Origin of the sequence: Microcoleus sp. Pol7_B2, from assembly GCF_036701035.1 — a bacterium.
GTDB lineage: Bacteria > Cyanobacteriota > Cyanobacteriia > Cyanobacteriales > Microcoleaceae > Microcoleus.
In genome coordinates this window covers 57,672-115,342 of sequence record NZ_JAUBQB010000006.1, presented here as the reverse complement: position 1 = coordinate 115,342, position 57,671 = coordinate 57,672, and the positions used below count along the sequence as shown (strand labels likewise).

The 57,671-nt window shown below is 45.8% G+C and carries 45 protein-coding genes and 3 pseudogenes (2 of these 48 cut by a window edge); 24 read left to right on the top strand and 24 right to left on the bottom strand.

Annotated features, from left to right (window positions below; genetic code table 11):
- Positions 1-51, bottom strand: part of the annotated coding region (locus tag QUA57_RS04260; RefSeq protein ID WP_333059697.1) for a choice-of-anchor L domain-containing protein (this coding region is incomplete at its 3' end). Its footprint begins 2,414 nt before the window's first position; 51 of its 2,465 annotated nt are in view.
- Positions 52-1,033: 982 nt separating this feature from the next.
- Complete coding sequence (gene ebsA, locus QUA57_RS04255; protein WP_006634686.1) at positions 1,034-1,408, bottom strand: type IV pilus biogenesis protein EbsA; 375 nt, start codon at positions 1,406-1,408, stop codon at positions 1,034-1,036.
- 246 nt (positions 1,409-1,654) lie between these two features.
- Here ebsA and QUA57_RS04250 point away from each other — a divergent pair, with 246 nt between their 5' ends.
- The 3 genes from QUA57_RS04250 to QUA57_RS04240 all read left to right on the top strand — a co-directional run bounded on the left by QUA57_RS04250 (position 1,655) and on the right by QUA57_RS04240 (position 5,720).
- Positions 1,655-3,172, top strand: coding sequence for a glycosyltransferase family 2 protein (locus tag QUA57_RS04250; protein WP_333059696.1), 1,518 nt, complete (start codon positions 1,655-1,657; stop codon positions 3,170-3,172).
- A 338-nt stretch (positions 3,173-3,510) separates the two neighbouring features.
- Positions 3,511-4,740 (top strand): succinate--CoA ligase subunit beta, encoded by a 1,230-nt coding sequence (locus QUA57_RS04245; protein WP_333059695.1) that lies wholly within the window; start codon positions 3,511-3,513, stop codon positions 4,738-4,740.
- A gap of 83 nt (positions 4,741-4,823) precedes the next feature.
- Positions 4,824-5,720 (top strand): CoA-binding protein, encoded by an 897-nt coding sequence (locus tag QUA57_RS04240; RefSeq protein WP_333041987.1) that lies wholly within the window; start codon positions 4,824-4,826, stop codon positions 5,718-5,720.
- A gap of 248 nt (positions 5,721-5,968) precedes the next feature.
- Here the strand turns inward: QUA57_RS04240 and QUA57_RS04235 are convergent, their stop codons facing one another.
- The gene (locus tag QUA57_RS04235) at positions 5,969-6,670 is read right to left on the bottom strand and encodes an alpha/beta hydrolase (protein ID WP_333059694.1); all 702 of its coding nucleotides are present in this window, start codon (positions 6,668-6,670) and stop codon (positions 5,969-5,971) included.
- 470 nt (positions 6,671-7,140) lie between these two features.
- On the opposite strand from QUA57_RS04235, the gene hpsL reads away from it, so the two are divergent.
- The gene (gene hpsL / locus QUA57_RS04230; RefSeq protein WP_333059693.1) at positions 7,141-8,805 is read left to right on the top strand and encodes a hormogonium polysaccharide biosynthesis protein HpsL; all 1,665 of its coding nucleotides are present in this window, start codon (positions 7,141-7,143) and stop codon (positions 8,803-8,805) included.
- Positions 8,806-8,946: 141 nt separating this feature from the next.
- Here hpsL and QUA57_RS04225 read toward each other — a convergent pair whose 3' ends face one another.
- The 4 genes from QUA57_RS04225 to typA form a co-directional block, all read right to left on the bottom strand.
- The gene (locus QUA57_RS04225; RefSeq protein ID WP_333250959.1) at positions 8,947-10,209 is read right to left on the bottom strand and encodes a DPP IV N-terminal domain-containing protein; all 1,263 of its coding nucleotides are present in this window, start codon (positions 10,207-10,209) and stop codon (positions 8,947-8,949) included.
- Between the two features lie 141 nt (positions 10,210-10,350).
- Entirely contained in the window at positions 10,351-10,797 is a 447-nt protein-coding gene (locus QUA57_RS04220) for a hypothetical protein (RefSeq protein ID WP_333059690.1), read from the bottom strand.
- On the bottom strand, positions 10,794-11,666 hold the full coding sequence (locus tag QUA57_RS04215) for a ParA family protein (protein WP_333029965.1): 873 nt from the start codon (positions 11,664-11,666) through the stop codon (positions 10,794-10,796). Before QUA57_RS04215 ends, QUA57_RS04220 begins: the two co-directional genes overlap by 4 nt.
- A gap of 512 nt (positions 11,667-12,178) precedes the next feature.
- Complete coding sequence (typA, locus tag QUA57_RS04210; protein ID WP_333041979.1) at positions 12,179-13,969, bottom strand: translational GTPase TypA; 1,791 nt, start codon at positions 13,967-13,969, stop codon at positions 12,179-12,181.
- Positions 13,970-14,241: 272 nt separating this feature from the next.
- Here typA and QUA57_RS04205 point away from each other — a divergent pair.
- The 3 genes and pseudogenes from QUA57_RS04205 to QUA57_RS04195 all read left to right on the top strand — a co-directional run.
- A pseudogene (locus QUA57_RS04205) lies at positions 14,242-14,588 on the top strand (type II toxin-antitoxin system RelE/ParE family toxin).
- The gene (locus QUA57_RS04200; RefSeq protein ID WP_333059689.1) at positions 14,572-14,934 is read left to right on the top strand and encodes a transcriptional regulator; all 363 of its coding nucleotides are present in this window, start codon (positions 14,572-14,574) and stop codon (positions 14,932-14,934) included. The pseudogene QUA57_RS04205 and the gene QUA57_RS04200 overlap by 17 nt, the downstream one beginning before the upstream one ends.
- A 75-nt stretch (positions 14,935-15,009) precedes the next feature.
- Positions 15,010-15,153: pseudogene (locus QUA57_RS04195) on the top strand (helix-turn-helix domain-containing protein); the annotation flags it as partial.
- A 26-nt stretch (positions 15,154-15,179) separates the two neighbouring features.
- Here QUA57_RS04195 and QUA57_RS04190 read toward each other — a convergent pair.
- Positions 15,180-15,323 carry a hypothetical protein gene (locus QUA57_RS04190; protein ID WP_333250956.1) on the bottom strand — a complete coding sequence of 48 codons (144 nt, stop codon included), beginning with the start codon at positions 15,321-15,323 and terminating at the stop codon, positions 15,180-15,182.
- 55 nt (positions 15,324-15,378) lie between these two features.
- Between QUA57_RS04190 and QUA57_RS04185 the strand changes: the two genes are divergently transcribed.
- The 4 genes from QUA57_RS04185 to QUA57_RS04170 all read left to right on the top strand — a co-directional run bounded on the left by QUA57_RS04185 (position 15,379) and on the right by QUA57_RS04170 (position 17,933).
- The gene (locus tag QUA57_RS04185) at positions 15,379-16,206 is read left to right on the top strand and encodes a M15 family metallopeptidase (RefSeq protein WP_333040580.1); all 828 of its coding nucleotides are present in this window, start codon (positions 15,379-15,381) and stop codon (positions 16,204-16,206) included.
- A 122-nt stretch (positions 16,207-16,328) separates the two neighbouring features.
- Complete coding sequence (gene coaD / locus QUA57_RS04180) at positions 16,329-16,907, top strand: pantetheine-phosphate adenylyltransferase (protein ID WP_071587822.1); 579 nt, start codon at positions 16,329-16,331, stop codon at positions 16,905-16,907.
- Entirely contained in the window at positions 16,790-17,476 is a 687-nt protein-coding gene (locus tag QUA57_RS04175) for a DivIVA domain-containing protein (RefSeq protein ID WP_333059688.1), read from the top strand. Before coaD ends, QUA57_RS04175 begins: the two co-directional genes overlap by 118 nt.
- Positions 17,477-17,648: 172 nt before the next feature.
- Positions 17,649-17,933, top strand: coding sequence for a hypothetical protein (locus QUA57_RS04170; RefSeq protein ID WP_333059687.1), 285 nt, complete (start codon positions 17,649-17,651; stop codon positions 17,931-17,933).
- A 14-nt stretch (positions 17,934-17,947) separates the two neighbouring features.
- On the opposite strand, the gene QUA57_RS04165 is transcribed toward QUA57_RS04170, so the two are convergent.
- The gene (locus tag QUA57_RS04165) at positions 17,948-18,679 is read right to left on the bottom strand and encodes a TIGR04283 family arsenosugar biosynthesis glycosyltransferase (RefSeq protein WP_333059686.1); all 732 of its coding nucleotides are present in this window, start codon (positions 18,677-18,679) and stop codon (positions 17,948-17,950) included.
- Positions 18,680-18,904: 225 nt separating this feature from the next.
- Here QUA57_RS04165 and ubiG point away from each other — a divergent pair, with 225 nt between their 5' ends.
- From ubiG to QUA57_RS04140, 5 genes are all read left to right on the top strand, one after another.
- Positions 18,905-19,750, top strand: a complete 846-nt coding sequence (ubiG, locus tag QUA57_RS04160) for a bifunctional 2-polyprenyl-6-hydroxyphenol methylase/3-demethylubiquinol 3-O-methyltransferase UbiG (protein ID WP_333059685.1) — start codon at positions 18,905-18,907, stop codon at positions 19,748-19,750.
- A gap of 434 nt (positions 19,751-20,184) precedes the next feature.
- On the top strand, positions 20,185-20,511 hold the full coding sequence (locus QUA57_RS04155) for a cupin domain-containing protein (protein WP_333059683.1): 327 nt from the start codon (positions 20,185-20,187) through the stop codon (positions 20,509-20,511).
- A 162-nt stretch (positions 20,512-20,673) separates the two neighbouring features.
- On the top strand, positions 20,674-21,186 hold the full coding sequence (gene fldA, locus QUA57_RS04150) for a flavodoxin FldA (protein WP_333059682.1): 513 nt from the start codon (positions 20,674-20,676) through the stop codon (positions 21,184-21,186).
- Between the two features lie 202 nt (positions 21,187-21,388).
- The gene (locus tag QUA57_RS04145; protein ID WP_333059680.1) at positions 21,389-22,126 is read left to right on the top strand and encodes an alpha/beta hydrolase; all 738 of its coding nucleotides are present in this window, start codon (positions 21,389-21,391) and stop codon (positions 22,124-22,126) included.
- Between the two features lie 543 nt (positions 22,127-22,669).
- Entirely contained in the window at positions 22,670-23,578 is a 909-nt protein-coding gene (locus QUA57_RS04140) for an alpha/beta hydrolase (RefSeq protein ID WP_333059679.1), read from the top strand.
- Between the two features lie 81 nt (positions 23,579-23,659).
- Here the strand turns inward: QUA57_RS04140 and QUA57_RS04135 are convergent, their stop codons facing one another.
- From QUA57_RS04135 to QUA57_RS04115, 5 genes are all read right to left on the bottom strand, one after another.
- Positions 23,660-24,103 (bottom strand): DUF4079 domain-containing protein, encoded by a 444-nt coding sequence (locus QUA57_RS04135; protein WP_333040562.1) that lies wholly within the window; start codon positions 24,101-24,103, stop codon positions 23,660-23,662.
- A 194-nt stretch (positions 24,104-24,297) separates the two neighbouring features.
- Positions 24,298-25,092 carry a WecB/TagA/CpsF family glycosyltransferase gene (locus QUA57_RS04130; RefSeq protein ID WP_333040560.1) on the bottom strand — a complete coding sequence of 265 codons (795 nt, stop codon included), beginning with the start codon at positions 25,090-25,092 and terminating at the stop codon, positions 24,298-24,300.
- A 551-nt stretch (positions 25,093-25,643) separates the two neighbouring features.
- Positions 25,644-27,014 carry an O-antigen ligase domain-containing protein gene (locus QUA57_RS04125; protein ID WP_333059678.1) on the bottom strand — a complete coding sequence of 457 codons (1,371 nt, stop codon included), beginning with the start codon at positions 27,012-27,014 and terminating at the stop codon, positions 25,644-25,646.
- Between the two features lie 104 nt (positions 27,015-27,118).
- Positions 27,119-28,195: a glycosyltransferase family 4 protein gene (locus QUA57_RS04120; RefSeq protein WP_333059677.1), complete on the bottom strand. Its 1,077-nt coding sequence runs from the start codon at positions 28,193-28,195 to the stop codon at positions 27,119-27,121.
- A 492-nt stretch (positions 28,196-28,687) separates the two neighbouring features.
- Positions 28,688-29,830 (bottom strand): glycosyltransferase family 4 protein, encoded by a 1,143-nt coding sequence (locus QUA57_RS04115; protein WP_333059675.1) that lies wholly within the window; start codon positions 29,828-29,830, stop codon positions 28,688-28,690.
- Between the two features lie 1,064 nt (positions 29,831-30,894).
- On the opposite strand from QUA57_RS04115, the gene QUA57_RS04110 reads away from it, so the two are divergent.
- Positions 30,895-31,308: a hypothetical protein gene (locus tag QUA57_RS04110; protein ID WP_333059673.1), complete on the top strand. Its 414-nt coding sequence runs from the start codon at positions 30,895-30,897 to the stop codon at positions 31,306-31,308.
- Between the two features lie 87 nt (positions 31,309-31,395).
- Here the strand turns inward: QUA57_RS04110 and QUA57_RS04105 are convergent, their stop codons facing one another.
- On the bottom strand, positions 31,396-32,085 hold the full coding sequence (locus QUA57_RS04105; protein ID WP_333059672.1) for a CPBP family intramembrane glutamic endopeptidase: 690 nt from the start codon (positions 32,083-32,085) through the stop codon (positions 31,396-31,398).
- A 357-nt stretch (positions 32,086-32,442) separates the two neighbouring features.
- Here QUA57_RS04105 and QUA57_RS04100 point away from each other — a divergent pair, with 357 nt between their 5' ends.
- Both QUA57_RS04100 and QUA57_RS04095 read left to right on the top strand, forming a co-directional pair.
- Positions 32,443-34,032, top strand: coding sequence for an Hsp70 family protein (locus tag QUA57_RS04100; protein ID WP_333059670.1), 1,590 nt, complete (start codon positions 32,443-32,445; stop codon positions 34,030-34,032).
- A 211-nt stretch (positions 34,033-34,243) separates the two neighbouring features.
- Positions 34,244-34,933: pseudogene (locus QUA57_RS04095) on the top strand (YwqG family protein); the annotation flags it as partial.
- Positions 34,934-35,064: 131 nt separating this feature from the next.
- Here the strand turns inward: QUA57_RS04095 and QUA57_RS04090 are convergent.
- The 4 genes from QUA57_RS04090 to ftsH3 form a co-directional block, all read right to left on the bottom strand.
- The gene (locus QUA57_RS04090; RefSeq protein ID WP_333059669.1) at positions 35,065-35,586 is read right to left on the bottom strand and encodes a L,D-transpeptidase; all 522 of its coding nucleotides are present in this window, start codon (positions 35,584-35,586) and stop codon (positions 35,065-35,067) included.
- Between the two features lie 101 nt (positions 35,587-35,687).
- Positions 35,688-36,326, bottom strand: coding sequence for a bifunctional 4-hydroxy-2-oxoglutarate aldolase/2-dehydro-3-deoxy-phosphogluconate aldolase (locus QUA57_RS04085; RefSeq protein WP_333059667.1), 639 nt, complete (start codon positions 36,324-36,326; stop codon positions 35,688-35,690).
- Between the two features lie 239 nt (positions 36,327-36,565).
- Positions 36,566-36,928 carry a nuclear transport factor 2 family protein gene (locus QUA57_RS04080; RefSeq protein WP_333059665.1) on the bottom strand — a complete coding sequence of 121 codons (363 nt, stop codon included), beginning with the start codon at positions 36,926-36,928 and terminating at the stop codon, positions 36,566-36,568.
- Between the two features lie 147 nt (positions 36,929-37,075).
- Entirely contained in the window at positions 37,076-38,914 is a 1,839-nt protein-coding gene (gene ftsH3, locus QUA57_RS04075; RefSeq protein ID WP_006633639.1) for an ATP-dependent zinc metalloprotease FtsH3, read from the bottom strand.
- Between the two features lie 554 nt (positions 38,915-39,468).
- Between ftsH3 and QUA57_RS04070 the strand changes: the two genes are divergently transcribed.
- Positions 39,469-46,923, top strand: coding sequence for a glycosyltransferase (locus QUA57_RS04070; protein WP_333059663.1), 7,455 nt, complete (start codon positions 39,469-39,471; stop codon positions 46,921-46,923).
- A 195-nt stretch (positions 46,924-47,118) separates the two neighbouring features.
- On the opposite strand, the gene QUA57_RS04065 is transcribed toward QUA57_RS04070, so the two are convergent.
- Together QUA57_RS04065 and QUA57_RS04060 are read right to left on the bottom strand one after the other, a co-directional pair.
- Positions 47,119-48,012, bottom strand: a complete 894-nt coding sequence (locus tag QUA57_RS04065; RefSeq protein WP_333059660.1) for a CNNM domain-containing protein — start codon at positions 48,010-48,012, stop codon at positions 47,119-47,121.
- Positions 48,013-48,265: 253 nt separating this feature from the next.
- Positions 48,266-49,351, bottom strand: a complete 1,086-nt coding sequence (locus QUA57_RS04060; protein WP_333059658.1) for a hypothetical protein — start codon at positions 49,349-49,351, stop codon at positions 48,266-48,268.
- Positions 49,352-49,462: 111 nt separating this feature from the next.
- Between QUA57_RS04060 and QUA57_RS04055 the strand changes: the two genes are divergently transcribed.
- From QUA57_RS04055 to QUA57_RS04045, 3 genes are all read left to right on the top strand, one after another.
- Positions 49,463-50,380, top strand: a complete 918-nt coding sequence (locus QUA57_RS04055; RefSeq protein WP_333040534.1) for a YihY/virulence factor BrkB family protein — start codon at positions 49,463-49,465, stop codon at positions 50,378-50,380.
- A 566-nt stretch (positions 50,381-50,946) separates the two neighbouring features.
- Positions 50,947-52,212: a glycosyltransferase gene (locus QUA57_RS04050; protein ID WP_333059655.1), complete on the top strand. Its 1,266-nt coding sequence runs from the start codon at positions 50,947-50,949 to the stop codon at positions 52,210-52,212.
- Positions 52,213-52,314: 102 nt separating this feature from the next.
- Positions 52,315-53,370, top strand: coding sequence for a glycoside hydrolase family 104 protein (locus tag QUA57_RS04045; RefSeq protein WP_333059653.1), 1,056 nt, complete (start codon positions 52,315-52,317; stop codon positions 53,368-53,370).
- A gap of 116 nt (positions 53,371-53,486) precedes the next feature.
- Here QUA57_RS04045 and QUA57_RS04040 read toward each other — a convergent pair whose 3' ends face one another.
- The 3 genes from QUA57_RS04040 to QUA57_RS04030 form a co-directional block, all read right to left on the bottom strand.
- Positions 53,487-54,203: a DevA family ABC transporter ATP-binding protein gene (locus tag QUA57_RS04040; protein ID WP_333059651.1), complete on the bottom strand. Its 717-nt coding sequence runs from the start codon at positions 54,201-54,203 to the stop codon at positions 53,487-53,489.
- A 357-nt stretch (positions 54,204-54,560) separates the two neighbouring features.
- Positions 54,561-55,745 (bottom strand): ABC transporter permease DevC, encoded by a 1,185-nt coding sequence (gene devC, locus QUA57_RS04035; protein ID WP_333059649.1) that lies wholly within the window; start codon positions 55,743-55,745, stop codon positions 54,561-54,563.
- A gap of 64 nt (positions 55,746-55,809) precedes the next feature.
- Complete coding sequence (locus QUA57_RS04030) at positions 55,810-57,237, bottom strand: HlyD family efflux transporter periplasmic adaptor subunit (protein ID WP_333059648.1); 1,428 nt, start codon at positions 57,235-57,237, stop codon at positions 55,810-55,812.
- A 114-nt stretch (positions 57,238-57,351) separates the two neighbouring features.
- Here QUA57_RS04030 and QUA57_RS04025 point away from each other — a divergent pair, with 114 nt between their 5' ends.
- A protein-coding gene (locus QUA57_RS04025; RefSeq protein WP_333059647.1) for a TetR/AcrR family transcriptional regulator crosses the window boundary here: on the top strand, positions 57,352-57,671 show its 5' portion. 289 nt of this gene lie beyond the right edge of the window; only the first 320 of its 609 coding nucleotides appear in the window; the start codon lies at positions 57,352-57,354; its stop codon lies off the right edge, out of view.

Here is a 57,671-nt window from a genome sequence, read left to right as displayed (position 1 = left end):
AAGTTGCTCTTTAGTCAGACCACTATTGAGATCCTTAGTTATCAGAACCATAATATACCTCTTGGAAAAATTGGTAGGTTTTTATCTGTAGCTGGCATACCTGATATGTAGGCTGCTCTCAGTTATTCTGTTCACTCAAAATTACTTAGGAGTAATTACAATGACTGATGTTTTGCGTTGTGTTGCTTAAGTGTTTGCTAAATAGGGGCTAGAAGGAATTGCTATAATTTAATTCGGCTTTCAGCCGCTTACTTGCAAAATTTAAGCATGACAGTACGATCGCCCTAATGGCGGTTGAGAAATTTTCTCATAGCACCCATAACAAAAAAAATCAGGACTTATATTAAATCCCTTCGATCGCAAAATTACTTAAAATTCTTGCTGATGACAGGTGGGATTATTTAATCTATTTTCGTAGAAATTAACTCATCCTAATTTAGTTCTTATACTCACATATCTCAGTAATATTGCTGAGAATAGTTACAAATATTAATACATGGAAAAAGTTCGGAGTTTGGTGCGGGAAATGTGTCTTGCCTCACATCTTGCACCCCTGTCCGAAATAGGCTTTTGCGCTTGTTCCACAACAAATACAACAGTTTTCAATGGGATGAAATACAGGTAGGGAATCAGGCTTTGCGTGAGTCCCTACGCGAAATCAGTATCACGCTCAACAGAAAACTACTGTAGATTTACTTTAGCAATGGAGATAAGTGCTGACCCCCAAAGGGATTATTGAGAATGATCCAACAACTCACTTACTATTTCCACTTCTCAAATAGGGCTGGCGCACCAATCATGTAATGTTGCCGTCGAGGCGTTACACTATTGGTGCGCCAGTTATAGCACCCGTCAATCGATTTTAGATTTTAGATTTTAGATTTTAGATTGAAGAAAGCGACCCCACTGATAAATCCGGGGGCTGGCGATCGGGAGCGAGGAGCTTTTTTCTCGACCCACGCATCAATCCGGGGGCCCCGGATTAAATTACTTGATTGTCAATTGCGGACTTTCGGGAGTGCGGCGGTGAAAGTTATTCATCCATTCGCATCAGCTTGCGGTAAAACGTTTTAGAAAAATCGACAGTACGAGTCCGCTGAAAAGTCAGGAGTACCTCAATTAAGCAACTAACAAACTCAGAGCTTTGCATAGTCACTTCGTAGCTGAGTTCAGCATTGCCGTCAAACAACACCCGACAGCGGGTTAAGTCGATCGGCAGCGACGAGATATTCCAACTAGCGACAAACGGCACGCTCTCCCCACCGTCAATTTTTCTTGCCCCCTCCAAGCTTTTGAGCTTGTAGAGGCCAATAGCGTGCGGTAAAAACTTGCGCCTGGGCTCTTGACAGAAAGGCGCGTAGACTTTCACTTCTTTGTCATCGGCTGGCTTGAGTTGAGGAATAGACATATTTCCACCTCAGACAATTATTACTAACAGATAGTTTAGATCCCCAGAAAAAACTAACAGATATTCCTGGTCGATCGCAAGCAAAAGTCAACCCAAATACTCTATCCAGTACCCGTTTACCAGGGCCGTACAAGCACCGAGCCCGCTGGTTGTCCTCCCGTCCGCTTTCGACAAAAGTCCAGAAACTGATACAGTAGATGCTTATATCTAAAATCAAAAACTATTGGTGGTTGAATCAAGTAACCTATGCAGGAGAGTTCTTGGCCAGAAAACGACGCTCGCAGCGAGCTTAACTTGGACATCTCTGATTTAGCTCAAGAAGAGCTCAAGAGTTTGACCTCGAACTCGAAGCTCAGCAAAGTATTTGCTATACCAGACATTGGCGACAGGGCGTTTGACGCGGAAACAAAAGCAGAGCTCCCGGTTGCGGTGTCTGTGCCGGGAACTCCCTCTTTTCCTCAAAATCTGTACCGGGGACGCCGCGGAAAAGCCGCAGCAGTGCTGACTGCGATTTGGGCCGGCACGATCGCCCTGCACTTGATTTCTTGGGGTGCGTGGGTAGTGTGGGGGTTGACGGGACTGCTGTGGATGCAAGCATTTCGAGTTTTGTTTGCTTCGCCCAAGCCCGCACTGCCGCCTCTGGCCGATGAAAGCCGAGAGGATTGGCCTTACGTGTCGCTGCTGGTGGCAGCGAAAAATGAGGAAGCGGTGATTGCCCGATTCGTAGAATCCATCTGCAATGTAGATTATCCGATCGACCGCTACGAAGTTTGGGCGATCGACGATCACAGCAGCGACGCCACGCCGCTAGTATTGGAACAGCTAACCAAAAAGTACCCCCAGCTCAAAGTATTTCGCAGAGGAGCAAATGCCAGCGGCGGGAAGTCTGGAGCCCTGAATCAAGTGTTGCCGCTGACTCGCGGGGAATTTGTGGGAATATTTGACGCCGACGCGACGGTAACGCCGGATTTGCTCCGCCGGGTGCTGCCAGTGTTCCATGGAGAAAAGGTAGGGGCTGTGCAAGTCAGAAAAGCCATCGCCAATGCTTCGGTAAATTTTTGGACTCGTGGCCAAGAAGCAGAAATGGCTCTCGACAGTTTTTTCCAACAGCAGCGGATTGCGATCGGCGGCATTGGAGAATTGCGCGGTAACGGCCAATTCATGCGCCGCACCGCCTTGGAAAGCTGCGGAGGCTGGAACGAGGAGACGATTACCGACGACCTGGATTTGACGGTGAGGCTGCACCTAAACCGATGGGACATTGAATTTCTCGCTTTCCCAGCCGTGTCAGAAGAAGGAGTCACTAACGCTCGCGCTCTGTGGCACCAGCGCAATCGCTGGGCAGAAGGTGGCTATCAGCGTTATCTTGACTACTGGCGGCTAATTTTGCGGAACCGCATGGGAACTGGGAAAACTTGGGATTTATTTGGATTTTGGGTATCTCAATATTTCTTACCCACAGTAGCGCTACCCGACTTTGTGATGTCAATTGCGCTCCGCCGGATGCCGATCGCCAGTCCCATAACTTTTATGACGCTTACATTGTCGGTGGTGGGAATGTTTATCGGTTTGCGCCGCACTCGCAAAGAGACCAAATTTGACGTTAAAAGAGTTTTTCTCACCTTACTGCAAACGCTGCGGGGTACTGTGTATATGTTCCACTGGCTGCTGGTAGGGACTGTGACGGCTCGGATTGCGGTACGGCCCAAGCGGCTTAAATGGGTCAAAACCGTCCATCAAGGGGCTGTTAATAGCATCAAGTAAACAATTCGCAGAAATATTTCGGCACAGTATCGCCGAACGTCCGACGATTTTCCGAGACAAAAAAACACCAACGCTCGCCAAATATCTCCCCGCCAGAGCCTAAGAGTAAAATTTGGCAATTCCGAGAAAAAAACACTTTAAAACAGCTTAGGTAATAGGTAATCGGCGAGCGGTAATAGCGAATAAGTAATCGGCAATACAAAAGTCGAAAATTAAAAGATAAAAGCGAGAATTTTTAACTTTTAACTTGACAAAAAACCAATTACTATCTATTAATTATGAATTGCCAATTTGGACGAATTGCTTGTTGCCAACTACCCGTCACCCGTAATTGATAAATGGATTTGTTAGAGTACCAAGCTAAATCTTTATTTCGACAGATGGCAATTCCGATTTTGCCGTCGCAGCGGATTGACAATCCCGCCGACCTCAAAGGATTGAAAATTCCCTACCCAGTTGTACTCAAATCGCAAGTGCGGGCTGGGGGACGGGGCAGGGCGGGCGGTATCAAGTTTGTAGAAAATACGATCGATGCAGTAGCAGCCGCTCAAACAATTTTTAATTTGCCCATCGAGGATGAGTATCCCCAAGTTCTACTGGCAGAAGCAAAGTACAACGCCGACCAAGAATTGTACTTAGCGGTACTCCTAGACCCCGTAGCGCGACGCCCGGTGCTTCTGGGTTCGAGCCAAGGAGGTATGGATGTCGAAGGGTCGATCGAGCAAATGCAGCAAGTTGCCGTAGATCAAGAATTTTCCCCATTCTACGCGAGGCGTCTGGCGCTGAAAATGGGATTGCAGGGAGACTTGATTCAATCCGTGAGCACCATTGTCGAAAAAATGTACCGGCTGTTTGTCGAAAAAGATTTAGACCTAGTAGAAATCAATCCTCTCGGCATCAGTCCGACGGGAGAGGTAATGGCTTTAGATGGTAAAGTCACCGCCAACGACGATGCCTTGGGGCGGCATCCAGATTTGGCAACACTATCGGGAAAGAGGCAAAGCAGCGGGTTGGCACGGGAAAGAAGAAGTCCCCATGCCTCTGGCGATCGCTCCCATTCCCACTCGAAGGTTCAGCAGTTGCCGGAGTTTGACCCCAAATCTAAATCCCCAATCTCGAATTCCGAATCCGTGCAATTAATCGAACTAGACGGGAATATCGCGGTTTTGTGCAACGGAGTGGGCCTGACAATGGCAACTCTAGATGCAGTAACCCACCAAGGAGGAAAACCAGCTAATTTTGTGAATATTGGTTCCCTAGACCGCTACTATGCAGCAAATGCCCTGCGCGATCGGGCGGAGTTGGGTCTTGAGTTAGTCGCTCAGGATAAAAGCGTTAAGGTGATACTTGTAAATATTTTGGGCAGCGCCTCCAAAACCGAGGAAATAATCGCTGCAGTAGCCGGCTATTTGGAACGGAAAGCTCGCGCTAACCGCCACATCCAAGTTGTGCTCCGGCTGGTAGAGATCGATGCTGATGCTGTTAAAAAGCGTTTGGGACAGTTGCCGGTGCAGCTAGCTAGCACTTTGGATGAGGCTGCGGCCGCTTCTGTATCCTCCGTCAAGTAGCGGCAGTTGATCGGCAAAAAACAAGATTTCTGTACAGATGAAGGCCTTCTGCTTTTTACAGATCGAGTGTCAAGTGGGAAAAAATGAATTTAACTCCTGAAAGCAAAGTCCTAGTACAGGGCATTACAGAATCTCCCGCGTCCACCCGCGCCGCCCTGATGATGAAAGCATACGGCACGAATGTAGTCGCCGGTGTCAGTCCCGGTCGGGGGGGGCTGGAAGTGGAGGGAATTCCGATTTTTGATTTGGTAGAACAAGCAGTGGCGGCAGTGGGTCACGTTGACACTGCGGTAATTTTGGTAGACGCTTACTCGGTGCTGGATGCTGCTTTAGAAGCGATAGCCGGAGGAATTCGGCAAATTGCGATCGTTACTGGGGGAGTGCCTCCTCTGGATATGGTGCACTTAGTCAGAAAAGCAGAAGCCACCGAAACTTTGGTAATCGGGCCCAACAGTCCGGGGATTATTGTGCCCGACAAACTGCTGCTGGGAACTCACCCCAAGGAATTTTACACTCCCGGCCCGGTGGGAGTGATCAGCCGCAGCAGCACTTTGACTTACGAAGTTGCCCTAGAACTAACGGAGGCTGGGTTGGGACAGTCGATGGCGGTTTGTATTGGCTGCGACGCGATTGTCGGTTCTTCTTTTATGCAGTGGCTGCAACTTTTGGACGAAGACGACAGTACCGAAGCGATGGTTTTGGTAGGGGAAGTTGGGGGCTGGAGTGAACAAGCTGCTGCTTCTTACATCGCTTCGGCGATCGACAAACCCGTGGTTGCTTATCTGGCCGGCCGCTACGCTCCCAAGGGGCCGTCTTTGGGCCACGCCGGCATCCTGATCAGTTCTCGGGCGGCTGCCCAGAAAGCCTTTGGAGTTTCGGCCCCAAACAAAATGGCTGCCTTTGAAGAGGCGGACATACCTGTGGCGGCTCGACCTTCAGAGATTCCTAAGTTGCTCAAAAAATTGCTAAAGAAAAATTGATTGCTTTGGGAGTTTTCACAAAAGTCCTAACCCTCTTGGGGTTGGGATAAGGGTTAGGCCGGGGCGGGTTTGGTCTCATATCATTTCCGGTTACACCGGAATGAGGTTGACGGTTGACGGTTGACTGTTGACTGTTCACCGTCAACTCGGATTTACTATTCCGATGCTAACGGATTTGATATCAAAAGTGTCTGCAGAATGCCACAACAGCCCCTTCAACCCGCCTTTAGGACACCTTTATGATTTTTTTACCAAAGCCCTCTGACCGGCGTCACAGGCTGCGGTGCGGGTGCTGGCAAGGGCGCGACGCGGCGCGGCGCTGGAGGCGGAGTTGTTGGCTGCACGCTGCGGCGAGGTTCGATCGGACTTTCGGTAGGATTTGTTTCAGTTGTGCGAGTTGTCGATCTCGTCACATCTTGAAGCAGGCTTCGCAGAGTTCCGGCTATACTCTGAACTTTCCCAACAGCGGTGCGAAGGCTGGCAACATCTACGTAAACCTCGTTGAGAGGATACTTTTTCAGGATTTCGAGCAGCGATACTTTACCGTCATCCCCGGATGCCAGGATCACCGCTGCCCGCAGAGCTTTTCCGCTTTCTGTGCGGCGCTGAGTCCGAATTGCTTGACCGATGTCGTCAGTGATTTTTTCTCCCGGGGTGCTGTAAACTACCCTCGCCAGATTAGCAGGCTTTAAACCAATTTCTAAACCCATGAACCCCCGCAGCATTTGCGCGTCCATTTTGGAGAACCGGATAATTTGTTGGAGGGTTGGCGTCGTCGTGCCGTTTTTAGCAAATTCTTCTAAGTCGCTGACATTAATGGCTTGTCTGATCGGGCCAAAGGTGAGGACAACTTTTTCGGCCCCTAATGCTCTACTGCTGCTAGATAATATGCTCCCGCTTGATCCTAAAAGTAGGGCAATGCCGATCGAGACAAATTTTGTTAATTTCATATTCACCGCTACATTAAAATTATTTTTTCGAGATTTGTACATTTTTGTACATTATAGATGCAGCAGTTATATTCTACAAGGTCGCCAATGTAATTTGTGCCCGCGTCACACCTACAATCTAAACCGAGACTTTTTCTCGATCTTGACTTTAAAAATAAGTAACCACATCTGCCGAAATTTTTCGCTTCTATTCCTTCTGTCTTCTACCTTCTACATCTCCAGCCTTCTATATCAGAGTGTCTTCCGCCTTCAACATAAGTGCCTTATAAAAATTATAGGAACTGCCCTCACGGGAGGACGTTCTTAATTGCACAAACATAAGGGGTCGATTTCTTCTTCTTTCTCTCTTAGGCAACTAAGTCCCTCTTCCTTCTTCCTTCCTTCTTCCCTCTCCCCTCTTCCCTCTTTTTACCCTGAGCGAAGTCGAAGGGCCTTCTTCCCTCTTCCCTTTTCCTTCTTGCTTCTGCTATATGTTGAAAACCAAGCGCAAATCCAAGAAATCCAAACACAAGCACAGCGAAAAAACAACAGCGCTCAGCAAAAAAGAAGTAGCTGCACAAAAACGCAAAATTTCAGAAAAGCGCAATGAATTGGTGCAGGCGATCGCCATAAGCTGCTTAGTCACCGTTGCTCTCAGCATCCCCCTGTTGTTCGTAGCAGGCCCTAAGATTGCTATTGCAGGAGGCGCAGCCGCAGCTATCTTGCTGCTTTCCTACAAATATCCCCGTCAAGCTTTGTGGACTTTTCTAATTTACCTGCCTTTCAGTGGTACAATTACCTACGCAATTGGCGGCGGGAATGCTGCATTTCAAGTAGCCAAAGATGCTTTCTACATACCAGCTCTCATCGCCCTAATTCAAAGCTGCAAAAAGAAACAGTTGCGCCTGTTCATTCCCAAACAAATGCTTTCTACCTTTAGCATCCTGTTGATGATGGCAATGCTGACTTTAATTTTTGTCAACGGGGAGATGCAGCTCAACCCTAGGGCGGGCGACAAACCAATTCTGCAAGGAATTCTCGGCTTAAAAGTATTGATAGGTTACATACCGCTGATTGCTTGTACCTATTATCTGCTCCGCACTAAGAAGGATTTGGTATTTTTTAGTCGAATGCACATCGTTTTGGCGATCGTTTGCTGCCTTCTCGGTTTGATTCAGTACCTGTTGCTGCAAAGTGGAAAGTGTGCGGGAACCAGAGGAATGACCGGAGCAGAATTATATAAAGCAACGCTGGAAGCTAGATGTTTTGTCGGCGGTTCTTTGGTGTTCAGTCCAGAAGTCAAGATGGTCCGCTTGCCGGGAACTTTTGTCGCGCCTTGGCAGTGGGCCTGGTTTTTAATTTCTAATGCTTTTTTAACCTTTGCCTCTGCTTTTTGCGATCCTTCATTCTGGTGGCGAGTTATCGGTTTATTTGGCATGGCATTAGTATTTGCCAATGCAGTTATTTCCGGTCAAAGAGCTGCTTTAGTTATGGTTCCCGTTGCTACAGCAATCCTGCTAGTTCTCACCGGTCAATTAGTTAATTTAAAACGATTTATTCCCGTCGGTGCAGGACTGGCGATTCTGCTGTTTGTCGGTGCAGCTATTAACCCGGGAATTGTCGAGCAGCGGTGGGAGAGCTTTGTTCGTCGCTGGAATGCTGCACCGCCCCAGCAGTTTCTCTTTAATCAGTTCGAGCAGAGCAACAATTTTATCATTGACAAACCTCTCGGTAGAGGTGTGGGACGAGCCACTAATTCAACGCGAATATTTGGTGCCACGCAGCTAATTGAAACTTTCCAACCTAAGTTGATATACGAACTCGGTTATCCGGGAATGATTAGTTTTCAGCTCATGCTTTTACACTTAGCTTTTCTAACTTTTAGAGCTTACAGATCTGTCAAGGACAAAAGTTTGCGGAGTTACGGAGCTAGTTTTTGGGTGTTTGTTGCATTTATTACGATCAATACTCAATACTATCCGCTGGATGTAGATCCAGTGTCCGTGTATTATTGGGTTTTAGCTGGGGCGATTTTAAAGTTGCCCAAAATTGATAAACAGGTGCAGGATGAAAAACACCAGGAAGTTGAGTCAAATGAATTGCAAGTTCACCAGCCATTAAAGGAGAAAAAAATTATTGCATCTTCCCCAATTTGAGAATAGTTTTGAGTGTTGAGTTTGGTGGATTCTTTCTTGTTCAGTAACCCGCTTTCGCTCCAAGGCGGTGCAAAGATAGCCCACCGTTCTGGGTTTATCTGTGCTAAAACCCACCCCTACAGCATATTGTGGCTCTTAACTTTACTGCGGTTGCCAAACCGGATGGCTAGCATTCAAATCCTGGTCGTTTGTCAATTTATTCAAGGCCGAACCGTCCCGATTAATTACATACAAGTTGCTTTTGTCTCCTTGGATTTCATTAAATATAAAAGCAATTTGCTGGCTGTCAGAAGACCAAGCTAATTCAGAAATTTCCGACGGTTTTAGCCTGGTAGCTAGTTGATTTAGCTGGTTCCCGTCAGCATTGATTGTGTAGAGTTTTTGATTGTTGAACTCTCCGGCGACGAAAGCAATAAAATTGCCATCCGGCGACCACGAAATTTCGTTGTAGTTTCTGGGTTGTTGGGTGAGATTCTTGGCTGTCCCCCGGTTAATGTCGAGCAGGTAGATATCTTGCTGTTCGCCTGATGAATCGCCGGGTTTATTATAATAGTAAGCAATGCGGCTGCTGTCTGGCGACCAAAATAGTTTGACGTTGTAAACCTCATTTTGCGGGTTGTTAGTCAAATTTTTGAGGTTGGTTCCATCGGCATTAATTGTGTAAATTTGCTGTTTCGGATACGCGCCGAACAGGAAAGCAATTTTTGTGCGATCGGGCGACCAAACAAGTTGACTGCCGCCAGATATATATTCGCCGGGACTTTTAGTTAGTTTGGTCATTCCCGAACCGTCGGCATTCATTTTGTAAATATTTTTATCTTTGACAAATGCTACTTGCTGACCGTCCGGCGAAAGGTAAAATTCCGATGAAATTTCCGTTTGAGCCTGCTCTCCTCCTACTTCCAATTCCCGAACTAATTTAGTTGCTTTAATGCCAGAAGTGTCGCTTATATAAAGTGATTGGCTACCGGGAGCATCAGAGGTAAAACCGTCGCAAGAACGGGCAAAAACAAGTTTCTGGCTGTTGGAAAACCAAGCTATTTCAAAATTAGGTGCTTTGCAACCACCCTCAGCAAACTGTTTAGTTAGTCGAGAACCGTCAGCATTGACTGTATAAATCTCGGTATCGCCACTCACGAAAGCCAGTCGCTGACCGTTGGGCGACCACACTAGGGGAGCGCTAACATCTATATTAGGTGTAAGTTTGCGGCGAGCGGAAGTGGTAGCATTGACCGCAAATAAATTAGATATGGTCTCGCTGCCGCGCATCTGGAGGGCGGTAAACGCTAGTATCCTTGGTTTTTGGGCTGCGGTTGGGGGAGGGCTGTGAAGGCTCAAAAACAAGCTGATTAAGAGTGTTAGGAAGATGAGGGCGATCGAACTAAGTCGCAATAATTTATTCAAAAGCATTTTGTCAATATCATCTCCTTACTTTTAAATTTTCACAGTCTTCAGTCCTCATATCTCCGACTTCTTAAAGTCCTGCGGGGATATGGCAAATTCTAACTCCAAGCTATTACGAATGCCCAATTCGCAATGCCCGATTCAAAGTGTTTGTCTGTCGATATGTCTCGATAGCCTCAAACTCTGTTTAATTCTGCCAATAATTAGCTCGAACATTTTTTTGCGCGACGGATTCTTGCTGCTGGGCGGCATCCCTAACTCGCAACACATCAAGTTCAAGTCACTTGCACTCATGGCCAACAACTTTTGCCTCACCTCTTCTTCATTACCATTCTTAGCTTGTAAACGCAGTTCTTCATAAACTTCTAGAACATTGGCAGCCGATAAATTAACAGGTTTATTAACATCAGCACCCCTGGTAATATCCGAAGTTTTTGAGCCAGCAGAAACCACTCCCCGCTTGACTTGAGTCTCAAGCCTGGTTAATTTTCTAGCAACGTCCCGCAAGATTTCCTTAAGTTCGCCAATTTCCTCAACTAAACCCCCGCTCTCTTGTTCGGAAGCAGCCAAAATTTCTTTTTTACTCATTTCAGATACTCCTCACACTCGCGCCATAGTTTTTCAAATTCTCTAACTAATTCTCGCGGCAGTTCTCCCTCATTAATCGCCCGTTTTAGCCCGACACTTTCCCGAATCGTCGATTCTAAAAATCTAACTTCTATGTTATTATCTTTTGATATCTCATCGCAAAGTCTCTTTACTTCTCTCATGTAAAACTGAACTTCATTTGTCAGCAATCCTCCATAGGTTTTAGCTTTATTCATAAAGACTGCTATCTTAGGAAACGGATAAGGCTCAATCCGTTTCTGAAGCGAGTTTAAAACTAAACTCAATCCCCTAGAACCAAAATAATCGGGATTGACTGGAATTAATATTAAGTCGCAGCAAGAGAGTACGCTGTATGTGAGGAGACTGAAGGAAGGCGAACAGTCAAAAAGCATCAAGTCGTATTTGGGGAGATTGGCAGAGTTGGCGATTTTGCCGATGAACCTGCGGATGAAGTCTTTAACACTTTTCCCCTCAAATCCATCGATATCTAACCAATACAATTCTTCAACTGAAGGGACAAAATGCAACTGTTCGTCAATCTGATAAATGGTGTCGAAACCAACGGGAAATTTAAAGTTTTGTCCGGCTTTTTTAAAGACTTCTAGAGCGTCGTAAATTGTAAGTCTATGCTTGAGGGATTTTTCGTACCACTTACCAAACTTGTCATCTAAATGACCTGTATTTTCGTTAAGTCCGATCGCCTCTGTGAGCGACATTTGCGGATCTAAGTCTAACATCAAGACTTCTAAGTCGGTTCCTTGGGATATAATATTTCCCAGACTCCAAGTGACGGTAGTCTTTCCGACACCGCCTTTGAAGTTGATTACGGCTATTGATTTAGGACTCATGGCTGGCTTTGTTTGGATTTTGCTCAAATATAAATTAAAACATATTGTGGCGGTTAGTTGATCGCGCGATCACACCTGAGCAGCCCGATATGCCAATTGACATGAAAAGCAGGCTATGATATAGAAATAAATAATAAAAAAATCAAATTATTAGCCATCCAAAAGGTAAACTCAAACAGATATATTTTAGATTTAATGAAAAGGAACACCGCGACCCAATTCTCGATCGACTTAATGTTGAAAAGGTTTTATCTAATCCGAATACTTGTGCTTCTCTGAGGACCTTATTTGCATGGTGTTTAAAGGTTTTGGGGGAAATACCTACCGATAAATATCAGCTTTCAAGCGTAAAATTAAGTAAAATAACCAAAGCACAATTAGATAATATATACTTTTTTAAGGTCTGGCAGGTTTTTACGGTCGACAGAAATTAAGGTGCGCCGAAGAGCACCTTACAAGTTGTTTTAGCGTTTCACCAGTAAGGTGCGCCGAAGAGCACCCTACAAGTTGTTTTAGCGTTTGACCAACTTCTTAGAAACCTTCCGCAAGCGAATTGATTTCGGTGTTACTTCCACCAATTCATCCTGGCCGATGTACTCCAAAGCGCGTTCCAAACTCATATCGACTGGTGCTTGCAATTGCGCCAATTCTTCACCGCCAGATGCGCGGTGGTTTGTCAACTGCTTCGACTTGCAAATATTCAGCTCCATGTCTTCATCTCGGTTGTTTTCGCCGATAATCATCCCTCTGTAAACCTTGGTTCCGGGGGTAATGAAAAATACGCCACGGTCTTCAGCATTTTTCAGTGAATAAGTAGTTGCAATTCCTTCTTCAAAGGAAATCAATACTCCGTTGCGACGGGCGATAATTTCTCCACCGAGGGGGCGATAGTCGAGGAAGCTGTGGTTCATAATTCCAGCGCCGCGAGTCAAGCGCATGAACTCGCCTCGGAATCCAATCAAACCGCGAGCGGGGACCGAAAATTCGATTTGGGTGCGGCCGGTGCTGCTGACGTGCATATCTTGCATTTCTGCTTTCCGCTGACCGAGGCGTTCGATGCAGCCGCCGACTGCTTCTTCGGGTACGTCTAACACCAAACATTCAAAGGGTTCGCAGGGACGACCGCCGATTTCGCGGTAGATTACTTGCGGCTGGGATACTTGAAATTCGTATCCTTCGCGACGCATATTTTCGATCAGGATTCCGAGGTGGAGTTCGCCACGGCCGGATACGAGGAATTTGTCGGGAGATTCGGTTTCTTCGACGCGCAAGGCGACGTTGGTTTGGAGTTCTCGCATTAGCCGATCGCGAATTTGACGCGATGTTACTAAACTACCTTCTTGACCGCAGAACGGCGAATCGTTCACAGAGAAAGTCATCTGCAAAGTTGGTTCGTCTACTTTGATTAAAGGCAGTGCTTGCGGGTCGTTGGGACAGGTAATTGTCTCGCCAATATACGCATCAGCAAAACCAGCAACGGCGACAAGATTACCAGCAGAAGATTCTGGGATATCAATCCGCTTCAGGCCTTCAAAGCCCATCAATTTGGTAATTTTTGATTTGACAATCGCGCCGCTTTCGGTGATTAAGACTGCTTGTTGACCGATTCTAATCGTGCCGTTGTGGATGCGGCCGATGACGATGCGACCGACGTATTCTGAGTAATCTAAGGTGGTTACTTGCAGTTGTAGTGGCTTGTTGGGGTCGCCTACGGGGGGTGGTACGTGGTCGAGAATTTCTTCAAAGAGGGGCTTCATATCGACCCCTTCGTCTTCGAGGTGTTTTTTGGCGTAACCGCTTAAGCCGGAACCGAAGAGATAGGGAAATTCGCACTGATCGTCGTCAGCGCCTAGTTCGAGGAACAGATCCAAAACTTTATCGACGGCTTTGTGGGGGTCGGCTCGCTCGCGATCGATCTTATTCACAAAGACGATCGGGCGCAGTCCTTTTTCTAGGGCTTTTTTGAGCACGAACCGCGTTTGCGGCATCGGGCCTTCGTTGGCGTCTACGATCAGCAGACAGCCGTCAACCATGCCGAGAACTCGTTCGACTTCTCCGCCGAAGTCCGCGTGTCCGGGGGTATCGACGATGTTGATCAGGGTTTCTCCGTATCTGACGGCGGTGTTTTTGGAAAGGATGGTAATGCCACGTTCGCGCTCGATGTCGTTGGAGTCCATGACGCAATCTGGGATTTCTTCCCCTTCGCGGAAGATCCCGGACTGTCTGAGGAGAGCGTCCACAAGGGTGGTTTTGCCGTGATCGACGTGAGCAATGATGGCGACGTTGCGAATGGGAAGACTCATAATGCGTCTGGAGCGTTAAACGGATCTAACTAAAGATTTCTTAATAATTGTAGCGCATGAAGTCAAGGGGCGATCGGGCGCGGCTCTAAGATTGGAGTGCGATCGTGGCTAGAATCAAGATTATGGAAGCGCAACCGAGGGAAATTGAGCGTTACACCACGCCTGACCGCAGAGTTCCTTTTGATCGGTGATGTTGAGTGGGCCCAGGTGAAGAAGCTTGGATACGGGTCGCTCGCCGGTATGAAGATGAGGGTGCAAGTACGATCGACCTTATGGAAGTACAACCGAGGGAAATTAGACGTTATATTACCCCAGACGGTAGAAATCCTTTCGCAGAGTGGCCTAGTTCTCTGCGAGTTTTGAATGCGGTAGTTAAAATTGAGCAAAGGCTTGACCGAGTTAGCTTAGGGAATTTAGGAACAGCAACTCTGTTGTGGAAGGAGTCTGCGAATTAAAAATTGATTTTGGGCCGGGGTATCGCGTGTACTTCGGACAATTGGGGTCAACAATAGTTCTTCTTCTCTGCGGTGGGGAGAAAAGCACTCAAGAACAAGATATCCGCAAAGCGTATGAGTATTGGAAAGAATATGGAGAACGCGAAAATGCCAACGAGCGATAGTTACCAGGGCTATCTGATAGGAGCGCTCAAGGATAAAATACACGCTGCGGCTTATCTAACAGCGCATTTGGAAGATGAAGAGCCTGAACCTGGTTTGCTGGAACTCGCACTTAGCAATGTATTTGAGGCTCTTGGCGAACCAAATATGTCTGCAGGGGATGCCTCATTGCATTTGGAAAAATTAGATGTTTTTTTGTCGGGAGAAGGAAGTGCGACAATTTATGCTTTGGGAAGTTGGCTGAAGACTGTGGGATTGAAGTTATCTGTTGTGATTGATGAAGGGGAGAAAGGGGAAGAGGAACATTCTGTTAGTGCTACTGAGTTGGCGGAAGTTGGTAATGTTTGATTTTGGGCGATCGAGCCTTAAGCTACTAATTAGACCTTAACGGCGCTCGAACCCTGAGCGCTAAAGGAAGTAGCCGATCGCTCCGGGGTATCCTACAATACTGTTAAAAGTTATGCCCGATCGCCCGGTATGGCAATGGCTGACATCGGTGTTCTCCTAAAATTGGCCCGGACGTTTGATGTGTCGATCGAAGAATTTTTGGATTTTGTGGAACAGTAACAAATTACACTTAAAATAAACCAGCGCTACCAGCGCCAACCAGTTCGGCCTCGCAGGGACGATCGACTGTGGGCCCAAGCAACAGATGCGAGAGTTGGCGGATGGGACGGGGCGAAGTGTGAAAGAGATGATATATTCTCAGCGGCAATTGTAGCTGTTGGATCGCCCATATCGGTCTACAATTTTTAACGTTGAGCCTTATTGAAGTGCAGGAGTGGAGCTGGCTTGGATAACGCTAGTCTGTCAAGAAAACCCCCGCAAGCCTCGGAGCTTGTCGCCGACGAAATTCCAGAAGCAGTACGAGACCACCCATACCCAGAAGCAGGGCAGAGTCAGTCCAAGAAAAAAGGGCTGATTTGGAAACTGCTAGGGTTGGCCGCACTAGCCTGTGGGGTCAGCATCTGGCTGCACCTCAACTTTAACTTGTTCCCAGCCACCAGTCAGGCAGAGCCAACTCAACAAAACTCAGCGCCGACAAGTTCCGCGTCTCCGTCTGTCGCGAGTCCAGCTAGCACCCCTAAAGTCCCCACAACCCCAGACAACCTCCTGGGACACTTGCCGTACCCAGAAGCACCAGCCAAAGACTTGGTAGGCGTCACCTCCGACGGTAGCGTCAAACTCCGCACCTCAGCAGCAGCAAAATATCAAGAAATGGCCAACGCCGCCGCCGCATCAGGCATCTACTTCGCTCCCATATCCGGCTTTCGCTCCCTGCAAGACCAACAGCACGTATTTTTTGACGTGAAAGCCGAACGCAGGCAAAACGCCAGCAAGCGAGCCGAAGTCAGCGCCCCTCCAGGTTACAGCGAACACCACACCGGTTACGCGATCGACATCGGCGACGGCAGCGCCCCGGAACACAACCTCAGCCCCAGTTTTGAAAATACCGAAGCATTCAAGTGGTTAGAAGCCAACGCCGTCGCCTTCAGCTTTGAAATGTCCTTCCCCAAAAACAATCGCCAAGGCGTTAGTTACGAGCCTTGGCACTGGCGGTTTGTGGGCGACAAGCAAAGCCTCGAAACTTTCTACAAAGCTCATTCCATGAAAAAGTAGAAGGAAGAAGGAAGAAGGAAGATTGTCCACATCTCCGGCTTTGCCACTCTCCCACTCTCCCACTCTCCCATTCTCCCACTCCTCCACTCCTCCACTCCCCCTCACTCCGTTGAGCCAAACTCGTGATTGCAATCTATCCAGGCAGCTTTGACCCCATTACCTTCGGTCACGCAGACATTATCGAGCGGGGATCTAAACTGTTTGACCGGGTAATTGTTACCGTAGTCAGAAACCCCAGCAAAACCCCTCTCTTCACCGTAGAGGAACGGATCGAGCAGATCCTGCGCTCTACCCAACACTTGCCAAATGTAGAAGTAGACAGTTTTGAGGGTTTGACAGTAAACTATGCTAAGATTCGACAAGCCAAAGTGCTGCTGCGGGGGCTCCGGGTATTAACAGATTTTGAAATGGAACTCCAGATGGCCCACACCAATAAAACCCTTCTGGGTGAAATTGAAACAGTTTTTTTGGCAACTTCTAACGAGTACAGCTTTTTAAGTAGTAGTGTAGTTAAAGAAATAGCCAAGTTTGGTGGCTCCGTAGATCATCTTGTTCCGAAACACGTCGCCCTAGATATTTACAAATGTTACGCCAGCAGGAACCAACTCGCATCGAACCCGATAGTACCGGCATCAGCACTGAGAACGAATCACCTCAGAACACAGCCGCCTTCGGAGATCCCACCCGAACCGCAGGAGTAGACATCCAGCGGGAATTGAACAGGCTTGAGGAAATTGTTCTCGACAGCCCGCGAATTCCTATGACCAGACGCACTCTGGTGGATGAAGAACAGTTGCTCGATCAGTTAGACTTGGTGAGGCTAAATTTGCCGATCGCCTTTCAGGAAGCCGAGACGATCATCCGGCACAAAGACGACTTGCTTCAAGAGGCGGAACTTTACGCTCAGGAAGTGATAGAAGCAGCAGAACAGAGAGCAGCAGAAATTTTAAACGATATGGGCCTGCTCCAGCAGGCGAAGATAGAGGCAGATCAGTTGCGCCAGCAAGTTTTGCTCGACTGTGAGGCAATTCAGCAGGCCACGCTGGCGGAAGTCGAACAAATTCGCTACCAGGCTCAAGAGGAATTGGAGGAGATGAGAGTCAGGGCTATGGCTGAATGCGAGGAAATTCAAAACGGAGCCGATGATTATGCCGACCAAGTGCTCGATAATATCGAGCACAAGTTGAGCGATATGCTGCGCGTGATCCGCAACGGGCGCGATCAGTTGGATAGTGTTTCTGCGTCGCACATCCATCACAACAACGGTTAGCCAACACTGAACTCATTGGTTGAAAATTTCTAAAAGTCTACCTAATTGAGGTAGATTTTTTTTCGCATTTTATCTAGCTAGCATTTGGGAATATTACCTGATAAGTGGAGTTAATTCGGAGGCATGGTTTCTCGGATCGTTTTTTAAACTATCTGCTCAAGGATACGCAATTTTGTTCGTATTATCGATCCTCGCATTTTCTAAGAGTATCGCACTTCCCAGTAGAGCATCGGGGTTAGTCCAAATATTGGCTGCTTATTCATTCCCTATATATCTCCTGGATTCGACAGTAGTGAAATATGTGTTGTTAGTGTTTTATAAGTTTATTGACCCGGTAAATCCCCTGCTGAAGCTCGGCTTTTTATTTACGGGGACTTTGTTAGGTTGTTGGGCGATTATTTACCTGTTGGAAAAAGTTTTGCCCAAAAATTACAAGCAGTACATTTTGGGAATTTAATCAAATTTTGTGTTTCAGCGGATGTCTTCATAAAACTGCTTGAGATACGTTGGGGAAACGCCAAAACCCCACAAAAAACCAATCGAAAGATATATCGCAATAGCTTTTAATTCGCCCCAATTCGCAACTCGCCGATCGCTACTTTCCACTACCCGATTGACTAACTTAAGTCTCCCCCGTCGCACTAACTTCAAACACAAATCCGCTTCCTCCATAATTGGCAGCCCAGCATCGAAACCCTCGCATTCCCAAAAATCGCTACGGCGACAAAAAATAACTTGATCGCCAAACAGCAGGCGCAATCCTTGGAAAAATAAATGAGGTCGAAATAACAGTGGCGCGTAATAAGTTTTCAGGTAATTGTGGAGGGAAAAACCCCATCTTGTTTGCTGCGAACCAGCCATCAGGGAGATAAACCCGCCGCCGGAAATTTCCGCATCGGACAAAGTTTTCTGGATGACTGCTACAATGTCGTCGGGAACTAAAGTATCGGCGTGGAGAAAGCACAGAATTTCACCGGTGGCGACTTGAGCACCTAAATTCATTTGCAGGGATCGTCCGGCTATACTGCTAGAAATAACGCGGGTGGCGGCGGAAAGTGCGATCGCCACTGTTTCGTCTTGACTGCCGCCGTCTACCACCAACACTTCCCAAGCGGGAGGATTAAGGATGCTGAGTTGGCGGAGGGTGCGTTGCAGACAAGTCGCTTCGTTGAGGGCTGGGATGATAATAGAAACGCGATCCATCTGGTTGAAATTTATGCCAGAGCTATTATAATAAAAAACTGTGGCGATTCACAACTAACGATAAAATAGAACTTACGCGCGCGGATTCAGGAACCTGGTGTCTGCCTGCGAATTGGTCACGAAACCTCGGTTTTTTTACAAAAATTAGGTGTATAGGCGTCCTATAAAATCCCGCAAATGTGCAATCGCCATATATCTTTTCCACTAATCAGGACTGAGAAAATCGTGCAGAAAACAGAAGTAAAAAATGATTTAGAATTTTATGAGGAAAATGCCGATAATTGGTGGGACGAAAATGCTAAAATTTATGCTTTATACCACCTAAACAAACCCAGATTTGAGTTCTTCGACAGACACGCGACTAACTGGCAAGGGCTGAAAACCTTAGATGTCGGGTGCGGCGGCGGCTTTTCTTGCGAGTTTATGGCCGAGAGAGGCGCTATTGTTTCTGGAATAGATCGATCGGACAAATGTATTGTAGCCGCTCAAAATCACGCAGTTACCAGCGGTTTTGAGATTGACTACAGGCAAGGCTTTGCCGAAAATATGCCCTACGACGACAATACCTTTGATGTTGTAATCTGCGTGGATGTTTTGGAACACGTGGCCGATTACAAAAAAGTTGTGTCTGAGGTCCACAGGATTCTGAAGCCTGGGGGACTGTTCTTTTTTGATACAATCAACCGAACTTTTTCCTCGCAAATTGTGATGATTGGACTGATGGAAAATATTTTGCAGGAAATTAGGCGGGGCGTTCACGATTGGGAAAAATTTATTACCCCGGAGGAACTATCTGTGGTAATGCAGGATATTGGTTTTGGCAATATTCAAATTAAAGGTTTTGATATGTTTGGCGAAATTGGCGCTATGTTAGCCACAATGCACGGGTTTTGGGAAGATTTTACACGCGGAAAGCAGGTGTTTCCTTCGGCGGGTATTTTCAAACAAGTATCTCAAACTCTAACATCTAATCTAGCTAACTATATGGATTACAAAAAGTCTGGGTTGTTTAAAATCAAAATTAATGAGGATAAGTCGATTATGTATGTTGGCGTTGGGGCGAAGAAGTAGTGTGTTGACTGTTGACTGTTGGCTGTTGACTGTTGGCGGTGGGCTGTTAACTGTTGACTGATGTAGAACTTACGGATAAATACTAAAGAAACCGGGTTTTTCATCAGTGTGAAAGGCCCGGATGCAATATTTTGGTCCATCAAACCCGGTTTCTGCGTAAGTCCTATGATGAATGATGAGTGTTTTAAAATTAAATGATAATAATTAGCAAGTATTTTGGCGTGAACCGAATCGCCAATCGCAGTTTGTTTGACCCAAATGACCGCCCTGTCTCAATTTACAGGTGCAAGTGCTGCTTTTTAACCCAGATACACGGCCGGCTGCAACAAAACTTAATGTTTAACTGTTGACAATTTATCTAGATTGCATGGTAGCTTATTGAATATTAATTGCAATAACTGCCGGAAGTTAACAGTACCTGGAGGTCAATCACCGTGACAGCAGCAATAGTTTCCGCGTCAGCCTCGCCAATCAGCGACGGACAACCAGCCGACAGCCAAAAACTGATGAGTTTGGGTAAAAATTCCGAAATACCTGACCTCGATAAGTTTAAAGATGTAACCATCGCCGTCTTAGAAGGAGTGGGAACTCTCACGGTGTGCGATCAAACAGTCACTTTAACACCGGGAGTATTTGTGTTTGTACCCGCCGGCATCCCGCGCAGTCTCAAAGTACAAACGACGCTGAATTTGTTACTAATTGACTGCGAACCAGACCCCGATCTGAGTGAGTCAGCTTGGTTAATGAATTTTCAACTTTAAGTAGATGAAAAAACAGTGTCCTTGCTGCCTTGACTCCCTAATTTCTCAGGTTCGCCACAACCGTGTCTACTGTTTTTGTCTCAATTGCAGGCAGGAAATGCCAAATCCTGACTCAAAAAAAATAATTCTCAAGCACTATCAAATTTCACCTTCGGAGTAACAATGTCGAAATCAATTGGTCTTTTCTACGGAACTACAACTGGGAAAACTGAGTCTGTAGCTGAAATGATTCGAGATGAATTTGGTGGCGATATCGTGACCTTGCACGATATCGGCAGCGTTGAAAATGATGATTTTGCGGAATACGAATGTCTGATTATCGCTTGTCCGACTTGGAATATCGGCGAACTGCAAAGCGACTGGGAAGGTTTTTTGCCTGAACTTGATGATATTGATTTTAGTGGCAAAAAAGTAGCTTATGTGGGAACTGGCGACCAAGAAGGCTACCCGGATAATTTTATGGATGCAATGGGGATTTTGGCTGAAAAGATTTCTGAACAGGGCGGTGAAACAGTTGGCTATTGGCCGATAGATGGCTATGATTTTAATGAGTCTAAAGCTGTAGTTGATGGCAAGTTTTTGGGTCTTGCTATTGATGAAGACAACCAATCCGATCTGACGGAATCGCGCATCAAATCTTGGGTATCTCAACTCAAGAGAGAATTTAGCTTGTAGACTTCACGGTAGGGCGGGTTTGGCAATTAGATGATGTGCGAAAATAAAAATTACGCACTCAACCCGCCCCGAAAATCTAGCAAATACAGCGGTTCTCAAAAAAGTGAGGAATGCCCTATGTCCTATGCCCTATAGTACCTCATCTTTCTGAGAAAGGCTATAAATTATAATTGTGAATAACTCGATATCCAACTTAAAATAAATGAAGTTTAGTTCAGAAGACGTGCTTTGGTTAAGTGTAAGTCCGAGTTTGCAATTCTTCGATCGATCGCTGCTTTCCTACTTAAATGATTCTGTACCCGTGCAGATATGGGAATACCAACAAACTGAAGACGAAGCTTGCTCTTTAGATATGGCTGTTGAACTTTTGCACGATTTTTTAACATTGCGCGATCGCCCAATTCATCTCATGGGCCACAGTACTAGCGGATTAGTTGGTTTAATGTATGCGCGCCGCTATCCTCACAAAGTACGTTCTTTGGGACTTTTATTTGTGGGTTTGCCATCTGCTATTAATTGGCAAGCACATTACTATACGTATCTTTCAGCTTTTCCCCGGAGTCGCAAACAAGTTTTGAATCAAATAGTAGGCGATCTACTGGGATGCCAAAATCAAATTATCCATCAAAAATTCATCTCATATTTTGAGAATGACTTAGCCTGTTCTCCTTGTCCTCACTCCTTATTTAGGATTAGTAATTCCCACGATGAAGGTGTAGAAGTACCTTTGTTAATATGCAGTAGCAAAACTGATTTTCTGGTATCTCCTGTTGTCATGCGTCGCTGGTCGAAATTTCTTAAAAAAGGCGATATGCTTTGGGAATGTCAAGACGGTAGACATTTCTTTCACCACTTCTATCCTGAACAAGTGGGCGAAAAAATACTCAACTTTTGGCTATATGTACACAGCCACCAACCAATTTTAAATTTTAAGTTTTAGGTGAAGCTTGCTATTCGTTGTTCAATTTATCGAAACTTAATGTGGCAAATAGTAGATTAATTTCCGTAATTCATGGCAACTTTTGCATACAGGCTTCGACTTTTTTGGCGCAGTTGTCCCAGTCCATGCTGCCAATTTTATTTGCTAGGATTTTGAGGTATGGAGTTTGAGTTATCCTCAGTCTGTTTTTGATATTTTAGAATAATTGTAAAAAATATTTAAAATATATTCAGATGTTTGAGTAAATGGTAGGCTAATTTTATTAGATTTGTCAATTAGTTTTTGTGAATAAACTGCAGAGACGGTCTTAACGCAGAGGAAGGTAAGGGTAGATTAAACAGCAATTATTAACAACGATTATAAAATATTTTAACATCTTGTTAACAAACTCAGCCTTAGCCTGGGCAGAGGGATACTGAGTATCGATCGAATTTTAAGGACTCGCCCGAACTCCTAAAATAGCGATCGAGCAAACATATATACTTAAATGTTAGGGCGGACAGAGTGGCATCGCCCCTACCGATTCACAATTTATCAAGAATTATGCCAGCAAGTTTTCTGCCAAAATCGATCGCACAACTCACAGAATCTACCTCAATTGCCTTAGCCCAAAGGATTCAGCGAGAGGCAATTACAACTCCCCTATCTTCTGAGCCAATTGCCACAACCTACGTGCGCCAAGGCAGGGGCAACACACCGATTTTGCTAATTCACGGCTTCGACAGTTCCTTGTTTGAATTCCGGCGCCTGTTGCCGCTGCTAGCTGCTGAAAATGAAACTTGGGCGGTTGATTTGTTAGGTTTTGGCTTTACAGAAAGAGCGGCTGGTTTGGCATTCAGCGCGAGGGCAATTGAAAGTCATCTTTACTATTTTTGGAAAACGCTAATTTCGCAGCCTGTAATCTTAGTCGGTGCTTCCATGGGAGGTGCAGCAGCCATTGATTTCACTCTCAATTATCCCGAAGCTGTGAAACAATTAGTGTTAATAGATAGTGCAGGTTTTGCCATCACTTCTAATAAGGGAAAGTTTTTAATTCCTCCTTTAGGGTATCTGGCAACTTCATTTTTACGCAATCCCAAAATTCGCCAGCGAATTAGCGTCAATGCTTATTTCGATAAAAAATTGGCTTCTCAAGACGCTCAAACTTGTGCTGCTTTGCACTTGGAAATGCCCAACTGGAATCAAGCTTTAATTGCGTTTACCAAAAGCGGCGGTTACGGAGGTTTTGGGGAAAAATTATCGCAAATTCAGCAGCAGACTCTGATTTTGTGGGGAAAACAAGACCAGATTTTGGGGACGGCGGATGCGGAAAAGTTTGCAAGGGCGATCGCAAATTCTCAACTAATCTGGATACCCGACTGCGGGCACGTTCCCCACTTAGAAAAGCCACAAATTACCGCGCAGCATATTTTAGAATTCATCACCAAAAGCGGAATCACACAAAAAAAATAAACTTAGGGTGCGCTGCAGCGCACCTTACATATATGTTTTCCCTTGCATATTTGGTAGAGTTTGAGGTCAAATAGACAGCTTTCAAACTTTCGGCAAATACTTTTGTACGATCGTCCATCCTGTGAGCAACACTGTCACAAATCCCCCACACAAGGCCAAATTAGTGCCGATATGGAGGGGACGCGCCCAAGGATGTTTAGGACCAATTTGCAGCCCGCTTCCCACAGAAACCAACACCAAAGCCACAACAGCTAACCCCGCCGGTAAATGAGCCGAGTGACCCAAATTGCCGTAGTATCCTAGCGTACCGACTACACCAATTCCCAGCAGTAAAATTACCAAAGTCGCCATCCCCGCACCAGTGGCTAAATGAAAGGGACGCAGCCATTTTGGGCGGGGTTGTTTGGTACTCCTAGCGGCAAACATCCACGTTCCAGTAACGGCCAGCAACAGGTAAGCCAACAGGGCAACACCCATTGACCAAGCCGCTATTTTCCACAACCACAAGAAAGAAGGCAGATTCATCGGTTGCATCCCTAATTAGGATTTTCCACAAAAGGTTTCTTTCCGATTTTACCTGGACTTGAAAGCAAAAATGAATTATTTTGAGAGAAACTGCGATCGGACTATCCACAAATGGCATCCGTCTTGCCTGGAAGTCAAACGCACTTTCTCTGATACTCAGCTTAATTTACGCTAGAGATTTGTCGCTGCCATTTTTAGGAGCCACCTTCCCATTTTAGATTGGTGGTTTTGCTGTCCATGAAAGGCATTTTATAAAACCCTAATTTTTGTTCTAAGATTAATCGGAAAAAAGGCAAACCTTCAATCAAATATCTTTTCCACAACCTTCTCGGTTCACTTAACAGTCGGTACGCCCATTCTATGCCGACTTCGCTCATCCATTTGGGAGCTCTGGCTTTGCAACCAGCTTCAAAATCAATGGTTGCACCTACGGCTAAGAAAATTTTGACGTGTGTTAATTTGCTCCTGTATTTAACCAGCCACTTCTCTTGCTTGGGTGCTCCCACTCCTATAGCCAGAACTGTCGCTCCTGATTTATTGATCGCGTCAATTATTGTTTCACATTCTTCCTCATTTTTTTCAAAGCCAAAAGAAGGAGAAAGTGCTTCAACCACTATTTCTCTACCAATTTTTTGGTTAATTTTTTCCTGGGCTTGCCTAGCAATACCTTCAGCAGCTCCTAGCAAAAATATTTTAATCTTCTCGTTATCTTTGTGATACATATAAAATGCAGGGAACAAATCAGAACCAGAAATTTTTTCTTTGAGAGGAGTACCCAAAAACTTGGAGGCATACATCAATATTTGACTGTCGCAGACTCTATAAGTAGATGTATTGTAAGCTTCATAGAAGTCGCGGTCATACTGCAACTTAATCAAGTGATCTACATTGGGTGTAAATACGACACCACCTTCGCAGTCGAGTTTTTCAAACAACTCTGTGATTGACAAGTTATCTATCGAGACATTCAATAAATTAACGGTTTTCATTTATGATTCCCTTCCCACTTTATATTAAACTACAACTCAAACTACTATTATAACCCACCATTCAGTTTCGTGTTTTAACTACCTAGGTGCTTCGGTGAACATACTTTTCTCAGTATATCCTCCTAAACCCTGCGTGTCTAGTGAGGATTTTTAAAGATTATGTAAAGAATCATCTCGTTTTAGAAAAAGTGTATAAAGCCCACTTTTAAGTTTATAACTCGCAACACAGTTTCAAGAAAAAAGCCATCCAGTGCTAATACTTGTTGAAGCATTGCCAATGATATCAAATTCGGTTGGATCGCAATTATTCATCTTTCTGTTCTCTTCCTCTGTATTCTCTGCGTCAAGATCGGTTTAATCATTCCAATGCAACCGGATTTGATATGAATGTAAAAAAGAGTTTATGAGGTTAAAATTTTAACCGAGTGACAAATATCTGGCAGCTTCAGAACTGCATTTCATCCAAAAGTGGTAGATTTTTTAGTGTTTGTCTCCAGGGAAGGCAAGATAGTGTCAAGCTTGAAGTGAAGGAGCGATCGCCTTCATGAAAATCATCCTGATTTTTGGTGAACCAGCGCCTGTCTTCTTGGTGGCGAACCGGTTTTCTTGGCCTTAAGACTTTCTGGAGCTTTTAAGACCAGACCCGCTATTCCTCCAGCAATCATCGCAAAAATCGGGTTAGTCATAGCGTTCAAAACGCAGTCAAACACGTACATAGTTAAGGCTACTCCCAGGGCAGCAGCGGGTGCTACCTTGGGATTAGACCAGGTTCTGGCGGGATATTTAAACACGCAAAAGACAATAACAGGAAGTAATAATGAAGAAAATAAACTAACTAAACCGAGTGCACCGTTGACGCCAAATGCAATAATCCATAAGCTGTCGGTGACCGAGATATCATTACCGTACTCGTCGTACACGCGGTTTCCGCCGGAATCTCCCCAGCCAAACATAAATCTTTGCCGCGCCTTTTCCCCCAATATCTCTTCATTATCAAATCTAAACTTCAAAGAGGCGGCTCGTTCTTCGCCAAATACTGGAGTGATGAAATTAATCACGTCTTTGCTCGAAAATTGACCCGATGCAGCTACGTACAGATAAAACACTATATATCCAATTATCAAGAGCAAGGGCAAAGAGGTGCGAAACCACTTGGCAGAGAATAATACGAGCAACGCCATTGCAAATAAACTGTAGGCGCCAGTAGAACGGCACAGGAAAAAAGCGATAGTTAATATAATTGCTAAAGTCTTGATGTTACGGCCCATAAACTTTTTGAGCGTCCCAGTTTGCCACAGCCAAAGAGCAATTAAGGCGGCTGTCATCATCCACAGGCCCACCATCAAACCGTGCTGCATAAATACTACCGGTCTCCACCCCCCCATACGCCTTGCTTGACCCCAGTCCTCAAAGGCATTGACCCCGTAAATCATTTGGTGCAGAATTGGGCCCCTAACCCCTTCAATTAAAGTAAAAGGAATGTAGGCCAACCCACCGGCAAAAATCCCGATCGCCAATTGTCGCAGCCCATCTAAATTACCCACATACAAGCGTCCTAAAAAATAAGGCAGACCCCAAGTAACGATTTGCTTGATAGTCGGAGAAAGCGGGCTGCCGCCATTACTAACTTGTGAAATAATTGGACACAAACACAAAATTACCATTGGCACGTCCAGCCAACCGGGCTTAAAAGATGTGAGGCGCGCAGGATCGTAGATAAGAGTCCCCAGCAAAATGCCGTAGCAAGCTGCGGAAATTTTTGTATACGGTGGCAGTAGGGGGATAGGATAAGAAGCTTGCGGCAAAAACAGCCAGGCTGCAACAAAACTTATAATTACCGCCCGCTGAGCCGGAAACCTCACAAACAGGTAAAAAACGACTGGAATAAAGCCGAACATAGCAAGTGGGATTAATGCAGCCATAGGTCTTTTTTGGCAGTAAAATTATAGAAAGACAACTCAATTGCCCAAGAAAAATTCTCGCTTAAACGATCGCCCAACCCCAATCTTTTAAATCAACCTCAATTTTACGTCTTGTTCGTTAATTGTGCCTGACGTTCCAAAGCGGTGTATAGTGCCGCCTCGAAGAGATTAGTTGCATCCTCCCCAGTATCATTCATCACCTTTTCCCAAGCATTCTCGGAAATTGCGCGCCATTCAGCATCAGGCAAGTGACAAATCTGCTCGATCGCTTTTGCCATATCCTCTGGGTCTTCTGGCTTGACAAGTATGCCACCCCCGCCAGCAAGTAGTTCCGCAGCCGCACCAGCAGGAGTGGCGATGACTGGAGTGCCACAAGCCATAGCTTCTAAAATTGGCAAGCCGAAGCCTTCGGATCTGCTGGAAAACGGCCAAGCATCGCATTTGCTGTAAAATTCTTTTAGTTGGTCTTGAGTAGGTGCTTTATTATACTCCGTGCCATCAGGCCGCAAATTGGGAGGAGGAGTATGGCCGGAACCAAAGGCAACTAAAGGAAGATTGGGAAATTTTTTAGCAGCTATAGAGAAAGCTTTCAGGGCACTATCGCAGCCTTTCCAGGGAGTTGTAGTATAGTACATCCCGACTGTGGGAACTAATTGCTTGCCTCGCGGCTGCTTTGCTCGGGACTGGGGGTCGTAAAACTGTTTGGTGTCCACCGTAGGAGGGACAAGAGATACAGACAAATCGCCGTATTCATTCCGAGCGATGTCGGCCAGCCACTGGGCCACAGCGATTTTGTGCCTCGGCAGCCGCCAAGTTGCCTCTACTCGACCTTTTGGTACGTAGTCAAAAGCCTCATAATCTTGGAGAAAATATACTTTCGTTCCTTGGCTGGGAGAGAGTTTTGCCACCCACTCGGCATTTTCCCACCAAGTAGCCATGACAATATGGGCATTAGGTACATCAAGGTCAGTAATTGGACGGTTGGTTTCGATAACTCGACTTTTGAGATCCACTTTATCAAAGTGAGACTTTTGTGTCTTGGGAGCGGACTCGCAACCCCAACCCCTCAGCAGCGATCGCAATTGTTGGAGAAAAGTCGGTTGCAGCGGGGGCATAGAGACGATAAATATTTTGTGTCCTCGCTTTTGGAGAAGTTCTGTGTAGATAGATAACACCCTCATACCCCCTGTAAGACTCAGGGTAGGCAGGACAAAAGTAATTTTCATATAGATACGGAAGATTGATACTGGTTAAAACTCCTCCTTTCCATAACTGCAAGTTGGCACTTACCAGCCTCTGTTTGGGTTGGGTGCGCGGTGGGGATCTCTGCTGGAGGCGATCGTAACTCGATAGTCGAGCCGATCTTACTTTGTCGTCAGGGACTTTCCCCAATTACAAATCGGCAGATGTTTGACGACTACACAAGTTTAACCTGTAACGGAGGCAGCCTTAAAACCTCCGTTGCTCTCTGGTTCAGAGTTTGGCAGATCAATTTATAACCAGTATTCCCTCGTCGCTGCGGTTAGAATTCGTCTCTAGACTGCTGGGTAGAAAATAGGACAGGGGCGATTTTATTTGTGGCAGAACCACCCCACCAAACTATATTGAGTTTCTCCCCAGAATCCGGCGCCGAAAACGCCCGTAGCGCCGAATTTCAAATGGCGGCGCGGCACTTAGCATCCAACCGCCAATTTTTCGTAGGGAGAAAAGGAATCTACGTTAACGTCGCGGTCTTTAGATTTGTCTACAGCAACTTTCAATGCCGCTTCAAAATGATCCGTGGCATCTTCCCAAGTATAATTGTTCACCTTGGCATAGGCGGCTTCCGACATGGCTTGCCACTTGGAATTTGGCATCTGACAGATACGCTCTATGGCTTTTGCCATTTCTTCGGGATCTTCTGGTCTTACAAGTATGCCAGTACCGCCGCTCAAAATTTCTGGAGCAGCGCCTGCTGGGGTACTGATGACGGGAGTGCGGCACGCCATCGCTTCGATAATGGGCAAGCCGAAGCCTTCTGAGCGGCTCGCCAGCAGCCAAGCATCGCATTTGCTGTAATAGTCTTTGATTTTGTCTTGGTCGGGTTGAATTACATACTCGGCATTGGCGGGTAAGGGCAATTCCGAGGATGGGGCCCCTGTACCGAAGGCAACCAGACGCAGGTTGGGGATCTTTTCTGCAGCTAGGGAAAAAGCTTTGAGGGCGATGTCGGTTCCTTTCCAGTAGATTGTAGAGTACATTAGGCCAACTGTAGGAACCGATTGTTTGTTGCGAGGACAGGCGTAAAATTGCTTGGTGTCCACGGTAGGAGGAGCTAAGGAAACTTCGCGATCGCCATATTTACTCCGAGCTAGATCAACTAACCACTTAGAGATCGTAATTTTGTGCATCGGCAGCATCCAAGTTGCTTCTACTCTACCTTGAGGTAGATAGTCAAAAATTTCGTGGTGCTGGATAAAATAAGCTTTTGCTCCTTTTCTAGGAGAGAGTTTGGCTACCCACTCGGCGGTTTCCCACCAGGTGGCAACTACTACGTCAGCGTCAGGTACATCTTTGTTTTCTACCGGGCGGTAGCGATCGGTAATTTTGTGTTCTACACCTAAGTTATCGAAAAATGAGGGTTCGTTTTCAGGTGTGGAAATCCAACCGCGCCCTCGCAGCAGCGACTTGACTTGCTGGCGCATACTCGGTTGCGGGTGGGGTAAAGAGATGACGAACACGGAGTGTCCTCGCTTTCTCAAACGTTCTGCGAAAATAGATACTACTCGTATTCCACCAGCCAGAGACACAGTAGGAAGCACAAAGGTGATTTTCATTTTTAAGTCCCGCTGACGACTTTAACTCGCTTTCGGCGCTGCTACCAGCGCTGATATTAGAGCCCAAAAGGAAAGAGGGGCGGGTGAATATTAATTACCGCTTTCCTGGTGTGTACATAGAATGCAACCGATCAACTGTTTGCAACACCCCAATATGTATCTGCCAAAAGTTCACTGTCATTGCATTGATAATAAGGATTGATGTGGTCGCAAAACAGTTCCCAGAGGGATAATTTTCAGGTCATGGAAAGTTCCTCCTAAAGATAGATACCTCATCAAGTATGAGCTTTGTTCGCGACAAACACCAAGCTCGACAACACCCTCTGTTCAAGATAACATCATTTGCTATCCAACAGACAGGGATGTACGGGAAACCGAATATTAGCCAACTTTTAAGGTGGGAGATAAAGGTAGCATTAGCAACAATATTCAGTAGATTGAAATCGCCTTTGGCAAAATTTTATACAGATTCCAAAGGGGAATTCTTACCTTGAGAATGTTAATTGCCCCATGGAACTAACAGATATAAATACCAATCAGTAGCTGTGATTTTTTGATAACTGTGCTGTCGGTATTGCTTGATACAAGCTCCTATTTTTTCAAAATTCAGAGATGGTGGTTTTCTCAGATACCTGCAGGGGCGCGATCGCGCGAATGACCGTTGTGGACGTGCGAATGAGGGGAGAAACCCTGTTTTTCAAGAGATATCCCTCGCCCTCAGTTGTCGTATGTTCCTGAAAAAAGATGGTTGAGGCGTCCACTGTTTGAAAAAATAGGTTTCCCAATCGTGCTACAGAACATAGAGTTTCACAGATATAAATTTAATTAGGTGCCTGAGTTTTAAATGTGTTAATAAAAGGCGATCGCATGAAAAAGTTCCCAAAAGAGACTGCCACTGCGGAGCCGAGTATATGTAGCATCCCTGCCCAAGTCGTGTATAAGTAATTACCGTAAAAAAAATCAGTAGCAAATTATCACATGACCCTATCAAGATCAAAAGAACACTCAAGGTTAATCGGCCTATATTGTGTACACCTTAACTCCTAAGCAGTAGCAGCGGCTTCGTGGTATGTATCAAACGATTTCGCGTACAAAAAATTTCATGTTATGAAATCATCATTTTTCCTGACTTTGCAATTCTGGATGACCATCGGTTTGCTCTTGGGGGCCCGGCCGCCGATGCTTGCAGCGATATGTTGGCCAGTTTTCATGCAGCTAAAATTATGCGATCGCCAGCAAAACCAAACCTAGAATTAAAATCAGATGCCTTAACGAAAAGCATCTGCCGGTGGGAAGATATGAACGTCCGATTATTGCACAGCATCAGTCAAGAGCCCAGTAAAATCAGCATGAATGCCAGCAAACACTTGTCGCTGCTAGTTGGCATTAACCGCAGCTACAGCCACATATACCTTGCAAAAGCTTACAATTTATCAGGGTGCATTATCGCCTGCGGCAGTAGCACGCCGCCCGGATGATGGGGGGACAGATTAATCTGGAGAGGGAGTTGGGAAAAAGGTCAATTTTTACTGTATAATTGCCAGGAATAGTAGCTGAAAAAGTAGCTAGTTAAAGAGGATTTGCCAACCAATACTTGCCAGGGCAAAATCAGCGATCGCGTGGCTGATATAACTAGGCCAAAGTGAACGATAAGTTAGATAAGACTTAGACCAAATTATCCCGGCAGTGAAGACAGCTAAGGAACCTAAAATCACAGCCTGCCAGTCGCTGTAAGCTGCTATTACAAAAATGTGGTGGATCGTGAAAAATAGCGAACTCAGAAATATTGCTTTTGTTCCCGGTATGAGAATCTGGCACTTGTTGCAGACAAACCACCGCCAAGTAAATTCTTCAATCAGTGAGTTAACTACCACAAAATATGCTTCTACAATCAAGTAAATAGTAGGGCTGCTAATACCTAATTGGTGCGATTTTTCTTTGGCAACTACAGGATCGATCCAGTGCTGACCAAAAAGGCTATAGATACCCAGAATTACCGCAAACATGAATATTCCCCAAATAGCTCCAGCCAGCAATTCTTGGCGCTTGGGCAGGGATAAAAGCAGCTTTTCGCGATCGACAAAAACAGACCACGCGATCGGAAAAACCAGCAACCAAAGTTGGCAAAAGACTGAGAGTGTTTGTCCCCAAGGTCCCGGGGCAATATACAAGGCTGCTAGGATACCAATACTAGCCGCAGGGACAAGCAGTGTTAGAGCCAATAGTGCTGATTTGCGATCGCCCATATCTAACATTTTTTACGCTTATTTTTTAAATTGGATTGATATCAAAGGTAAAAGCGGGGCCACTGCGGACAGGCGATACCACTTTCAAAAAACAATGTAACTGTAGACCAGTAATCCCAACCTTTATGCAGTAATTCATTCCCCATTTTAAAATCTAAAATGGTATGAGTTTTGTGTCGCTTATAAAAGTGGTGCTTATTTGTGGCGTCGAAAAATATGCAGTTGCACAAAATTGAAGACTCCGCCCTAAAGGAGTTTTTGTGGCAACAAAGTTTTTATTCCAACAGAATTTGATAATCTGTTGGCATTGGGGACTCCAAATACCATAATATGATTAAATCCCTAGTAGTTGTGTATTTTGGCTGAATGACGATCGCAATTGATTTTGGAACTAGCAACACCGTCGTCGCTCGCTGGAATCAAGTCCTCCAGCAGCCCGAAACTTTAAAATTACCGGGATTGTCGGCAATCTCGGCTCAAAATCCACCCCTAATTCCCAGTTTACTCTACGTTGAGGACGCTGCTCAAAGTAAAGTCTTACTCGGTCAGCAAGTCCGCGACAGAGGCATGGATTTGAGTGGAGATTCTCGGTTTTTCCGCAATTTTAAGCGGGGAATTGGCACTTCTGTTCAGGGTTTTGTGCCGGAACTTGACGGGCAACTTATTACTTTTGAACGAGTAGGTGAGTGGTATTTGAGCCAAATTGTGAATTCAATTCGCCAACTGCCGTTGCCGATCGACTCTTTGATTTTTACTGTGCCGGTAGATAGTTTTGAAGCTTACCGCCATTGGTTGGGCAAAGTGTCTGAGTCTCTGGAAGTAGAACAGGTGCGGATGTTGGACGAACCTACGGCGGCTGCTTTGGGTTACGGTTTAGCCGATCGCGAAAATCTGTTAGTCATTGATTTCGGTGGCGGAACTCTCGATCTTTCTTTGGTGCGTTTGGACGCTTCCTCCGACAAAAAGCCCCTCGGTTTTATTCTTAAGTGGGGCGAAAAGCTATTAGCTGAATCTTCAGCGCAAAAAACAAAAGTTGCCCGGGTTTTGGCTAAAGCCGGACAAAATTTAGGCGGTTCTGATATTGATAATTGGCTGGTTGACTATTTTGTTCAAACAAAAGGGCTAGCAAAATCTCCGATTACAACGAGATTGGCAGAACGGTTAAAGATTCAGTTATCTTTAGTAAATCAGGCGGTTGAGGTTTATTTTGATGACGAAAATTTTGAGAGTTACGAATTAGAATTAGATCGATCTCGTTTTGAATCTATCCTCGCTGAACATCAGTTTTTTGAGAAACTGGACGAGTGCATGAATCAAGTATTGCAGCAAGCGCGGCGCCAAGGCTTAGAAATTGGGGATATCGACGCAGTTTTGCTAGTTGGCGGTACGGTACAAATTCCCGCTGTCGGGCGTTGGGTGCAGCAATATTTCGAGCCCGCAAAAATTCGCTGCGACAAACCCTTTGAGGCGATCGCCCAAGGTGCTCTGCAACTGAGTCAAGGCATAGAAATAAAAGATTTTCTCTATCACAGTTACGGAATTCGCTACTGGAACCGCCGCGACAATTGCCACAGTTGGCACAGTTTAATCAAATCCGGCCAGTCTTATCCGATGAGCGAACCGGTAGAATTAGTCTTGGGGGCTTCTTTAGAAAATCAGCCAAGTATAGAATTAATTATCGGCGAATTGGGAGCGGAAACTGGCGGCACGGAGATATATTTTGACGGCGACAGGCTAATTACTCGCCAACTTGCGGGCCAAACATCGGTACAGCCCCTAAATGATAAAGAAGGAGCACGCAGCATCGCTCAATTGACGCCGCCTGGGTATCCGGGGAGCGATCGCATAAAAGTTTTGTTCCGCGTTGACGAACAGCGCTTTTTGCGAATTACCGTCGAAGATTTGTTGACCAATGAAACTTTGTTAGAGGATAAACCAGTGGTGCAGCTAAGTTAAGGAGAGACTTTACAGGTAAGGTGCGCTTCGGCGCAACCTACGGATTGCCTTCATAACAAATTGTTAATAGCAGATGAACTACAAACTAGAATGTCCACTCTCTCCAGAACTAGAAAAGTATCGCGACAGAATCGAAGCTACCATTAAACCTTACATCGAAATCTAAACCCAGAATAATGATGACGTTAATTGGTGGCAGAGTAAATTTGGGGGATTACCTTATTTACCTAAAGGCTTTGAATATCCCAAAACTTGTGACGGTAAATATTTATTTTTGCTAGCGCAACTCAACTTTGATGAAATACCGCCTTTAGATGGTTTTCCCGATTGCGGAATTTTGCAGTTTTATATAGCCGACGATGACCTATATGGTTTAGATTTAGGCACTTCCGCCGATTTAGATAATCCCGCAGCCGAAGACAGATTCAAAATAATCTATTTTCCTCATCCAGACTTCCAAGTTGAAAACATCATTACCAATTATGATTTTTTGCCGGAACCAGAAAATTTTCCTCTTCATGGCTGTTGCAGTTTGCAATTTACTAAAAAATATGCGCCGATTAGTACCAATGACTACCACTTTACCGAACTTTTAGGCTCGGAAATCCCTGAGTTGTTTATGAACCATGAAATTGAGGATGAGTACCGAGAAATATCGCATTCCTTTGGTCATAAAATAGGTGGTTATCCGGATTTGACACAAGACGACGTAAGAAAATATAGTAGTAACTCCGATCAAAAACAAAAGCCAGAGATTCTTCTCTTACAAATGGATACCGATTCCAATGAGACAGTAGATATCATGTGGGGAGACAGTGGTATAGGTAACTTTTTTATTGATGAATCAGCACTCAGAAAATTAGGTTTTAGTAAGGTTTTATACAATTGGGATTGTGGTTAAAAGCAGCAGTTAAGTAAGCACACCTAAAAAAACATAATACCCAGAACCCCGACTTCTTTAAGAAGTCGGGGTTCTAACAGATTGAATAGTGTTTGACTATGCCCAATGCCCAATGCCCAATTCCCAATGCCTTAAACCTGAGATTTGTGCACCACCACGGGCGTTCCCACTGAGGCCCATTCAAATAGCCATTTAGCGTGATTGACAGCTACATTTGTGCAGCCGTGAGTAACGGGATTGCCAAACAAATTGTGCCAGTAAGCGCCGTGAATTGCCATGCCTCCGTCGTAATACATTGTATAGGGAACGTCGGGCACGTCGTAGTCCGGCCCAGTCATTCTAGTAACGCGGTGTTTGGTTTCAACGGCAAAGGTTCCGGTGCGGGTGGGAGTCGATGATTTGCCGCTGGAAATAATCACCGCGTAAACGGGTGTATTTCCTTCCCAAGCTATTAACCTTTGTCTTGACAAATCTATTTCAATCCAGCGTTCGCTCGATTGCTGCAACAGCATAATTTTATTGGCAATTATGTTGTGTTCTTCGCTGGCCAATGCGGTCATTGAACCGCCGCAGAATGCAGCAAAAGTGAGGGCGCAGCCGGCACAGAAAGTTCCAGCGCGGCGGAAGTAAGTTGAGTTGATAATGCTGTTCATTTCTCACACCTCGTACTATTTTAGATTGTAGGTTTTAGATTTTAGATTGGCTTGTCCTATTTTAGATTTTAGATTTGAAATGTTGGATTGGGAAACTGGACTTAACAAGTTGTTAAGTTTTGGGCGAGAGTTCGGGCAATTTGGACGAGCGCCCGCCAATCGCGATTGTCCACCAAGTGTTTAGGAAATAAGTCTCCGGCTAAACCAACCGCGATCGCCCCGGCGTCTATAAATACTTTCGCATTTTCCAGCGTCACCCCGCCAGTGGGAATTAAAGGAATGTTTCCCAGGGGGCCTTGCAGGCTTTTCAGGTAAGCCGCGCCTCCCAAAGCCGATATCGGAAACACTTTAACGCAGGTAGCGCCTGCTTGCCACGCGGTCACAATTTCCGTAGGAGAAAAAGCACCGGGGACGATCGGCACTCCGGCATCAACTGCTGTTTTAATCATACTTAAATCGGTATGCGGAGTAAACATAAACTGAGCACCGCAGTCGATTGCTTGTTGCAACTGTTCTAAGTTTAATAAAGTGCCAGTACCAATACTAAAAGTAGGGAATTCCGAGCGGAGTTCGGCAATTAATTCAGCGGCTTTGTGGGTGTTCCAAGTAATTTCAATAAACTGGATTCCTCCGGCTGCTACCGATGATGCCATCTGCCAAGCAAGTTCCTTTTCTGAGGAACGGATGACTGCGATCGCCCGATGTTTTTTTAGTAGTGTCAACCAAGATTGATGATTCATGCTAACGGATTTTGCCCCCAGATAATTCAATAGAGTTCATATCGGAAGACCGAGCGGTTGAAACCGCGTATATACAAGCAAAACCCACCTCCGTGGGTTTCCGAGGGGGGGTTAAAATTGCGTTATTTTCTTTACACAACAGGCGAGTGGACTGCGTTTGACTCGCTAGCGAGAGTAAGTAAAGCCTCAGCATCGCTCGCTTGTGCCATCCATATTACCGCCATTTGCATAACCTCGCTCTACCCGTTGTAATGAGCAACAACTTTAGTCACTTTTCCGGTTGAACTGACTTCCATAAACTCACCTGCCTTCGTGCCTTTTTGGTTGATGTAGTAAAGTACAACACTGGAAACTCCCAACATCACATCAAGCAACTCAAACTTGAGGTCAGGATAAACTTCCAGCCCCTTTTTGAAGTAGTTTCGTAGCGCTTCTTTGCCTGTCACTGTCCCAGATGGTTCGTTTAGCAGTTGCGCTGCTACAGGCGATATCAGAATTACATCTTCTGCGTAATGGGACATGATTCGATCGAGGTTATGAGTATTCCAAGCTTCAACCCAATCAAGTGCAAGTTCACGCGCTCTATCTTCAGTGACGATCATGGTTTGCTACTCCAATGCTTTTTTTGGCTGCTTCCTGTGTGCCCACAAAAAAATAGGGGCGATTCCAGACAATCCCAGAATCACCCCAATTATCGATTTCAAATTTTAGATTAAATCTAAAATTCCAAATCTAAATTGTAAAATCGATTAGGCGATCGTCGCCATTTTCACATCGCTATTAGCTAACAAATTTTGCAATTCATCCGCATCCACAGTTTCCTTTTCAACTAGCATATCTGCCAAAGCATTAAGGACGTGGCGGTTGCCGACGAGTACATCTTTAGCGCGGCGGTAAGCTTGCTCTACCAACAAACGCACTTCATCGTCGATCGTCGCTGCGGTTTCTTCAGAGAAATCGCGTTCAGCCATGATATCGCGACCCATGAACATATTGCCTTGTTGGCGACCGAGAGCTACAGGGCCTAGCCGATCGCTCATTCCGAAGCGAGTCACCATTTGGCGCGCTACTCTTGCCACTTGCTGCAAGTCGTTGGAGGCACCGGTTGTTACTTCTTCTTCGCCGAAGACAATTTCTTCAGCAATGCGGCCGCCCAAAGCTACCGCCATTTGATTTTGCAAGTAAGAGCGAGAATACAAGCCAGAATCCATCCGATCTTCGCTTGGTGTGAACCAAGTCAAACCGCCAGCGCGGCCGCGGGGGATAATGCTAATTTTCTGCACGGGGTCATAGTCGGGCATCAGCGCGCCGACTAAAGCGTGACCGGCTTCGTGGTAAGCTACCAAAGTTTTGCGCTTTTCGCTCATCACGCGGTCTTTCTTTTCCGGGCCTGCGAGCACGCGGTCGATCGCGTCGTTGACTTCATCCATCGAGACTTCGGTCAAGTTGCGGCGGGCGGCTAAAATTGCTGCTTCGTTGAGTAGGTTGGACAAATCCGCACCGGTGAAACCGGGTGTCCGGCGGGCGATTTTTTCCAAGTCCACGTCTTTCGACAAAGTTTTGCCGCGGGCGTGAACGTTGAGAATTTCTAGGCGGCCTCCGAAGTCGGGGCGATCGACCACAACTTGGCGATCGAAGCGACCCGGACGCAGCAGCGCCGCATCGAGCACATCGGGGCGGTTCGTGGCAGCAATCAGAATAATGCCAGTATTACCCTCAAAGCCGTCCATTTCGGTCAGCAACTGGTTGAGGGTTTGTTCCCGTTCGTCGTTACCACCGCCCAAACCAGCGCCCCGCTGGCGGCCTACGGCGTCAATTTCATCGATAAATACGATACAAGGAGCGTTAGATTTAGCTTGTTCAAACAAGTCGCGGACGCGGGAAGCACCGACACCCACGAACATTTCCACAAATTCTGAACCGGAAATTGAGAAGAAGGGAACGCCTGCTTCTCCAGCCACTGCTTTTGCCAGCAGGGTTTTGCCAGTTCCGGGAGGGCCGACCAGCAGCACGCCTTTGGGGATTTTTGCTCCGACTGCGGTGAAGCGGTCTGCATTTTTCAGGAAGTCCACGACTTCTGCGAGCTCTAGCTTGGCTTGTTCGATGCCGGCCACGTCGCCGAAAGTCACCTGAGTTTGTGGCTCCATTTGGACTCTAGCTTTGGATTTGCCGAAGTTCATGGCTTGGTTGCCGGGCCCGTTTTGGGCGCGCCGCACCAGGAAAAACAGTCCGACCAAAAGCAGAATCGGGAAGAACAGGCTGCTGAGGGCTTTTACCCAGAAGCCTTCGTCGCTTTGGGGCAGAACTGAAATATCTACGTTATTTTTGGTCAGGATGTTGATCAGTTCGGGGTCGTTCGGCAGGTTAACGAGTACCTTGTTGCCGTCCTGGGCTGTGACCAGGGCTTTGCTGCGATCGGAACTGATATTTATTTTGTCTACTCTCTTGCCTTCGACTTCCTGAATGAATTGACTGTACTTCCAAACTTCGCGGCTTGGGGGCTGTTTGTCAAAAAAAGCCGTTGCTAAGGCAATGACTACAATAGCCAGCAGTGCGTACAGGCCAGCGTTTCTCCACCGTTTATTCACCGAGGTCGATCCTCCTAATTTTTAGTCCCTGTGATTTGGGAATTTTTATTTATGTTCATCAATCTTAACGTAATTGTAACTTGTTTTTGTGTGGTGAGGATTCCCGGCCGTGCTGTGGCGGTCTGAGGTGGTGGAATTGACCTTGTGGGCTGTAACCATTACACTCTAAAATGGAATTTGTCAATGTCTAGATGAGTAAGGGCGATCGGGTTAATCCCTTTTTCGGTTAAACTCATATCTTGCACCATTATCAAGAACAGGCCGGAGATCCCGTTCCACAAGAGATAAATTTTTTTGTGGAACAGGCCGGAGAGCCTGTTCATAAAAAGCTGATTGAGCATGATGCAACATCTCAGTTAAATAGTCCTGGACGCAGAAACCGATTTTTTTAACGGAAATACTGCATTTGAGTCTTTAGCAGTTGTAAAAAGTCCGGTTTCTTTGGTATTTATGCGTAAGTTATATTAGACTGTTAAAGTGAAGCAGGACTGACCTATCAACCAAGTTTCTTTGCCAAAAATAGTTATTTAATAATTTCAACAACAGAGGTATCTATGCCAAGTCTTTCAGTTTGTATGATAGTACAAAATGCCGAAAAAACTCTTACGATCGCGTTGACATCCTTGGCAAATGCTTATGATGAACTCATTGTCGTTGATGGTGGTAGTACGGATAAGACTTGTGAAATAGCCGCTCAATATGGAGCAAGAATTATTCACTCTCCGTGGCAAGGGAATCACTCTCAACAGCGAAATATTTACCTACAAGAAGTTAAAACAGACTGGGTATTTGTAATTGATTCCGATGAATTTATAGATCAAAAAACTTTAGACTTCCTACAGCAGTTAAAATTAAATGGGAGTACCGCAAAAACAGATAACTTTTGGATTACTCGTAAATGGATTAGCCCCTTTAGCAAAAATCATTATGTATCAAGCCCTCCCCATTATCCTGACTGGCAGCGCCGGATATTTAGATATAACCAGTCTCTAACTTATAGCGGTCAGATTCACGAAACCATTCACGGGTTCACGAAACCGGGCGAAACATTGTTAGACTTGTGCGTGTATCATTTAGACTTATTAATTAAAAGTGAATCGCAGAGGCAAGAAAAGGTTCGCATCTATAGCTCAGTAAATGAGAAAGATGGAATGCCCCATTTTTATTTGCCAGATATTAGGCAGCTAACTATAGACCGATGGAATCATCAATCTCTCCTTTCTCAAGTTAAGAATTTACTATATCATATGCCCCTGAAATGCAAAGTTTGCGAATCCGATTCCCATCATTTTGCCCAAGGTAAAGTTATGGGAAAATATGATGTTGATTATTTTCAATGTTCAAACTGCGGATTTGTTCAAACTGAGGAACCCTACTGGTTAGACGAAGCTTATTCTCAGCCAATAGCTAGCAGTGATGTAGGCTTAGCGTTCAGAAATTTGTCATTTTCACAAATAACCAAAAATTTATTATTTAACTTCTTTAATCATCAAGCAAGATTTCTCGACTACGGCGGTGGCTATGGTCTATTTGTCAGGCTGATGAGAGATGCGGGATTTGACTTTTACTGGCTAGACAAGTTTTGTAAAAATATATTTGCTCAAGGATTTGAGATTGATGCAGCCGCAAATAACCAATTTGAATTAGTCACGGCATTTGAAGTATTTGAGCATCTGGTTCACCCCATAGATGAGCTGGAAGAATTGTTAAAGATTTCCCGAAATATTTTACTGAGTACAGAATTGCTGCCACAAAGCAATCCTAAACCTAATGAATGGTGGTACTATGTGCTTCACGAAGGTCAGCACGTTTCTCTTTACACAGCTAAATCTCTTTCAATCCTTGCTGCCAAGTTTAATCTCAACTTCTACTCAAATGGTTCGTCTCTTCATTTACTAACAGAAAAACACTTGCCGGAAGATTTATTTGAGCAATTGGCAAAAGGAGAATTAGCGGCGGTTAATAAGGAGTCGTTTTTACCGAAAGACTTCTTAAAAGCTAGTAGAAAAATTACTAATCTTCAACAAGAAGCAAAGATACCGCCTTCTGAAATAGAAGAGGATGGTGACTCGCGAAGCGGGTTAACAATACTGGTTGATGGTGTATTTTTTCAACATAATAATACAGGCATTGCTCGCGTTTGGAAATCCCTCTGGCAAGAATGGGCCAATACGAACTTTGCTCAAAATGTTATCATTTTAGATCGAAACGGAACTGCCCCAAAAATTCCCGGTATCCGTTATCGAACTATTCCCCTGTACGATTATGGTAATACCGATCGCGATCGCGCGATGCTCCAACAAATCTGCGATGAAGAAAAAGCCGATTTATTTATTTCTACTTATTATACAACGCCTTTGTCAACGCCATCGGTATTCATGGCCTATGACATGATTCCAGAGTTGATGGGACAAAATATTGGTCATCCCGAGTGGAGAGAAAAGCATTTCGGTATCCGCCATGCCTCGGCCTACATCACCATTTCGGAAAATACAGCCCGCGATTTAATTAAGGTTTTTCCGCAGATTTCTTCAAATTCTATCGCTGTAGCGCACTGTGGCATGGATGCCAATTTTTCGCCAGCCGATAGAGAAGAAATTTCAGGCTTTAAGTCAAAATACAGCATTACCAAGCCCTATTTTCTTTTGGTAGGCGAAAGGGTGGGCTGGCATGGTTACAAGAACGGGATATTATTTTTCAAAGCCTTTTCTCAACTTGCCAACAAGTTTGACTTTGATATAGTCTGTGCAGGTGGCAAACCTGTATTAGAGCCCGAGCTGAAATTGTACTGTTCTGGGAATATTGTCCACACGCTGCAACTAAGCGACAGCGAACTGAGAGCTGCTTATTCGGGTGCTTCAGTGTTAGTTTATCCGTCGAAATATGAAGGCTTTGGGTTGCCAGTCCTTGAGGCAATGGCTTGCGGTTGTCCAGTCATCACCTGTCCAAACGGTTCGATTCCAGAAGTAGCAGGACAAGCAGCGGTTTATGTGGACGGGGATGATGTTATTGGGCTCGTCAATGCTTTAGGGGAAATACAGAAGCCCGCTGTCGGCAACTCATTAATTGCGGCGGGGTTAGAGCAAGCTAAGAAGTTTTCCTGGTCGAAAATGGCTGCAATTGTTAGCTCAGTTTTGGTTCAAGTAGCTGAGCGCGCACATTCGGAGAATGCTTCCGTTCAACACCCAACTGATGCAGGCTTGCAGGGGGAATTCGCGAATGCTGAGAACTCCCAGCCTGTCCCCTCCGCTTTTAAAGTATCTGCGATCGTTTCTACCTACAATTCCGAAAAATTTATCCGCGGCTGCTTGCAGGACTTGGTAGAGCAAACCCTGTACAAACAAGGCCAACTCGAAATCATAGTAATTGACAGCAGTTCCCAAGAAAATGAACAGTCTGTTGTGCGGGAATTTCAAGCGAAATATCCGAATATTGTGTACGATCGCACTTCTGACCGCGAGACATTATATGCAGCCTGGAATCGAGGCATTAAGATGTCGCGCGGAGCTTACATTACTAATGCTAACACCGATGACAGACATCGCCCTGACGCCCTAGAAATCATGGCGAAATACTTGGAAGAAAACGCCGAAGTAAGTCTGGTTTATGCTGACCAATTAATCACCAATACAGCTAACGATACTTTTGCAAAAACCCAAGCCGAAAAGTGCTGGAATTGGCCAGCCTTTGACTACAGCGAACTCGAACGGCGCTGCATTATTGGCCCTCAGCCGATGTGGAGAAAATCGCTGCACGAAAAACACGGCTATTTCCGAAGCGAATTTACGGCGGCTGGCGATTACGAATTTTGGCTCCGGATTGGCAAAAGCGAAAATATTGTGTACTTGCCAGAAATTCTCGGCTTGTACTACGAAAATCAACAAGGTTTGCAAAATTCATCGCCAATATCGTACCAAGAAACTCGGCAAATATGGGATGAATATGGGATCACTCGCCGAGGTGTAAAACCAGCCACTACATTACCTGTTTCACTCTCTCCATCACAGCTAAATGCCATGCCCTACCGCACCTCCGCAGAAACACTCGTCAGCGTAATCATTCCCTGCTACAATCACGCAACTTTACTCAGAGAAGCTGTTGAAAGTGTTGTCCGTCAAACTTATCCAAACTGGGAGTGCATAATTGTCAATGATGGCAGCACCGATGATACCAGCAACTTCGCCAATTATTTAATTAAACTGTATCCTCAAAAATCGCTTCGCCTCATAGATAAACCCAACACGGGACCCGCTGATTCGAGAAATGTTGGCGTTCAGCAGTCGTCAGGAAAGTTTATTTTATTCCTAGATGCTGATGATAAACTTCATCCCAAATTTCTAGAGGAGTGCGTCGAAATTTTATTAGCAAAACCGAATGTTGGTTTTGTCTATACAGATGTGCAGCACTTCGGAGCAAACTGCGATTTAGTTGTTCACGGTGACTTTGATGCCAATCGGTTTTTGAGAGACAATCAAGCCCCTGCTACTTCCCTATTTAGAAGGGAGATTTACGAGCAAGTAGGCGGATTGAAAAAAGTGATGAAGCTGGGATGCGAAGATTGGGAGTTTTGGGTGTCTGCCTATGAAAAAGGCTGGTTAGGCGATCGACTACCTAAGCCTTACCTCTATTACAGGCAGCACGGCGACGGATCTAGCAGAACCCAAAAAATGGCTGGCGACCGCCCAAAATTAGACTTAATGAGAGCCACAATTATTCACCTCCACTCTCAACTTTACCAACCAGAAGAAGTGCGTTGGTCACAGCAGATTTTGCAGCAACACGGCAATTTAATAGCTAATGAATTAGTTGAATTTAACAAACCCGAACAATTTTTAACTTTGCTGTCCCAATATGTGGGAGAGTATCAAAAAGACCAAGCTAATGAAGTAAACCTCGCTAACATCCGCCAATCCCGGCAGCAACTTGCCAATTATTGGCTGAATCTGCCGGCAGAACAAGTGGCAAATGCCTATGGCGGTGATGCAGGTAAGGCGCAGCAGCTACTGCTAAACAGCAATATCAAAGATGAAGCGCTGACAGATGCCGAAAAGACTGTTATCGATCGACTAGCAGCACATCTATCCCAGGGAGTTAAAAATCCCAAAGATATTAACTACCTACTAACAGCCGCCCTCTATCGTCGTGCAGATCAGTTAATGCTGAACTATGAAAAGGCAGTTATACCTAATTGGTTTGTCAACGACTACCTCAAATTTATGTTTGCTGCGCCTACTCTTTTTCAAGAAATAGGAGAAGCTGACAATTATTGCCGGTATGTGCAGGGATGGGTCAGTTATTTGCATAGCAATATCTTCAAGAACCAAAAGTCACAAGTGTGGCAGGAAATCGCCTCGTTATTCACGAAAAGCGCTAACTTTATTCCTCTGTACTTTAATAGTGAAAATCTCAAGGAGGTATACACAAAGCGGGCCGATATTATTGAATATGCCATGAAAAATCGTGGCGCTGCGATTGATTGCATTTTTCCGACTAGACCTGCTAACAGGCCGAAAATTCGCCTTGGTGTCCTGACTAAACATTTCGGGGCGATGACGGAAACTTTCGCTACCTTGCCAGCTTTTGAATATCTGAATCGAGAGCAATTTGAAATTATTTTATACGCTCTCAATCTCGACGGTAATAAACTAGAGCAGTATTGTCAGAGTCGCGCTGACAGGCTGGTTAAACTATCTAATGACTTGCCAAGTCAAGTTCAGACAATCCGCGCTGATGACTTAGATATTCTGCTGATTGCTACCAATATTACTGCGGTTACTCATCCGATTAGTTTACTGGCGTTGCATCGATTGGCGCGGGTACAAACTACCTGTTTTAATTCTCCCGTTACCACAGGAATGCGACACATTGACTATTACATTGCTGGTAAGTTGATGGAACCTTCACCTGAAGGACAGGAGCATTATCGCGAGCAATTAGCAACTATTGACGGGCCTGGTTGCTGTTTTAGCTATACCCTCGAACCTTACACTCCTAACATTAATTTCACTAGAAATAGTATCGGCATTTCCGAGGAATCGGTGGTCTTTATTTCGAGTGCGAATTTGTATAAGCTAGTGCCGGAGTTAAGGGAAACATGGGCAAAGATTATGGCGGCTGTTCCTAATTCTGTGCTGTTTTTAATGCCCTTCGGCCCTAGCTGGACTAATCATTATCCTGGGGGGGCTTTTGTGAATAATATGAAAGCCGTTTTTGCTAAGTATGGCATTGAGAGTAATCGTTTGCGGGTGTTGAAGAGTTTTCCTAACCGTGCGGATGTTAAAGAAGTTTTGAAGTTGGGGGATGTTTATTTGGATTCCTATCCCTATGCGGGGACTACTTCCCTTGTAGATCCGTTAGAGGTGGGACTTCCAACTGTTGTCAGGGATGGTGATACTTTGCGATCGAGAATGGGGGCTGCGGTGGTACGATCGCTCTCTATGCCCGATTTAATTGCCAATAGCGAAGCATCTTACATTCAACTAGCAGTTACTCTCGGCACTAATCCTGAACTTCGGCAGCGCTATCGCCAGGAAATTCAGCAAAAAATGCAAGCTAATCCAGCTTGTTTTGACAGTGTGGCATACTCTGGGGCGATCGGCAAATTATTCCAAGAACTCTTTGGCAACTGGCAAAGCAGCCACCTGGAAGCATCGCGCAACTTACAGGATAGCATTCCCAAGCAGCCAGATTTGGACGAGATTCTCTCGAATGCCGTCAACCTTTACCAACGAAACTCCTCAAACATCTCAGCAATATCCGAACTGCGTCAAATCCGCAAACAAATCGCTGATTTTTGGCTCAACCTTCCCGCCGAAAACCTCGAAACCGCCTACCGAAGCGCTTCAGGTAACAGCTATCAAATCCTGCTCAAGAGCGGTTTCCAACGTCAACCGATGATCGAAAGCGAACAAATATTTTTGCAGCAATTAACCCAGATTAGCAAAGGATTAGTGCATCCCAAAGCTGTCAACGCCTTGCTTGCTGCGATGCTGTATTTCCCGCCGGGAACCATGCGAATTCCCGACGCTCGTAACCGTTTGCCGCACTGGTTAATTGGGGATTACGAACAAGTTTTTGAGACTGAATCCGCCGTCAAGTCTGATTCAACTACTGATTTGCTAGCTCAATACATTCAATCCCGGCAATTCGCGAATCAACTGTTAGGATGCGTCAATCTTTACCGCATCGATCCATCTGACGAATCGATAGTTTTGGAACTCCGCCAAATCAGAAAACAAATGGCTGATTTTTGGCTGACTGTTCCTTCAGAAAAACTCGAAAGTTTTTACCGAGGAGACGTTCGCAAGGGATATCAAGCAATACTTAGCTGCGGCTTGCAAGCAGAATCGATGACTGAAGCCGAACAGCAGTTTTTGCAGAAATTGACTGAAATTAGCAAAGGGTTGGTGCAGCCTCAAGCTATCAATGCTCTGCTGGGGGCAATGCTGTATTTTGTTCCGGGAAAAATGCGGGTTCCCGATGCTCGCACCCGCTTGCCCCAGTGGTTGCTTGAAGATTACGAAAAGGTGTTTGAGAGCGCATTTACGACAACAGAACAACCACTTGTCAAACAAGATTATCTGCCGCAGTTTATAAATCAATTAACTGCTGCTGTCAATCTTTATGAAATCGACCCGACGGCTGAATTGGTAATAGCAGATTTGCGGCATATTCGCAAGCAAATTGCCGATTTGTGGCTGAGCGTTTCCGGCGAACAAGTAGAAGTTTTGTACCGGAGCGATTTTGGCAAGGGTTACAAAGCAATGTGGGGCAGCGGGTTTATTAATGAGCCGCTGCATGAGAGCGATCGCGAGTTTTTTAACTCGTTGGTTGCTGAGTTAAGTAAAGGGTTTGGAACGCCGAAAGCTGTAAATAATTTGTTGGCGGCGATGCTGTATTGTCGCCCTGGACAGTTGCAGGTTCAGGATGCGAATACTTGTTTGCCTGCGTGGTTGTTGGAGGATTACGAGCAGTTTGTTGGGGGTGCGGTTAAGGTGGCTGTTGGGTGATGAAAGGCGGAGTTTTTGAGATTTGGGATTAGTTGCTAATTTCAAATCTCAAGATTAAACAAACCGCGAAGACGCCTTCGGCGATGGCGTTCCCGTTCCCTGCAGGGGTTCGGTGAAGGGTAGGGCAGGACACCAAGCAAGAGAGTAGAACGGAAGAGAAAGAGTTGAGAAATTATTGTCTCTACTCCGAGTAATTCAATTTAACACGAGTTCTGGCTGCTGAGTCTCAAACAAAGGGCGAGTTACCTGACGCACTAGCACTGTTTCTAAACTGCCTTCTACTACATTTTCTGCTTCTATTTCCAACTCGCCCCACAATAGCCGATCGCCTTGATTGGGCATTTTACCTAAATTGTGAATCACGAATCCGGCGATTGTTTGGTAAGCTTGGTTAGTCGGCAGGTTTAACCCGAGTTTTTCGTTAACTGCTGTCACTTCCCATACGCCAGAAATTAGTGCCGAATGAGCATCTTTTTGGATAACAGTTGCCTCGGAAGCTGGCAGCAGCGGTTGAGACTCTTTACTGGTAATCCAACCAGTCAGCAGCCGCACGGTACCGTTGAGAATTGCTAGCAGCGGCCACAGTAATTTTGAGCAGAGTTCGAGGGCTGGCATCAGCAGCAAAGCGGTGCGTTCTGGGGCGTGGGTTGCTAATACTTTGGGGATTAGTTCTCCTAAGACTATTTCTACGTAAGTTACAAAGATAAAAGCTGCGGGAACTGCGATCGAATGAGCAGTCAGCACGGCCGACAAATGACCGATCGGCAATTTGTCGATCCACGGTTCGATCCAGTGTACAGTCGCTCCCTCACCCAACCAGCCCAACAGCAAACTCCCTGCTGTTGTTCCAGTTTGAGTCACAGACAGGTAATGCGGTATGTTGTTTTGAGCTTGGTGGACGAGTTCGGCAGTTTTGGCGGTTGGGCGATCGTCCAACTGGGCAAGTTGGCGGATTTGATGGCGATCGGCTGATACTAATGCTAGTTCTGACGCCACAAAAAAGGCGATTAAAAGTGTTAAGCCCAGCAACATTGCTAATCTCAGCATTGTTTGAGCGACTTCTATTTCCAGGCAAGTAAGGTTGTTCAAGATAGATATCTAATATGATAAAGGTTTTAGGTTAATTCTTTTATTTTAGCTTGGGATTCAGATAGGTTTATCCCCCGAGATTTCGGATATCCCCACTACTCTTATTCGTAGGTGCGCCGAGGAGGCGCACCTTACCCGTAGAACTTGTAAACTCTTTCTCTTCTCTTATCATCCTTCGCCATAATAGGGCTAAGGCGAGTTTCATCGGTTCGTTAAAAAAATCTAATTGACAACACCGGAACTCATTGCTGTATCAACTTTCCCTTACTCCCCGGAGCGAGTTAATTTCTGTAAAAGTCTGCACCGGATCGGACTTCAACCCGCCTTGAATGTAATTCAACTTCACTTCTTCCAACAAATCCGACAGCAGCGACTGCAATTCCCCGAGAGTTTTCTCATCTTGCAATTCCCGCCGCAAACTTTGATTAAATTCTTGGCTGAAATTATCGAGAATTTTTCTACCTTTATCGTCTTCATAAGTAGTAGATACCACATCCACAGCAGTTTGAGTCAAATAACTTGCTAGCTGTTCCGTCATCTCGGTCGGCAAAATGTTAATAGGAGAGATAGTTTGTAGGATTTGATAGAAATCCGACTGTTTGATTGTTGTTTCCAAATTGTGGTGCAGCAATTCTTCCAAATCCGGTTGCACCTGCGGCAAAACTTTGTAAATTGTCAGATCCAAAATGCGCTTGGTAATTTGTTCGATCGTATTTTCCTGATTGACATGAAGGTACGGCTGCTGCGCCAGCAACATCTGCGCCGCGTCGCCCTGTTTGATCGAACTTTTAGCTTGATTGATAAACCGCACCATCATGTATTCCGAGATCGTATTGGCTAAATAAGCCACCGGTTCGTAGGTAACTTGAGCAACTACGCGATCGAGATTCACCAAACCCGACTTGTGAAGCCGCACCAATACCGGCAGAATCCGCCACCCCTGCCAAATCGGTATCACCAGAAACACCTCGTACCAGCGCCTCAGCACAAAATCAAACCAAGTTACCCCCGGTTTGCGGCGGGTATGGAACAGACTTTTAATCAAAAATTCCGCCCCAAAAAAACCGATAAACAACGCATCAATTCGCCAAAACTGGTCAGCGCTTTTCAAATATTCTGGATTTTGTAAACTTGAATCAATGCCTTTAATCGGGTCATAAATTTTAACTAAACCTGGAAAATAGCTCTGATAAACAGGCCGCAACTGAAGGTAACTGAAATGGAAAAGTACCAGCAAAAAATTGACCAGCGCTACTAGGGCGCTGAATTTTGCCCAAGAAATTGCTTTTTTGGACAATGTTATATCGGTGGTGTTAACAGTTGTGTTGGAATCAGACATAAAAGTAATCTTCTGAATTTGCTAATCGATAAATCTATCTTGTGGCTGAGGCTAAAAAACTCTTAACCTATTAAGATCCCTTGGACGATAAGTATAAGGAAACCAAAGACCGTGAACTTAAAAACAGTCATATCGCTGCTCAAACAAACTTTTACTGAATGGCAAGAAGATAAAGCGCCAACCTTAGCCGCCGCCCTAGCCTATTACACAGTCTTCTCCCTCGCCCCGTTGCTAATTATCGTAATTGCGATCGCCGGTTTAGTCTTTGGTGCAGACGCAGCCCAAGGTCAAATCGTCGCCCAACTCCAAAGTTTAATCGGCAAAGAAGGCGCCCAAACCGTCCAAGAACTCATCCTCAAAGCCTCCGAACCAAAGTCGGGAATGATTGCTACTTTAATCGGCATCGCTACACTTTTGTGGGGTGCTTCCAACGTGTTTACTAATCTTAAAGAAGCCCTCAATACTATTTGGAATGTTTCACCGCCTCCCGGACGAGGAATCTGGGGATTTCTGCAAGACCGCGTATTGTCTTTTGCAATGATTTTAGGCATAGGCTTTCTACTGCTAGTATCTTTAGTAATTAGTGCCATTTTAGCCGCCGTCAGCTATTGGTTGAACGGCTTGCTGCAATTACCAATCAACATTTGGCAGATTGTGGACTTTGCTATCTCCTTTGGCGTAGTTACGCTGCTTTTTGCCTTAATTTACAAACTTTTGCCCGATGTCCATCTTGCCTGGAATGATGTTTGGATCGGCGCCGCCATCACCTCAGTGCTGTTTACGATCGGCAAATCCATAATTGGAGTTTACCTCGGAGGTAGCGGTATCGCCTCTACCTACGGTGCTGCGGGTTCGTTCGTGATTATCCTGCTTTGGATTAATTATTCCGCTCAAATTCTCTTCTTAGGTGCCGAGTTTACCCAAGTTTGGACTAACCGATACGGTTCCAGAATGCCTGGTTCGCGAAACAATATCCTCAACAGCGAAAACGGTGAATCCTCCCCACGCAAACATCGGAAGAACTCTTAACATTATACAAACGGGAAATTTGAGGTTAAACTCGCACTCCGGGTTTGACACAATAAGCAAGAAGCAAGAGGGAAAAAGGCAGAAGGTGCAAGGCGGAACGAAAGAAAAATTTTGAAAGCAATAACTTTGCTTTTTTTTTCGCTTCCCCTGTAACATTCGGTCTTTGGGACGACCGACTTCTGCTTTCTCGAAAGCCCGAGTTATTTATTCAGAGGGGTAAAATTCTACCTTCTGCTGACCTCGCATCTCTAGCAGCAAGCTGAAAGCAGGCTCGAGTTATAGATAGCTAAAAGGTGCGAGTTTTACAGCGGCCAGAATACGGAAAATTCCATTTACCCTCGTTCATTTATATTTTGATTATCTAGAGTTTGAGCTGCTGCACGTCTCTGTCAGCAGAAGGAAGTCGTCTGTGAATTTTTTCCTGGAACTTATCCCTGAAGGATGATTTATCGATCCCCCAGTTTCACTTTAATACAAATTAGCTAGAAGATTCCAGTCCCGGCGCAGCAGCCAAAATTGCCCTTTTAATTTTCTTAGAAAATATATTTAAATTTTGGTAAACAATCATGGTTTCATTAAATAAAAAAATCCTCGCTCTCATCTCAGTACAGGGTGATCCCTCTGTGGAAATTGGCAAAGAAGAAGCGGACGGGGAAAATGTTTACGTGCGTCAAGTAGGCGAAGCTCTGGCTACACAGGGGTGGCAAGTTGATATGTTCACCCGCTCATCCGATCGGCAACAAGCAAGGATTGTAGAGCACAGTCCCAATTGCCGGACAATTCGGCTAGTAGCCGGGCCACAAGAATTTATTCCCCGCGACGAACTATACGGATATTTACCAATCTTTGTTCAAGAATTTCAGAAGTTTCAGTTAGAATCAGGCTTTCAATATCCCTTAGTTCACACGAATTACTGGCTGTCTTCTTGGGTGGGAATGGAGTTGAAAAAATCGCAACCTCTGCAGCAAGTTCACACTTACCATTCTTTGGCAGCAGTTAAATACAAGTCGGTTTCGACAATTCCGATGATTGCCAAAACCAGGCTGCAAGTCGAAAAAACACTTTTGGAAACAGCCGATCGCGTGGTGGCTACCAGTCCCCAAGAAAAAGAACACATGAGGTCTCTGGTTTCCTTAAAAGGCAATATTGACATCATTCCCTGCGGTACCGACACTGAACGGTTCGGCTCGATCGCCCGATCGACCGCCCGCCGCCACTTGGGCATAGCCCCCGAAACCAAAGTCGTGTTGTACGTCGGCCGTTTTGACCCCCCCAAGGGCATCGAAACCTTAGTCCGCGCCGTCAGTCTTTCGGCAGTGCCCAAAGCCGATTTAAAACTCATTATTGGCGGCGGGTGGCGTGCGGGGGAAAGCGACGGCCTAGAGCGCGATCGTATCGGCAGCATCGTTGAAGAACTCGGGCTGAGCGACATTACCAGTTTTCCCGGCGCCTTGAGCAGAGACATTCTCCCTGGCTACTACGCCGCCGCCGATGTGTGCGTCGTTCCCAGCCACTACGAACCCTTCGGTTTAGTCGCCATTGAAGCGATGGCCTGCGGCACGCCCGTAATCGCCTCCGACGTAGGAGGGCTGAAATATACTGTAGTGCCGCAACAAACAGGTTTGCTCGCCCCGCCGAAAAATGAAGCAGCCTTTGCCGAGGCGATCGATCGCTTGTTACTTGACTCACTATGGCGCCAGCAACTCGGACACACAGCCCGCCAGCGCGTCGAAACCTATTTCCGTTGGGACCGTATCGCCTCCCAACTTAGTCAACTTTACACTCAACTGCTCGAACAATCGGCCCTTGAGCTTGACCCCGTGAGCGCTTAGTAGTATCACTTAGTATGGTTGAAGCCAGTTTCCATTGATCCCTGTTTCACTCATCCATTATAGCTGGGAACCTTCAACTAGAAGTGATATCAGGAGGTACTCTTGTACGCATCAAAAGATCTGGGACGCCACCTGCTCCCTATGTCAGACATGGAGCTAATTCGCCTGTGGGTAAATCGCCAATCCCCCCGCAACCGGCACTTTAGCTGGCAGGCGGCTAACCATTTTCGACTGTTTGTCGCAAAACCGCTGGCACAAGTTACTCTGACAGAGGTCGAGACTTTCGCCACAGCGATGAGAGCTCGGAAACTTCCACCACGTTTTTACAAGCAAACCTTGGTAGCGCTGAAATCGCTGTTCGCCTTCGGCCAGCAAACGAAAATTTTGCCCGCAACACTCCCCCTTCACCGGTGGCCGGTGCTGCGCCGGAACCGCTCCAAACGCCTTCGTTTTCAACTCTCTTGGGGTTTCTTAATCTGTTTGTGCTTTTTCTTAGGTCGAATGACGCCGAGGTTGCTGTGGGGACCAGCGGTCTCGGCAGAAAGCTCGCCCACCCCGAAACGCCTGCAGGAAGTTGCAGCCCTCGATTCACCAGACAAAGGAGAGGATAACATCGAGCGCGATCGATCACCCGAAGCTGCAACCCTGAATTCACCAGCTCCCAGACAGGATAGCAGACTCGATAGCATCGGGCCCGAACGTCGAGTCAAAGCCTTTCTCGACACCATAGCCGCCGCCGAAGGAACCGCTAGCCCCGACGGCTACCGCACGCAGTACACCGGCACGAAATTTGTCAGCTTTCAAGATCATCCCAGAGAAATGAGGTGCGGCCGTCGTTACCGCAAAAAACTCTGTTCCGATGCAGCGGGGCGATATCAGTTTCTCAGCACCACTTGGGACAGATTTGCCAAAAAATTTGGCGTCCGCGATTTCAGCCCAGAAAATCAAGATTTGATGGCTATAGAGTTAATCCGAGAAAAAGGTGCCTTAGAAGATATAGAAGCGGGTCGATTAGAGTCAGCAGTCAGAAAACTCGCTTACATCTGGCCATCTTTTCGCCGTTATGGTGGTTCTGTGGAATCGTCTATGCCCACACTCGAAGCCATGTATCAGAAAAATTTGGGGATTGACCGCCCAGGATTGGTTGTTAGCAATTAGTGAACAGTCCCAGGACGAGTTGAAATTGGGGTTGGGCAATTTTGGATTAAATTTTAACATCCAAAATTGAAAATGAGGGAGTTATGGGTGATGTCTATTCTTCAGAAATTTAAAAATTAGGCTAATTTTCCATCTTCCATGTGAACGATGCGATCGGCAATATCCAAAATTCGGTTATCGTGGGTTACTAATAAAATAGTACAACCCTGTTCTTTGGCAAGTTGCTGCATCAAATTCACCACTTCGCGACCGGATTTGCTGTCCAGGGCGGCTGTTGGTTCGTCAGCTAAAACAATTTGGGGTTGACTGACCAAAGCGCGGGCGATCGCAACTCTTTGTTTCTGTCCTCCCGACAAATCATCTGGATAATAGTTAATCCGCTGTTCCAGTCCTACTAACTCTAGCATTTTTGCAGAGCGATCGCGCATTTGGGAACGCGACAAATTACCGTGAACTTCCAAACCCATTTGCACGTTTTGCAGCGCCGTCAAACTGCGGTGCAAGTTGTGCGCCTGAAAAATATAGCCAATTTTGCGCCGCGCCTTTACCAATTGGTCTGAACTCGCTTTGCACATCTCTTGACCGAGAATTTTGAGACTTCCCGATTGACCGGATCTCAGTCCGCCAATCAAAGTTAAAAGCGTAGTTTTTCCAGAACCGGAAGGTCCCGTCATCAGCACGATTTCACCTGCTTTAATTTCGAGATTAATGTCAAAAAGTACCTGTTTTCGCAGTTGACCTTGACCGAAGTAGTGGTCGAGGTGGTGGGCGGAAACTACAGGTGCAGGAATCTGTAATGGGTTTGTTGTTGGGTAGAGAGTAGTAGAATTCATAACTTATTGGTTTGAGGTTTTAGATTTAAGAATAAACTGCTTTATTCGCCGACAATGCAGAGGAAAAACAAGAGAATGATTACAAAAAAATATGTGTGTAGTCAGGACTTTATAGCAATCCTCAATCATTTGTGAATTTCTTACTCCCTCCCCTCGATCAGGGGAGGGTTGGGGTGGGGTAAAAATTTCCGACTCATTTATGATTGCTATATACACAATCTGGTTTTAATACCCCCTTTATTATTTAGTCCGCGTCTGCGGACTTAGTTTGTCTAGTAAAGGTTTCAACCAGCTAGTCTTATAAACAGGTTTATAACCAGGATTTAGTGTCCTTCAGACTCTCTGATTCATTTTCGCTTAAAACATATCTGCCGGGTCTGCTGCTTGCAGTTTGCGAGTGGCAATTGCTCCCGAAATAGTACACATAATTACGTTCAAAAGTAATACTATAAATGCTCTAAGCAGCGTCATATAAAGGGGTAAATTTGTAGCTTTGCGAGTTAAAGAGTAGAGTCCGAAAGAGACTCCTACTCCTGGCAAAAAACCGAGGACGGAAAGAATTAGAGCTTCTTCAAAAACGATGCCGAGTAAATAAACATTGCGGTAGCCCATTGCTTTGAAAGTAGCGTATTCTCCCATGTGGTCGCTGACATCGGTGGAGAGAACTTGATAAACAATAATCACACCAACTACAAAACCCATCGCGACGCCTAAATTAAACACAAAGCCGATCGCAGTATTCTTAGCCCAGTAATTTTTCTCAAAATCGATAAATTCTTGTTTCGTTAGTACCTTGACATCATCTGGTAAGTATGCTTTCAAAACTTGTTGAACTTCCACGGGGTCAGCACCCGGTTGCAGTTGAATTAACCCGGCATTAACACTCGCGGCGTTTTGTCTCGCAAACAGGCGCAGGTAATTTTGATCGCTAGTCATCAAAATACCGTCGGCGGCAAAAGATGCCCCAACTGTGAATAAACCGCTGACGTTAATCGTGCGCCGCTCGACCTCAGCTTTAACGGCTTTTCCTCGATCGATTTGCGCGATCGTTCCTTGGTAATCTCCCCTAGAAGCTCGATCGAACAACACGGTATCCGGCAATTTAATCGCGCTCAAATTTTGGTTAACTTCTGGAAGCGCAAACGCAGGGCGATCGGGATTGAAACCCACCACCATCAGCGACGTTTCGCGCCGAGTTTCGGGATTTTTCCAGTTACCAATTTTTACGTAAAGCGGCTCGGCTGATTTCACGCCCGGTACGTTCATTGCTTGATACAATCTGCGCCTGGGAAAGGAAGACAAATTAATCAAATTTCGCGCTTGGGGGTGAATCAAAACTAAGTCTGTTTGCAAGGCTTGATGCAGCCGCGTATTGCTGGTGTAAAGCGCATTTTGAAAGCCTAACTGCATGAAGATCAAAACGTCAGCAAAGGCAATTCCTGCTACTGCAACGGCCATTCGGCCTTTGTCGTGACTCAGTTGCAGCCATCCGAGGGAAGTTCTCCGTCTTAACTGTTGTAAGGGTTTTATGAGTCCAATCATAGGATTTTAGATTTTAGATTTTGGATTTTGAATTGAAGAAAGGGACCCTGCGGTTTAAGTCTTCTTAATCTTTAATTTCCCCGATCGCCACTTTGACTTGCAAATTGGTGAATCCCGCTACTTTCTGGCTGGAAGCTTCATCTAAGCGCACTTTTACTTCCACAATTCGACTATCAATATTCGCAGAAGGATCGGTGTTAACAATGTTTTGCCGCTGCACTTGCAAACCAATATGTTCGACAGTTCCCCGCAATTCGCCGATCAAAGCATCGCTAGTAATTTTGGCGGTTTGTCCGAGGCGTACTTTGTCCACATCGCTTTCGTAGATTTCCGCAACAGCCAGCATCTCGCGAGTTTGTCCGAGTTCGACAATGCCGTCGTTTCCTACCCTTTCCCCCGGATGCGTGTGAATTTTCAGGACTTGCGCGTCTCTGGGAGCACGGATGTAAGCTAGATCCAGATTGGCTTTGGCTTGTTTGGCTGCTGAAGCGGCGGAACTGACTTCGGCGGCAGCGGCTGCTATGTCAACGGGACGCACTTCGGCGATGCGATCGAGATTTGCCACGGCTTCATTAATCTGCTGTTGTCGAGATTCCTGAATTTGGCTGAGTTTGGCTTGGGCTTCGTTAATTTGCTGTTGGCGCGATAGTTGAATTTGATTTAATTTGGCTTGGGCTTCGTTAATCTGCTGTTGGCGCGATTGCTGAATTTGATTTAGTTTTGCCTTTCCTTCGTTGAGTTGCTGTTGAGTTGTTTCGGCGGCGAGGCTTTTGCTGTCGCTAGTTGAGGCGGAAATTGCTCCCTGTTCATAGAGTTGGGAGTACCGCCGATCCTCGCTTTGAGCGTTGCGGAGTTCGGCTTGTAGGCGGGCAATTGCGGCTTTTTGAGTTTGAATTTCCCCTTGCTGTTCGGCCGTGATGCGGGCAATTGTGGCTTGTTGCGCTGCTATTTCGGTGCTGCGATCGACTTCTAGGCGGCTGACGATCGCCTGTTGCGCTGCGATCTCGTTGCTGCGATCGGCGGATAAACGGCTAATAGTTGCTTTTTGGGCTTGGATTTCGCCGTTTTTAGCTCCGGCTTTCACTTTTGCTAGATTTGCTTCGGCGACGCGCACTTGTTCTTGAGCTTGGTCGAGGGCGGCTTGCAGGCGATCGCGACTGTCCAAAATTGCGATCGCCTGACCTGTTTTCACCCTGTCTCCCTCTTTTACTAAGAGTCGATCGATCCGGTTTCCTTCCGTCGCACCGGAGGCGGAGACTTTAATTACTTCTCCTCTGGGTTCCAGTCGCCCCAAGGCTGTAACTGTTGTTAATTGGGATGCTGCGACGGCTGCTGCTGCGGCTACTGCGTTGGGATCGGGTATGCGCGATCGCCAGATCGTGTAGCCTGTGGTTCCCCCTGCGGCCAGGGTTGCTACTGCTGCCACAACTAGGAGTTGTTTAACTAGGGATGGAGTTGAGGATAAGCCGTCGGCTGTTGGTTGGTGTACCATGACATACCTCTTTTTGAGGAATAAAACTAAACCGTTTAGTTCTGATATATTTTAATACTAAACCGTTCAGTATAATGATGTCAAGATCCCAAATAAAAATTACAGAAGCAAGGTATGGCAAGGACAAAACCGATCGAACCAGACGCAGCAGCAAGTGACAAAACCGAGCAAATCCTGCAAGGTGCGATGCAAGAATTTTTAACCCACGGCTACGCGGGCACAAGTATGGACAAGGTAGCGAAGACGGGGGGAGTTTCCAAAGCCACGGTTTACAGCTATTTTGCAGATAAAGAAGGATTATTCGTGGCCTTGGTACAGCGGCTGGCGCAAAAAAAAGTCCATTTTACAGTTCTGGATGAAGAACCGGCCGTAGCGCTGCGATTCGTTGCCACAACTCTATTAGAGCAGGTGACGCAGGAACCTGAATTTCTCAA

Bases quoted from the DNA above. Each gene is read 5' to 3' on its own strand.
- QUA57_RS04190 (WP_333250956.1), bottom strand. From the start codon at position 15,323: ATGGGCGATCCAACAGCTACAATTGCCGCTGAGAATATATCATCTCTT.
- QUA57_RS04200 (WP_333059689.1), top strand. From the start codon at position 14,572: ATGCCAACGAGCGATAGTTACCAGGGCTATCTGATAGGAGCGCTCAAG.
- devC (WP_333059649.1), bottom strand. From the start codon at position 55,745: ATGATTGGACTCATAAAACCCTTACAACAGTTAAGACGGAGAACTTCC.
- typA (WP_333041979.1), bottom strand. From the start codon at position 13,969: ATGAGTCTTCCCATTCGCAACGTCGCCATCATTGCTCACGTCGATCAC.
- hpsL (WP_333059693.1), top strand. From the start codon at position 7,141: ATGTTGAAAACCAAGCGCAAATCCAAGAAATCCAAACACAAGCACAGC.
- QUA57_RS04165 (WP_333059686.1), bottom strand. From the start codon at position 18,679: ATGGATCGCGTTTCTATTATCATCCCAGCCCTCAACGAAGCGACTTGT.
- QUA57_RS04140 (WP_333059679.1), top strand. From the start codon at position 22,670: ATGCCAGCAAGTTTTCTGCCAAAATCGATCGCACAACTCACAGAATCT.
- QUA57_RS04060 (WP_333059658.1), bottom strand. From the start codon at position 49,351: ATGTCTGATTCCAACACAACTGTTAACACCACCGATATAACATTGTCC.
- QUA57_RS04050 (WP_333059655.1), top strand. From the start codon at position 50,947: ATGGTTTCATTAAATAAAAAAATCCTCGCTCTCATCTCAGTACAGGGT.
- fldA (WP_333059682.1), top strand. From the start codon at position 20,674: ATGTCGAAATCAATTGGTCTTTTCTACGGAACTACAACTGGGAAAACT.
- QUA57_RS04240 (WP_333041987.1), top strand. From the start codon at position 4,824: ATGAATTTAACTCCTGAAAGCAAAGTCCTAGTACAGGGCATTACAGAA.
- QUA57_RS04070 (WP_333059663.1), top strand. From the start codon at position 39,469: ATGCCAAGTCTTTCAGTTTGTATGATAGTACAAAATGCCGAAAAAACT.
- QUA57_RS04235 (WP_333059694.1), bottom strand. From the start codon at position 6,670: ATGAAATTAACAAAATTTGTCTCGATCGGCATTGCCCTACTTTTAGGA.
- QUA57_RS04125 (WP_333059678.1), bottom strand. From the start codon at position 27,014: ATGGCTGCATTAATCCCACTTGCTATGTTCGGCTTTATTCCAGTCGTT.
- QUA57_RS04175 (WP_333059688.1), top strand. From the start codon at position 16,790: ATGTTACGCCAGCAGGAACCAACTCGCATCGAACCCGATAGTACCGGC.
- QUA57_RS04105 (WP_333059672.1), bottom strand. From the start codon at position 32,085: ATGTTAGATATGGGCGATCGCAAATCAGCACTATTGGCTCTAACACTG.
- QUA57_RS04090 (WP_333059669.1), bottom strand. From the start codon at position 35,586: ATGAACAGCATTATCAACTCAACTTACTTCCGCCGCGCTGGAACTTTC.
- QUA57_RS04250 (WP_333059696.1), top strand. From the start codon at position 1,655: ATGCAGGAGAGTTCTTGGCCAGAAAACGACGCTCGCAGCGAGCTTAAC.
- QUA57_RS04100 (WP_333059670.1), top strand. From the start codon at position 32,443: ATGACGATCGCAATTGATTTTGGAACTAGCAACACCGTCGTCGCTCGC.
- QUA57_RS04085 (WP_333059667.1), bottom strand. From the start codon at position 36,326: ATGAATCATCAATCTTGGTTGACACTACTAAAAAAACATCGGGCGATC.
- QUA57_RS04030 (WP_333059648.1), bottom strand. From the start codon at position 57,237: ATGGTACACCAACCAACAGCCGACGGCTTATCCTCAACTCCATCCCTA.
- QUA57_RS04145 (WP_333059680.1), top strand. From the start codon at position 21,389: ATGAAGTTTAGTTCAGAAGACGTGCTTTGGTTAAGTGTAAGTCCGAGT.
- QUA57_RS04115 (WP_333059675.1), bottom strand. From the start codon at position 29,830: ATGAAAATCACCTTTGTGCTTCCTACTGTGTCTCTGGCTGGTGGAATA.
- QUA57_RS04220 (WP_333059690.1), bottom strand. From the start codon at position 10,797: ATGAGTAAAAAAGAAATTTTGGCTGCTTCCGAACAAGAGAGCGGGGGT.
- QUA57_RS04120 (WP_333059677.1), bottom strand. From the start codon at position 28,195: ATGAGGGTGTTATCTATCTACACAGAACTTCTCCAAAAGCGAGGACAC.
- QUA57_RS04130 (WP_333040560.1), bottom strand. From the start codon at position 25,092: ATGAAAACCGTTAATTTATTGAATGTCTCGATAGATAACTTGTCAATC.
- QUA57_RS04080 (WP_333059665.1), bottom strand. From the start codon at position 36,928: ATGATCGTCACTGAAGATAGAGCGCGTGAACTTGCACTTGATTGGGTT.
- QUA57_RS04245 (WP_333059695.1), top strand. From the start codon at position 3,511: ATGGATTTGTTAGAGTACCAAGCTAAATCTTTATTTCGACAGATGGCA.
- ebsA (WP_006634686.1), bottom strand. From the start codon at position 1,408: ATGTCTATTCCTCAACTCAAGCCAGCCGATGACAAAGAAGTGAAAGTC.
- QUA57_RS04040 (WP_333059651.1), bottom strand. From the start codon at position 54,203: ATGAATTCTACTACTCTCTACCCAACAACAAACCCATTACAGATTCCT.
- QUA57_RS04215 (WP_333029965.1), bottom strand. From the start codon at position 11,666: ATGAGTCCTAAATCAATAGCCGTAATCAACTTCAAAGGCGGTGTCGGA.
- QUA57_RS04135 (WP_333040562.1), bottom strand. From the start codon at position 24,103: ATGAATCTGCCTTCTTTCTTGTGGTTGTGGAAAATAGCGGCTTGGTCA.